Raw genomic sequence first — 57671 nt, 5'->3', positions numbered from 1 at the left:
GCGTTTTTTTCCAGAAAGATTCTCCGCTAACAGAAAAAGAGTATATTGCTGGATATCCTTTAAGTCTCACATTTACAAGAAAAATAGAAAAAATCTATATTTATGATTCAAATGGAAAATTAATATACAAATATGAAGGAAATCCAATCCTTTCTTTAAAGCTTCCATATATAGTCAATAGCAATATTAAAGTGGAATTCTATGAAAGTGAATCAAATAGACATTATATCAATAATATAAATGTGATAAAACCAAAAATAGTTTTTCTCCTTTACGGTGGAGCTGATAACAATCTTGACTATATAGGCAATTCAGATGATTACAAAGATCCGCTAACAAATAATCTCGATTATTTCTTCAATTATGATATTAATGAAATTAGAAATTCCATAAAAAAATCTACAACTCCAATTGTAACCATAATATTAGCAGACAGACAAAATATAGATGATTATTTCCTTTTCATAACCAATTTTAATGGTTACAAAGAACTGAAATTTTCAACAGAAAATTTTGGATATGAAAAAGAATTATCTTCAGCATCAGAAGATACTCTATATAAATTTATAAATGATTTTACCATAAAAGATTCTAATATAATAAAAATACTTGACATATGGGATCACGGAAATGGATGGAAAGATGAATCAAAAACATTAAAAAATGAAGCAATAAAACCAAAATTAATTGTTGATGATAATGGTTCATATCTTAAAATCAAAAACATACAAAATGTACTAAAAAAATACAAAAACACCTATAATCAAAAAATAAATATGCTTCTTTTTGATGCATGTAATATGATGAGTCTGGAAATTATGTATGAATTTAGAGATTTAACCGATTATTTCGTGGGGTCTGTATATTCTATTGCAGCATTTGGATTTTATTATAATTTTTTTCATGATTTAGATTTAAATAATCTGGAATATTCACTATTATATAATTTAATAGAAAACTACAGATATTATTATTCCTCAATATATCCATTAAAATACATATCACTGAGCGCAGTAAATCTAAATGAATTTAAAAATATATGGGACAAATTGGAATATACAAACAACATATCCGATACACAATTCTTATATAAAAACTCCGACAGTGCATATGTTTCAGAACCAACAGACATGATTGATATTATTAAACTTAAAATAGATAATGAAACTTTATCAAATTATATAAATAATGCTATTATAAATTCTATTGTAAAAATAAATGGAAATATATTGAATAATTACAGTGGAATAGGAATGATGTTTGAAGATATATTTAATAAAAGCCTTTATGATGATTATAAAGCTCTGGATTTCTACACCAACTATAAAAACTGGATAGAAACAACATGGAAAGCTATTATTCTGGAAAACGCAGATTAACAATATAACCCTTTAAATATGATATAATATCATATGTGGAAAAAGAATATAATATAAGAAAAGATAAAAATGCAGGAGGAAAAAAACATGGCAAAACATGATTTAGGAATAGACCTTGGTACAGCAACATTTATAGTATACAAAAAAAATGAAGGAGTTATAATAAATGAACCTTCAGTAGTGGCTGTTGACAAATTAACAAATACCATTACTGGTTTTGGCAGTGAAGTAAAAGCAATGGTTGGTAAAACACCATATGGTATTGAAATAATAAGACCTATGCAGGATGGAGTAATTGCATATCCATCATTAATTGAACAGTTATTAAGATATTTTATAAAACAGGCTAAAACAGGTTTTTTCCCTTCTAAACCAAACCTCGTTATAGGTATTCCAGCACGTACTACAGACGTTGAAAGAAGAGCTGTAAAAGATGCTGCAGAAAAAGTTGGAGCAAACAAAGCTTATCTTGTTTTAGAACCTATTATTGCTGCAATTGGAATTGGATTGGATATTACCAAGCCAAATGGACATTTAATAGTTGATATTGGCGGCGGAACAACCGATATAGCAGTAATCAGTCTTAGCGGTAGCGTTGTTTCGGAATCAATAAAATTCGCAGGAGAAATAATGGATCAGGAAATAATAAAATATGTAAAAAGAAAATACAAATTCTTAATTGGCGAATCCACAGCAGAATATCTAAAAAAAGAAATAGGTAAAGCACACAGAGATATTGAAACACTTGAATTAGAAGTAAGAGGACAGGATCTGGCTACAGGTATGCCATCTTCAAGAGTTATAAACTCCGATGATATATATGAAGCCATAGAAGATGTTTTAAATGATATAATTCAAAAAACAAAAAATGTCTTAGAAATTACTCCTCCAGAATTATCAGCAGATATATTAAAAAATGGAATATATTTAGCAGGTGGTGTTGCCAAATTAAGAGGTTTAGCTCAATTATTTGAAGAAAAAACAGGTGTTACCACAAATGTAGCTGAAGAACCTCAACTATGTGTTGCAAGAGGGGCAGGTATACTACTTGAAAATCCGGAATTATTATCAAAGGTTGCTGTAATTTAATGAAAATATAAGGGGTGAGGATATGTGGTTGGTAGTCTCTGATACACATGATAACATGCATAAAATGAAAGAAATAGAAAAGATAATAGAAAGAGAAAATATAACCGCTGTATTTCATTGCGGAGATTTTGTAGCACCATTTATTCTGCCATATATAATAAAAGAAAATATAGAATTTTATGGCGTTTTTGGAAATAATGACGGTGAAAAATTATTACTTTCTGAACGTTCAAATGGCAGAATATTACCTGGACCAAGAATTATTGAAGTTGAAGGTAAAAAAATTATGATGATGCATGAACCTTTTGCTCTTGAAGCAGCTGAAAAAAGTGGGTTATATGACTTCATATTCTTTGGACATACGCATGAAATTGTTCATCGAGTAACTGGAAAAAGTGTAATCGTAAATCCAGGAGAAGCCTCAGGATGGCTTACAGGAAGGGCAACAGTGGCGCTTGTTGATCCAAAGGACGGAGAAGTAAATATAATGGAGATATAAAAAAATTGTGGCGATTATGCCACAATTTTTTATATCTTTAATTAATATCCTTAATATCATTTTCTTTTAATTAAATAGAATTGGTGTTGATTGAGAAAAATAAAAACTCCCTCAAACGACTTGGTTGCTGATCCTCGAAATTTATCTTTGAAAGTATTCATTCACTTTTATTTTTTCAATCGTTTGTAATTTTACCTTGGACACTCTGCGAGCCTTCACTCGCTTTTATTTTTTCCAACTATCCTGTCATCACCGCTGCGGGAAATTCTTCGTTTTCATTCACATTATTTTTCTTTTTTCTCATTACATCTAACAGAACACTCTTTAAGCATTCATTCATCTTTTTATTTATATAGAAGAAAATAGTTAGAATAATGTGAGCGAAAACTTGAAAATTCCCGAAAAGAAATAAAAAAGAAGAAATATTAGAAAATAAATAAGGTAATAACAAAAAAGCTCCCATCTGGGAGCTTTTTGTATGGAGCGGAAAACGGGATTCGAACCCGCGACCCCCTGCTTGGCAAGCAGGTGCTCTACCACTGAGCTATTTCCGCTTGAGTATATGTTTGGTGCGCGAGGTGGGACTTGAACCCACACGGGTAAATCCCACTGGATTCTAAGTCCAGCGCGTCTGCCAATTCCGCCACTCGCGCGTTGGCAGGTATAAAAAACTGGTGACCCGCCTGGGACTCGAACCCAGGGCCCCTTGATTAAAAGTCAAGTGCTCTACCGCCTGAGCTAGCGGGTCACGCTCAATCCGAGTATTATTATATATTATTTTTTTCAATTTGTCAAGTTAAGAAAAGTGTTTTTTGTTTAAGGTATGAAAAACATTGTGAAAATACCGTGTGAATTGATATATATTGACTTTTTTAAATTTTTATTCATACTGTCAAATTTGTGTAATCTAAAAGGTGTAGTATATAAATACCGACCGGTTGGTCTGATTTTTGCTGTAATTATTGTGAAATTATAAACATCAAAAATAAAATTATATTGGTTAAAAAGGGGGCATGAAGATGATTAAGGTCCATGGACTTAAAAAGTATTATGGAAAAAATAGAGGTATTGAAAAGGTTGATTTTGAAATTAAAGAAGGGGAAATATTGGGACTTATAGGGCCAAACGGTGCAGGTAAAACAACAACAATAAGAATTCTAACAGGATTTTTAACCCCGGACAGCGGAGAAGCTTTTATTGAAGATAAGAAAGTTCCCTTTGAGATTGATAAAATAAAAGAGAACTTAGGTTATATTCCTGGTGAGGTAAATTTTTATGGCGATATGAGGGTAAAGGAATTTCTTGAATTTAATAGATCATTTTATAAAAACATTGATATTAATTATGAAAAAGAAATAATAGAAACACTGAATATAGATGTAAACAAAAAAATTAAAAACCTTTCACTTGGTAATAAGAAAAAGATAGCGATTTTACAGGCTCTTGTGCATAAACCGAAATATTTAATTCTTGATGAACCAACCAGCGGATTGGACCCGCTTATCCAGCAGAGATTTTATTCTTTAATAAAAAAACATAAAGAAAATGGTGCTGTTATTCTCTTTTCATCTCATATTTTATCTGAAGTGGAAAAACTATGCGACAGATTTACAATGATAAAGGATGGAACGGTTATAAAATCGGGAACAATAGAAGGATTAAAGGATATTTCGAAGAAAATAATAACTGTTTGGGATATAAAATTAGATGATAATTTGAAAAGATTTAAATATGAAAAGCAAAACAGTGAAAAAATTAATTTTTATGTAAAAACAGTGGAGCTTAAGGACTTTTTAAAAGTGCTTTTAAATTATGATTTTAAAGATATGGAAATTAAGAATCCGGATCTTGAAGATATATTCCTTGATTTTTACGGGGAGTGATATTATGGGATTAATAAAAAAAGAATTTAAGGATACTTTTAAAGGGTTAATTATATGGAATATTATATTTATTTTATTTTCTGGATTATATATACCCTTTACTGATAAAATGACTGAAAAATCAGATGTTATAAGCAGATTTTTTAATTCCATACCCAGAACATTTTTAAAAGCTTTTAATATATCAGATATGGAAATGTTTTTGAAACCAGAAGGTTTTTTTGGTTCAGAAGGTATGGCCATAGTTTTTATTTTTGCTGCAGTTTATTCAATTATGCTTGTATCAAAAAGTTTTGCCGGTGAATTCGATAACGGTACAATTGAATATTTATTAATAAAACCATATTCAAGAATTAAGATTTTTTTTAGCAAATTATTGGTTATGTTTTTTAATATTACTGTTATAGCTGCAATCTTCACAGTAACGATAGTATGGATGTTTAAATTTTTTGTTGCTTCTAATTATAACGTTGAAATATTATATGGCTTTGGTTTTTATACATATGTTGTTGAAATATTCTTTATTTCTTTTACATTATTTCTTTCTTTCACAATAAAAAAAGGGTCTCTGGTAAATTCCATTGCAATGGGAATTTTATTCCTTATGTATTTTGGTTATACATTGCTTGAAGATATAAAAGGTTTATCTTTTTTAAGTTATATCAGTGTATTTAAATACATTCCGCTTGTTGCTACAGTAAAAAATAATACTGTTTATTATCAAAACGGGATATTTATTATTCTCTTAAGTATTGTTTTATTAATAGTTTCCGCTTTATGGTTCAATAAAGAAGATATTTCTTTAGCGTAGGAGATGAGAATATGATTATAAAAAAGGAAATACACTCTAACCTTAAAAGTTTAATAATATGGGCTATTGTATTAATTTCATTTGCGTGGATGATAGCACCTTTTATAGATTATGTATTAAATGATTCTCAGAGTTTAAAGGAATTTATAAATATGATGCCAAAATTTATGTTAAAAGCATTTACGGATAATATAGATTCTTTATTTACACCACAGGGATTTTTTAATGTAAAAATTATGATGATGGCAGAGATATTTACCGCAATATTTTCAATAATGACGGCCGCTTCAATATTTGCACATGAATTTGAAAAAAAGACTATTGAATATATATTAATAAAACCTATAAATAGAAAACAGTTGTATCAGAAAAAAGTTTATGCGCTATTCTTGATTTATCTGATTTTTGCCATGATTTTCTGGATAAGTATATTAATTCTCTTTAAAATTTATGTTCATTATCCATATGATGTTAAAATCCTTTCTTCTTTTGCATTATATCTCTTTGTAACAGAGGTTTTCTTTGGTTCTATTACAGCAATGCTTTCTGTAATATATCAGAGGAATTTTATGCCTATTTCAATTACCATGGGAATATTTGTATTTATGCTTATAGGCGATATGCTTGGAAATGTAATGGAATCAATTAATTGGATACGATATTTCAGCATTTTTAAATATATCTCTTCTAATTCTACAGTGGCAACAGGAAAAATTTATTTATTCAATTCGCTAATTATAATAATAATTAGTATTGGCTTAATATTCACAGGGCAGTATATTTTTGAAAAAAAAGACATATCCATTTAAATGTTATTATAATAATAAAAAGTGGAAGGATGAATCCTTCCACTTTTTAATTAATTTATTCAATAGCTCTCATGGCTTCATTTGGAGATAGTTTCGATGCTGCCTTTGAAGGAGAATATACTGCTATTATTGAAATTAAATAGAATATCAGCGTTGTATAAAGTAATTTTGAATATGGCACAGCAAATGCAATTCCTGTATTTTCATAAAGTTTTAAGTATATAAGATAACTTGCAAATGTTCCTGAAAATATTCCAATTAAAAGCCCTAACATTATAGTTACTGTAGCTTCCACAAAAAAGGTCATAAATATCATATTTCTGGTAAATCCTATAGCTTTTAGCATACCTATAATCCTTTTTCTTTCATTTACCGCTTTCATCATGGTTATTGAAACACCAATAATTCCAACCATTAACCCAAAATACAAAAATGAATTAAATATATCTACCATACCCTGAGTTGCCTTTAATCCAAGATTCATTATATCATCAACAAATATATAAAATTGATTTTTCTTTTTTAAATATTGTTCCACAGAATCTTTATATGATGGATTGTCTAAAGAAAAGAAAAATCCATGTACAGCAGATTTTTTGAATTTTTCAAGATATGGATTTTTAATACTCAATATTGGTCCCATAGCCAATGATTCACTTATTTTAGAGGTAATTCCAATAACCTTATATGTTATTGTTGCACTTGATGTCTTTCCAAAACCAAATGTTGCACTTGTTATATGGCCGGTAAATTCTTTACCCAATTCAAAATCATAACCGCTTTTCGGATCAATTAATCTCTCAGGTAAAATTGCATAATCTGGATTATTATAAACTAAATTCCAGACCTCTTCATTTGATAATCCCTTAAATTCATCTATTGTTTCTTTTATTTTAAGTTTATTATTTAGAAAAAATTCCTTTGAACCAAATACAAGTGCATATTCCTGTTTTGAATTATTTAATGCGCGTATGAAGTAAAATTCACCTACATTTTTAACTCCAGGAAGTTCCTGTAAATCCTCTTTTGTTAATTTATTTATAACTATTGCTGTTGGCATTTCAACAACAACTCCATCAAAACCTGCAAATAATGCATCACGAGAGTTTCTAAGATTTTCAGAATGAATATAAGGAATTATTGTTAAAATTGTTATTATAAATATAACCATACTATATAATGCAATAATTGCACCTGTTCTTTTTGAATTTCTCATTGGATAGGAAAATGATATCTTTAATATTGGAACAAACTTACCCTTTAATTTTATAATGTTTAAAAGGAACTTTTCTATAAGCTTTAAATTAAAAGTGATAAACAATATTGAAGCTACAAGAATTGAAAATATCTTTATACCCAATGAAAGAAAATTTTCTATCTTTAAATAGAGAGCAAATATAAATAAAAGTAAAGCAAATATATTTCCTATTATACGTCTATATTTAAATATACCCTTTTCTTTTTTATTTTCTGGAATATCTTTAATCGCATTTACTATATTCAATCTTCCAACAGAATATGAATACAAATATGTTATTGTTAATGGGATTATTACACCCACAATAACACCAATGAATATAGAATACATCGAAATATAATAAGCATCTAATAATGGAACTTCACCTATTATATTCTCAAAATTAGAAAGCGATTTAAAAAGTGATGTAACCTTTGAAAAGGTAAATTCCGAAATAACTATTCCTGTAAAAATACCAAATGGAATTGACAAAAGCGTATAAAATAAACTTTCATAAAAAATTATTAAACGTATTTCCTTTCTTTTAAATCCAATTGCTCTTAACATTCCAAGTTCTTTCTTTCTCTCTGCAACAAGCATTGAATACATATTAATTATTAATATACCACCTGAAACAATAGCAAATAAACTTAAAGCAAGGAAAATATATGAAACTCCTCCTTGATCCACCGCTCTTATCTGGTTATCTTTTACAGGAATAAAATCAGCCTTTATATTCATTTCATTATATATTTTTTCTACTTGATTTGTTAATTTATTCCCCTGAATATAATCTCCTTTATTTGAAATAAGTATCTGGTGATACTTTCCTTCAGGTATCCCGGTAAAGGAACGTATAGTTTTAAGAGGAATAAAAATAGTACCTGCTCCATTATTTGCTTCAAGTCCTCTATAATTTAAAACTCCTCTGGAATCTATAATCTCAACAACTTTAAAAATTTTAGGAAACAGCAAATTAGCAGCTGTTGATCCGGTAATTATTTCTATTTCATCACCAACATTCACCTTCAGCTTTTGAGCAAGTTTTTTTGTTAGCACTGCATTATAACCCTTTAAATCTAATAATGACTCCGGAACATTTATTTTATCTGTTCCAAAATTTTTTAATAAGTTATAATCCATACCTATAACACTTGCCTGATATATATCTGACACCTTTAATCTACGAATAGACCCCTTTTTAGCAACAGAATACAATTTAAAAACTATGGGAATATTACCATCAATTAAATTTTTTTCTTCCAGCTCTAAAAGAAATGGCTTTATTTCAGAATACTCCATTGTACCTTTTGATACCAACACCTCATCTATTTCTCCAAAATATAATTCCACACTTTTATAAATATAATTTTTAAATGAATCATTAATTCCCAAAGACCCAATAATAAAAGCCATACCTATCATAGAACCTAAAATCATTAAAAAGGCCTCTTTTTTTACCCTAAAAATATTTCTAAATGAAATCTTTAGAATATGCTTCTTCATATATAAACACCACCTGTTTTAATCATTAGATGATTTTAATCTTAAAATTCCACTATCCATTTCAAATGTTTTCTGTGTATATTCTGTAATTCTTGGATCATGCGTAACAATAACAAAAGTTTGATTGTTTTTTTCATTTAATTCCTGTATTAAATTCATTATATTCATTCCTGTTTTAGTATCAAGAGCTCCTGTTGGTTCATCTGCCCAGACTATTTTGGGTTTTGTAACAAGAGCTCTTGCAATTGCAACCCTTTGGGCCTCACCGCCACTAAGCATATTTGGAAAATTCTTCATTCTATCCTTTAATCCAACCTCTATAAGCATTTCTTCTGCAGCTTCTCTTGCGTCTTTTTCACTATATCCCTGAATTAATAAAGGAAGCTCTACATTCTCAACAGCATTTAATACCGGTATTAAATTAAAAAACTGGAAAATAAAACCCATATATTTTGCCCTAAATTCTGTTAATCTATCATCGCTTAAAGTTGTTATATCAACTCCATCTATAATCACCTTACCTGATGTAGGCGAATCAATGCCAGATAAACAATTTAAGAGTGTAGATTTTCCAGAACCTGATGGACCTAAAATAGAAACCATTTCGCCCTCAGCAATTTCTAAATTAACTCCTTTAAGCGCGTGAACTTCTATACCTTCATTTTTATATACCTTTGTAAGATTTTCAGTTTTTATTAGCATATCTATCACCTCATAAGAATCTTTTATAATTTATAATTAAATTATAAAACTTTTTCAAAAAAATAACAAGAGGGATCTCTCCCTCTTGTTAATAAAGAAAATTCGTTATAATTTTAATTCATCTAATCCTTTTTCAATAATTTCTTTTGTATCTCTTGCAATCATTAATTCTTCATTTGTTGGAACAACCATAGCAACAACCTTTGAATCTGGAGTTGAAATAATCTTTTCTTCTCCTCTTATATTATTAGCTTCCTTATCTATAGTAATTCCAAGATAACCAAGATAATTCTCGATAATTTCTTCTCTCATAATAGGTGAATTTTCACCTACACCAGCTGTAAATACAATTGCGTCTACTCCATTCATTGCTGCAGCATATGCACCAATATACTTTGCAATTCTATATTCATAAACATCAAAAGCCAATCTACATACAGGATCTCCTTCAATTGCATTATCTTCAATATCTCTCATATCACTGCTAAATCCTTTTGTTAATCCTAAAACACCGCTCTTCTTATTTAAGATATTAACAACTTCTTTGGCACTTAAACCTTCTTCTTTTTCTAAAAATTCAACAATAGCTGGATCGATATCTCCACTTCTTGTTCCCATAACAAGACCTTCTAACGGAGTGAAACCCATTGATGTATCTACAGAAACACCCTTATTTACAGCTGCAACTGAAGCACCATTTCCAACGTGTACAGTTATAATCTTCAATTCATTATATGGCTTTCCAAGAATTTCTGCAGCTCTTTTGGATACATATCTATGACTTGTTCCATGGAAACCATATCTTCTAATTTTATATTTTTCATAATATTCATAAGGAATAGCGTATAAATAAGCTTTTGCTGGCATTTTTTGATGGAATGCTGTATCAAATACTCCTACCTGTGGAACTCCTGGTAATAATTTCATTGCAGATTTTATACCCATAATATTTGCTGGATTGTGTAAAGGAGCTAAGAAAGATAAAGCTTCTATAGTCTTTAAAACTTCATCTGTTATTTTTACTGAAGATGCAAATCTTTCTCCACCGTGAACTACCCTATGACCAACAGCATCTATTTCTTTTAAATCCTTTAAAACACCGTATTTTTCAGAAGTTAATAATTCTAAAACTCTTTTTAATCCAACTTCATGATCTGGAATTTCTTCTTCCAAAATGTGCTTTTCTCCATTGATCCTATGAACGATTCTTGACCCGTTTATACCTATTCTTTCTACTAAACCTTTTGATAATACTTCTTCTGTGTTCATGTCAAGAAGCTGATACTTAATAGATGAACTACCTGAGTTTATAACCAATACTTTCATTCTGGAATCCTCCTTTGTGGAATGGTATATTATGATTTCTTAATATACATAAAGATTATATCAAAAAAAACTATAAAAATAAAGATATGTAATGTATCATAATATAACGTTCTCCCTAATAATATATATTTATCAATGAATAAACTCTCAATTTTAACATATATATTAAAATACTAAGAATAAATACTGAGAAAAAAATTTCGTGAAAATTTTTTCATATTATATAATCAAACGAGATTTTTATATGTAATTAATAATAAATAGTAATATACGACTGGAAGTTAGTCTTATGGAGGTTGTTTTATTTGAGAAAAAAATTTAAAATTAAGATGTAAGTTATTTTATCTTCCGAGGAGGGTGCAGGCATGAGCTTATTTGATAATGCATTGAAACAATTTGATAAAGCATGTAAAGTAATGGATTTAGACCCAGATTTACAGGCAGTACTTTCAAAACCAAAAAGGGAATTAACAGTTAACTTCCCGGTTAAAATGGACGACGGTTCAATAAGAGTATTTACAGGACACAGGGTACAGCACAACATCGCAAGAGGACCTGCTAAAGGTGGAATTAGATATCACCAGGATGTAACTCTTGATGAAGTTAGAGCTTTAGCATTCTGGATGACATGGAAAGCTGCAGTTGTTGATATTCCTTACGGTGGAGGTAAAGGTGGAGTTACAGTAAATCCTAAGGAATTATCAGACGGTGAATTAGAAAGATTATCAAGAAGATTCTTCTCAGAAATTCAGGTTATAATTGGAGAAGACAGAGATATTCCAGCTCCAGACGTAAACACAAATCCACAAATAATGGCTTGGTACATGGACACATACTCAATGAATGTTGGCCATTCAGTTCTTGGTATTGTTACAGGAAAACCACTTGATATTGGTGGTTCAATGGGTAGAACTGAAGCAACAGGTAGAGGTGTTAGAGTATGTGTTGAAGAAGCTGTAGAATACATGAGAGAAAAAGGAAAAATCAACAAGAAAAATGATCAATTAACAGTTGCTATTCACGGTTTTGGTAATGTTGGTTCATACGCTGCATTATTAACAGCTGAAGAATTAGGAATGAAAGTTGTTGCATTTAGTGACTCTTCAACAGGTGTTTACAAAGAAGATGGATTCACACCTGCAGAAATAAAAGATATTATGGATTACATCTCAGCAAGAAAAGCAAGATTAGATGATTACGAAGGAGAAGTAAACTTCAAAAAGATATCAAATGACGAATTATTAACTTTAGATGTTGATATTTTAATCCCAGCTGCAATTGAAAATGTAATCACAGAAAAGAATGCAAAAGATGTAAAAGCAAAATTAATCGTTGAAGGTGCTAACGGACCTATCACACCAGAAGCAGATGAAATATTAAACGAAAAAGGCGTATTAATTGTTCCTGACTTCCTTGCAAACTCAGGAGGAGTTACAGTATCATACTTTGAATGGGTACAGGGATTACAACACTACTTCTGGGAATTAGAAGATGTTAGAGAAGCATTACACAAAAAGATGAAAAATGCATTCTGGTCAACAATTAGAACAATGGAAAAATACAATACAGATATGAGATCAGCTGCATATGTAATTGCTATTGAAAGAGTAGCTACAGCTACAAAATTAAGAGGAATTTATCCATGATCATAAATTAAATATAATAAAAAGGCTCTTCAAATTGAAGAGCCTTTTTTAATTACTTACTATCCGATTGGGGACGAATTAAGATAATTGTTATTAATATTCCCAGAATTCCAAATATCCATAAGCTATTTAAAACAAAAGGGACATTATTACCAAAAAAGAAGGTATATACTGTAATTAATACATTTCCAACAGCTCTTGTAAACCCCATTAATGCACCAGAAGCAAAACTCTTGTTTTCTGGCAACAACTGTTGCGCATAATGCACATTAACAGACATTGTTAAAAACATAAAAGCATCTGCCAATATATAAGATATTGATAAAACCCATATATTTGTAGATGTTGAAAATAAAAATACCAGTATTGAAAACGCTGAAAAATATAATAAATTAACAAATCTTACATTGGTTTTTTCTTCTAATTTTGCTCCTAATAAATTGGAAAATGTTCCTGCAAGAAATCCAAGAGTTACAAGCAATCCTCCAACAGTTAAATCATAACCGAGCATTCTTGACTTTATAGGTACATATGACCTGAACATTATACTGATAAATGCCCTATGCACTGTTAATAACCATATTGGATAAATATATTTAAAACCTTTAAAACTCTCAAAAAATCGTGTTTTTTTATTTTTAGGCTTTAAATGATGATGAGATTTAAAATAATTATAAGCAAAATAAAAGAGTATTGTGTATAAAATAATCCCTATTAATCCTATATACAATGAATTTTTTAAATTATAATGAGTAACAAAATATGTTATAAACACAGGTCCAAGCGCATAGCCAAATGTTCCACCAACCATAAATATTGCAAGCGTAGTACTTTTCCCTTTACCAATTGTTCCACTTATACCTGCTCCTAAAGGTTCCTGTGCTGCACTTCCCATATACCCAAGGAAAAATATTAAAAATAATAGCCATATTGATTTGACATATCCCAAAAAGAAGATAGGTGTCATGGTTACTATAACCGATATATACAATAATATCAACTTTCTTTCAGATTTATCAGAAATATATCCAAAAAATATCTGGCTAAAAGAAGATGATAGCGTCAAAATTGACGCCATCATCACAAATATTTTTGGTTCATTTATATTAAAATACTCCATAAAAAATGGAATTAATGGTTTAAAATAGGACTTAAAAAAACTTACAAAAAAATTAGTAAACGTAATAAATATTGCTAACGGTTCCATTTATCCCTCCAATATATCCTTTTTATTTCTTCTGCATTGATTTATAATATCTTCAATTGATTCCTTACATTCTGAAGGTAATTTATCCCTTCCACCTTTTTCTGTTTCCCTTGAATTAATAAAATCTATTCTTCTCTGCATTGAAGCTATAAAGTTTTCCACATATTCCTTATCTGTCATATCAGGGGTATACCCTTCAATTTCCATTATCTCTATTCCATTTGCCCATTCCTTGAATTCAGCCTTTCCATCAACAATATTTTCAATAATGGATAGGGTTACTTCCTTGGTTATCTTTTTATCAAGGAAATGTCCTGTATTGAGAATATAGCAATCTACTCCCTTTTCAAATAATTTTTTAAAGCTATAATAATCGTCGGATAATGGATATGTTCTAAATGGATTTGCATATGGTTCAAATACCAATGCATCTGGATCTACACCTTCAGCTAATTTCTCCGCAGATGTTCTCTTTGTTGCAAGAGTTGCTCCAAGCGTTGATGCAAGAACAGGATCTGTTACTTTCAAAATAGGTGGTAATACAGGATCCTTCATTAACCAGAAAATAGCATTTATAGGATCATCTATCTTATATACTCTATTGGGTGACCATAATTTTGATTTTAAAGCTCTTCCATTGCCATTTCTAATATCTTCCATAACAGGAATTACTCTACCCTGATTATCTATAGTTGCACCACAGTTCTGTATAGTTAAAAGATATTTATTATCTTCAGAACTTACAGGATAATCCGCTGTTTTATCAAAATATGAAGGTTCAAGTGATATCGATGATCCATCAGCCATTGAAATTACAAAAGCATCATCGTGTAATATTGTTATATCATATTTTCCATTGTGCTTTGCATGAGTTAATGTTGATTTTCCCGAACCTGAGAGTCCAAAAAATGCTGCAACATAACTTTCATTATCCTTTAAAGTATATTTTTTCAATCCGCCATGACAGGAAGCGTAACCATTTCTATTTGCAATGCCCCAACCCAATGTTAAAGTTCCTTTCTTAAATTCACCAAAGTATCTCATACCAAGTATTGCTGCACAATTATGTTCAGGATCAAAGAAGGATAATCCAAGAGGAAAATCTGGATGTTTCCAATCTGGATCTGAAAAGATATATACATCTCCTTCATTTAAAACAACGGAATTTTCATATATTTTTATGAATTCTACTGTAAATGGTTGGAAGTTTAATAACCAATTATATAATATATTTTCATGCCCCTCAGGAATTAAAAGATGATTTTTTATAATAAAATCTTCATGTAAACCTGTAAATGAAATTGCATGATACATTTTTCTAAATCTTGTATTATATACAGCCTCTCTAATTATTTCTGCATATTTTTCAACATCAACATCTGGCTCTCCAACAATTCTTCTACCAGCTGCATATCTACCTGTTACAGCTCCATCATTAAAAATTAAAATCTTGGCGCCTTCATCAAGAGCCAATAACTCAGGTTTATAAACATTTAAATCTGTTATAATTGTCCCGGGAGAATTTTTAGCAAGCTTATATGCTTCTTTTGGCGAATCTACCTTTACCACGTTGTTTCTAAAAAAAGCTGTTTCAATAGTTGTTCTGATCCTTGAAAATACTGGATTTTGTGGGTTAATTTCTTCTGGTGAAAAATAGTTTTTAGTTGCCACTTTCTAATTACCCCCTGTTTAAAATTTATTATTCAAATAAAATAAACCCTTACGGGTTTATTTTATTTGTTTTAGATTTCTTCCAAGATTTTTTAATACATCCTTATACCATTTTTTATACTCCATTATTTTGCCTTCTTCTGAATTTTTTAAATAATTATCCAGAATCTCTTCAACCGAAATATGCTTAAAATCATCTTTAAGCCTATCCTTCAATTCAACAATTGCCTCTATTCCATATATCAATATTAAACTCTTTAAGAGTTTTTCTTCTTTTTCTATTGGATTATTTACTTCTATTTTATTATTAAATATAGAATAACTTCTTTTTATTTCAGAATAAATTTCATCTATCTTTTCATCTCTATTTAATTTAGAATAATCAGCATTTCTCAATTGACTTTTTGTCTCTTCTGCTTCAAGTAAACTCTTTATTTCTTCTTCGATTTCTTCAATTATCTCCCATAAATTCTCATTCTCATCATCTTCATTGTCTATAAATATTTCAATATCAACATCATCATCTTCTTCATCTTCAACCTTTACCTTATCCTTTTTCATCTCAGCAATAAAATTAGAAAAAGCTCTTAGAGATTCATATGGCTCATTAAGCCCTATATAATCCTGAATATTTTTTATATTATAAAGCTGGAATGAATTATCTTCAATATTTTTTAACTCATTATATCCAATAACTTTAATTCTTTCAGAAATCTGTTTAAGAAAATTCTCCTGATTTATTATTTCAGGCAAAACATTTGTTCTAAATTTATTAAATTCATATATTAACGCTTTATAAAATCTCTTTATTTCTGTCATCGTTGCTTTTACTGAAATATCAAAAATACTTTGATAATCATATCTTGAAAAAATAAAGTGATGTTCATAATACTTTCCAACTTTATTTAAATATATTGCTGAAAAATCTATACTCTCATTTAATATATATATTAATAGTTCATGATTTATCACACTTTCAGTAAGCGTTAATGAATCTGTTGATACAAAAGATATCATATTTTTCATTTTATTTTTAAAGAATTTATTTAATCTGAACATTGTAAGAATCATGGGGATATACTCAATTTCAACATCAATGGTATCAGGAATTTCCACACTAAACTCCATGGGATTCCAATAATAATCCCCTGTTTTTGCATTTATTGAAAATATATACCTTTCTTCTACATCTTCATCTATTGAATCTGAAAACCAGAATTTTTTCATAATCCCCGGTTTTAATTCAAAATATGAACCGTCGATTCCATATAAAACAGCCATATTTTACCTCCATTAATCGTAGGAATATAACTTAAAGTATATTCCCAAAAATAGGTACTCCAAAAAGGCTAAACTTACGCCTAAATATGGATAGTCCCAGCTGATGATACCAATTATACCAAATAAAAATGAAAAAACATAGGTTATTATTGCTGTTGTTTTAACAGATATTTTATATCTCTTTTTTATTTTATCATATATATGATCCCTATCCCCGGAAAATGGAGAACGGTGATTGAGAATTCTCCTTAAAAAACTGAAAAACAAATCGGTATAAAACAATGCTGAAACAATCACAGAAATTGCAAATCCGCCAAATCCATGATTATTGGTCATAATTACCATCAAATAAAATATGGTATATGCAAGAAAATACGAACCTGCATCACCAAGAAATATCTTAGCTGGATAAAAATTAAAGATTAAAAATCCTGCTATTGCCGCAACTATAAATATATAATCGTATTGTTTGGAAATAATGCTTAAAAACAAAATAACAAATAATGTATTTCCTCCACATATTCCATCCATTCCATCAATCATATTAACTGCATTAATCAAGGCTACACCAAGTATTATAAGCAAGAAGAAATAAATAATGCCTATAGTAGAATAAAAGGGAATAAGTGTTGCGATAATTATTACAAATTCTACTAATAAACGAATTTTTGGTGATACATCTTTTATATCGTCTATTAATCCAAGAAACATCAGAAGAGAACTGAAAAATACAAATTTTAAATCATGTATAAAAAATATGCTGGAAAGATATATTGCCAATCCTCCAAGATATGGTGTTGCTTTCTCATGAATCTTCAAAGTTTCATCTGGTTTATCCACTATCCCCATGTTCTTTGCAACTGGAATCATTATATATGTAATTATAATTGATAAGAAAAAAACTCCTAAATAATGCATCTAAACACCCCTTAATATGCAACATCTATTATAACCTTTGCAGTTGCCTCTGGAATATATTCTTTTATTATACTATTCATAAGTTTAAAATCATTAGCTTTAAAGGTTCTTTCTATTTTTAAAATCAAATTATCTAATTCTTTCTCATTTAAAATCTTATTCTCTTTTAAAATATATATTCTATCATTTGGCGTTTTTAAAAACTCTTCAGAATCCAGAAATAATTCCTCATATAATTTTTCACCATTCCTTATTCCTGTATAGACAATTTTAATATCCTGATCTGGAATATACCCGGATAATCTTATCATCTCTCGTGCAAGATAATCTATGGATATAGGTTTTCCCATATCAAACACAAATACTTCTCCCTTATTTGCAAAAGCTCCTGCTTGCAATACCAATGCTACAGCTTCAGGTATAGTCATAAAATATCTTTTCATATCTGGATGTGTAACTGTCACAGGACCACCATTTTTTATTTGTTCTTTAAAAATCGGCACAACGCTGCCTCTACTTCCCAGAACATTTCCAAATCTAACAATTCCAAAATGTGTCTTTGACCTTCTGGAAATAGACCTGATTATTATTTCTCCAAGTCGTTTGGAACTTCCCATAATAGATGTTGGATTTATTGCCTTATCAGTTGAAATAAAAACAAAATGTGAAACATCATATTTATCTGACAACCTGGCGAGTATATAAGTCCCATATGAATTAACCCTAAAAGCCTCAGAAGGGTTCTTTTCCATTAAGGGAACATGCTTATGTGCGGCAGCATGAAAAACAACATCTGGCGAAAATCTTTTAAATACCTCTTCCATTCTATCTTCATTGGCTACATCGCTGATAATTTCAACAACTTTTAAATTAGGGAACTTTTCTTTTAATTCCCTGTTTATTTTAAATATACTATTTTCACCACGACCTAAAATCAATAATTTCTCAGGATTTAACGCTGCAACCTGACGACAAATTTCAGAACCAATACTACCACCAGCACCTGTAACCAAAACAGTTTTATTGGTTATATAAAAACCTATTTCATCAAAATTAACCTTTATTTCCTTTCTACCAAGTAAATCCTCTATATTAACATCCCTCAAAAATCCCAACGATACTTTATTATTTAATATCTCAAACAAACCTGGTAATGTTTTTAATCTAACTCGTTTTGTATCAATATTACTAATAATCCTCTTTAATTCCTCTGATGTTGCGGAAGGAATAGCAATTATAACCTCATTTATTTTTAGCTTTTCAACATAATCCATTACTTCATTTGTTTTCCCTAAAACAGGAATCCCTCTTATTAATCTTCCAATCTTAATTTCATCATCATCCAAAAATCCTTTAACAACACCATTTTCTGGATTTCTTAAAAACTCATCCAGCAATTCAACCCCGGCTTCACCAGCACCAATAATAAGAATATTCTTTCTATTATCAGGATAATGATTTTCTATATGTTTATTCTTTGAAAACCACCATGTCCTGCTCCCAATAACCAGAATACTTCCTAAAAGGGCAGTTATAAACCCTACTGTAAGAGGCAATGAAAAAGATTTAAAAAATAGTCTTCTAATTGCCTCAACAACAAGAAAATTTAAAAGATATCCCGTAAATGCTGAATATACAATAGGCTTTATTTCCTTTAAAGTAGCAAATCTCCATATCTGGTCATATATTTTATTCACATACATAACCAGAATCATTATTGCCGGAAACAAAAATATCGGCAATATATACTTTTCCATTTCAACATAGTCAGTTTGAAATCTGAAAAATAGGGCTATTATATAACTTACAAAAAATATAATATAATCAAGAACCATCAAAAGTGCTTTTCTTTTCATACTCTCCACCTTTTTAATTTTTTATTTTCTGAAATTACAAACTATTTCAATTATTATACATCAGGTTTTCCAATAACCATACATAATTATTGGAAAATTAGTTAAGAAAACATTCATAAAAAAGTTCATTCAAGCAGGTGAAAATTCTCAAAGAGAAACAATCAACAACACAAAAAATTTTCAAAATGTATAAATCTCAATAATTATTAAGTATATTTCTAAAATTCTCCACAACATATTGCTGCTTTTCAAAATCAAGCTCAGTATAAAAAGGAATAGCTATCGTCAACGATGAAATTAATTCAGTTACAGGATAATCACCATATTCATAACCATATAAATCCCTATAAAATTTCTGTAAATGCACAGGAGAAAAATAGTTTTTTGCCTGAATTCCAACTGCATTTAATTGTTTTATTATATCATAAGTAATTTCCCTTATTTCCAGAACCTTACTCTTCCAGAATTCCCTTTCATTATCTGGAATATACAAAGGTAAATCAAAACTTTTCATATATTCTGGAATATCAATAAAATTTGAAATCCAATCCAGGGAAAGACGAACAACAAATACAAACCAGCTTGGCTTTGTTGTATATTCCTCAACATGAGGTAATATTACTCTATCCTCTTCCTTAAATAATTCATAATAATTCTTTGCTACATTTTCCCTTTTTTCCAGTATTTCATCAAGTCTCTTCATTTGAACATATCCCAGAGCTGCTGATAATTCATCCATTCTATAATTATACCCCAATCTAACATGTTCCAGCCATTCATATGAATCACCGCGGCCCTGATTTGCCATAGACCTTGAAAGCTTCGCTATCTCTTCATTATTGGTAATAATCATACCACCTTCACCGGTAGTAATCTGCTTATTAGGATAAAAAGCAAACGTCCCCGCTTCACCAAGCGTTCCAACCATTCTATCCTTGTATTTTGCCCCTATAGCTTCACAAGAATCTTCAACAACCTTCCAATTATATTTTTTATTCAACTCAAAAAATCTATCCCAATCGAGAGGTTGACCAAAAATATCAACCCCCATAAAAAAAGTTATATCCTTTAAACCTTTAATCCTTTTCCATAATGGATGATCTATATCATTAAGGGTTAATTCTATCTTTTCAATATCAATATTATAATTTTCTGGATCAATATCAATAAACACAGGATGTGCTCTTTCAAACATGGCAACATTTGATGAAGCTATAAATGTAAACGGCGTAACTATCATTCCTTCATTTTCCTTTATTCCCAATGACCTTAAAATCAAATGTAAAGCAGACGTTCCGCTGTTTACAGCAACGGCATAATCAACATTAAAATACTCTTTCATCTTTTCCTCAAATTTATTTAAAAATGACCCCAAAGCCAATCTTTTTCTTCTAAAAACATTTAATAATATCTTTTTTTCTTCTTCTGTTAAACTTGCATCAGAAAGTGGAACATTCATAAACAATACCCCCTCATACTAAAAGAAGCTCGCATGAATGCGAGCTTATTTATTTCCAAATAGATTTATTTCTGTATTCAGTCCAAAAACTACTCTGAAATTTTCCAGAATATTTGGAGGAATTGATGGATTTACCACAGCCAATCCACCAAAAACATTTACCTTATTAAACAACCAGAACTTTTTAAATGACTGAATTCCATAAATATAACCAGCTATACCATATTCAGTTCCATTGCTTTTAAATCCTGTTGTTACTTCAATATTTAAAAACTTATCCGTCTTTTCGTCGCTACTTATTAAATAATTTAACCCTCCGAAAATATTGAAATATGAATCGATAATAGTTTTCGGCTCCTGTGTTGTTTCATTAAATTCTGTTTCCATTTTTTGTGTATAGTCTGTCCCCACAGATAGTTTTAACGAATCGCTTATATAAGAAATATTTCCTATTATGTGGGCACTTTCCACACCTTCAAAACCAAAAGAAACAGAACCTGCCAGAGGAAGATCTCCCATCTTATTACTTCCAACTTTAATATAGGCTCCTCCATTGCTTGTTGAAACACCAACTTCCATAATTCCAAATAACCCATATCTAATAGCTGCAACTCCGGGAGTGATTGTATCAATTTTCAAAATCCCTTCATCTAATACCTCTCCTGAAGGCAATAATGTTTCAAAACCAAAAAACATCACATTTACAAATAAAATTAGCGTTAAAAGAAGCTTTTTCATAAAATCACTTCCCTGCATTTATTAATTTTTTTATTCTTCTTCCTTTTTTCCAAATTCAAGTGTTCTTTCAACCTGAATAAATTTATAGAATTCCATTTCGTCTCCTTCGTTAATATCATCAAAATTAAGGATTTTTACACCACATTCCTTTGGAGCTTCTATTCTCTTTACTTCATCCTTATAATGTCTCAAAGATTCAAGCTTTCCATCATATACAAGCTTTCCGCCTCTATATAATCTTACTCCACCGTCTCTTTCAACATATCCTTCTTTTAATTGAATACCGGCGATGTTACCAACCTTTTTAATTCTAAATACCTGTTTAACTTCACCATAACCTGTAATCTCTTCTTTTTCTTCAGGTTCAAGCATACCCTGTAATGCTTTTTTAAGATCATCTATTAAATTAAAGATTATATCATATCTCTTTATCTGAATTCTTTCCTGTTCAGCAAACTTTACAGCGCTACTATCTGCTTTAACCCTGAATCCAAGAATAACAGCATCTGAAGCTGTTGCAAGCATAACATCACTCTTTGTTATAGCACCTATACCGCCATGAATCACCTGTAACTCAATTTCTGGATTTTGCAATTTAGCTATTGCATTCTTTAATGCTTCAAGAGATCCAAATGTATCTGCTTTTAAAATAATATTTAATATCTTCTGTTCTCCTTCTTCCTGCATCATTTTTAATGCATCTTCAAGACGTATATGTCTTTTCTGAACAGTTTTTTCTTCTAATTCCTTCTTCTTTTCAACATATTCTCTTGCTTCATGTAAAGTTTTCACACCATAAAGAATTGAATGCATATCAGGAACTTCTTCAAAACCCAAAATCTGCACAGGATCAGATGGCCCTGCAACCTTAACATTCTTTCCATTTGGGTCTATCATTCTTCTAACCTTACCAAATGTACTTCCAGCTACAAAATAATCTCCAACCTTTAATTTTCCATCTTTGATTATTGCAGTTGCAACAGGACCAAGAAATTTATCGAGTTTACTTTCAATAATAACTCCTCTTGCCAATCCCTCTGGATAACATTTAATTTCCTGCATTTCTGCAACCAGAAGAATCATTTCGAGCAATTCATCAATTCCCTGACCAGCCTTAGCTGAAATAGGAACTGTAATTGTATCTCCACCCCAGTCTTCTGGAATAAGATTTAATTTTGCAACCATTTGCTGTTTTGTTAATTCAATATTTGCATTTGGTTTATCTATCTTGTTTATTGCCACAATTATAGGAACATTAGCATTTTTGGCGTGATTATATGCTTCAATTGTTTGAGGCATAACACCGTCATCAGCAGCTATAATTAACACAACAATATCTGTAGCCTGAGCACCACGAGCTCTCATTTCTGTAAAAGCTTCGTGTCCTGGAGTGTCAATAAATGTAATTTTTCTTCCTTCATAATTTACCTGATAAGCACCTATAGACTGCGTAATTCCTCCAGCTTCTTTTTCAGCAACCCTTGTATTTCTAATATTATCAAGCAAAGTTGTCTTACCATGATCAACATGCCCCATAATAGTAACAACTGGAGCTCTTTCAACGAGTTTATCCTCTTTTTCTTCATATAACTTCTTCCAGAATTCCTTTAATTCTTCTTCTGGATCAACTTTACCTTCTTTATTTGCTGGAGTTGATTCTGATACTTCTGCTGTTTCTTCAACAATATCAAGCAATGTATTAAACATCATTGCAATCTCTTCTGCTTCAGATTCTGATAAAGCCTGCCCTGGTCTCAATATCTTTCCTTTCATAAAGAAAGCTTTTATAATATCATTTTGACCTTTCCCAAGTTTTTTTGCAAGAATATCTAACTTTAATTCTGATTTAGTTATCTTTACTTCTTTAATATCTTCTTCCTCGCTTTTTTCTTCATTTTTCTTTTCTTCTTTTACAAAATCAGGTTTATTATTTTTATTGAACTTCTTATTTTTATTCTTATTCTTTTTATCCTTTTTATGATCTTTTTTAAAATCCTTTTTCTCTTTAAAATGCTTTTTTTCTTTTGATTGCTGTGATTCCTGTTTCTTTTTCTCAGCTTTCTTCTTTTCTTCTGCTTCCTTTTTCTTCTCTTCAAAATATTCTTTTATGGCCTCAACCTCATTATTTTCAAGTGATGACATATGGCTTTTTAAATCATATCCCAATTCTCTTAATTCTTCTAGAAATTCTCTGGAATTCTTTCCAAATTCCTTGGCTAATTGATATACTCGTGTCTTAGACATTCGAATCACCTCCAACATTTGCTACATCGATTAATCCTTTTACTATATTCTCATCCAATACTCCAACAACACTGATTTCATCTCTTCCAAGAGACTTACCAAGTGTTTCCTTTGTAAAATCTTTTAAAAGAACATATGGAACTCTATGTGATTGACATCTTTTTATTGTATCTTCTTTTATAGACTCACCTGTATCAGATGCAATAACAATAAACTTATATCTTTTTCTTGGATTTCTTATATATTCTCTTATATTATCTTTTCCAAATATTATTTTTCGCATCCTTGCAGCAAATCCCAAAAGATTTACAATCTTTTGTTCATTCATTCTTTAATACCTCCGTTCTTCTTTCTACAATTATTATAACATATAAAATGTGAATAATAAAATCTTCACAGCAATATGCATATTAAATAACAGTCCCTTAACAAAAAAATAACCCCTGATGTTTCAGGGGTTAGAATTCAGCACTTGCATTAAACATAAAATAATAATCTTTAAAACCTTCATCAAATTTATGTCCTAATGTTATACTTACAGAATTTTCATCTTCAATCAATTTTATACCTGCATTATAACCTATATTTCCATCATTGTCATAATGTAAATTCCCAATACCATTTAAATTACTTAAAACCGGTATATTTAAATTAACTTCTACAAAATATGTTTTTTCTGATGTATTATATTCCGTATAAATATTTGATAAAGATAATATCTCAGAATATAAAACTACATTTTTCTTATCAAATTCATACATTCCTTCAAAATAAAGATCATCATTTTCATAATCTCCTTTTACATATTCTAAGGAATCTGAATATTTCCCTTCAATACCAATATTTAAGTATTTAACTCTTGCATAAATATTCATAGATGAATCATCTGTAGCTGGAATATATCCAAAATAACCATTTATGTCTTCCATACTTGTTTTTGATAATAACATATATTGAATATTGTTATTTTTTGAATAAATATCAAGAGTTATATCTAATACAGAAGTTTTTATTCCTCCATAAAAACCTATATTCGTTTTTTCTATATTTTCTTCATAAAAATTCCATAAATTATTAGAAGCTGCATTGTTATATATTCCAAAGAGATATTTTTCGTTTTCCCAATTTATCTTTAATGATTTTAATTTAAATTGCCAGTTTGTATTATCTGCATATAAATTTGCTTCAAATTTCATATTACCTTTATCTGGATTAATTGTTAAAATAAATTCATGATTTATTTCTGGAGTTTTTAACGAAAAAGTATCCTTATCTATTTTAGAATTTAAACTAAACTTATATCCTCCAGATAATATATTATTTGTCTCTTTTTCTGCTTTTTTGATTTTTAATGTTCCATTTTCTAATACTAAAGTAAAAACTCCATTTTTCCCACCAAATCCATCAGGCACATATCCCGGGGCTTCAGGGTCTTCCTTCCAATCACTTCCATTTATAACAAATTTATACTGATATTCACCAGGAGAAAGTTTTATTGCTATTCTCCATACTCCATTATTTACTTTTTTCATTAATAAAGCAGATGAATTCCAGTTATTAAAGCTACCTGCAAGATAAACTGCAGATGCTGTTATATCTTTATATTCAAAAACAACCATATTATTATCTATATAAATCTTTGAAAAAACAGAAATACCCATAATTAATACAATTAAAATAACATATATTCTTTTCACCCATTACACCTCCTAAAATCCTGTTTTTACAGTTAATGAGATTCTTTTTGAAAAATTTTTGCTTGCTCCAAAGTTTCCGTCGCCTAATGATAAAATAATCTCAGAATTTGAAAAACCTGTATACTTAGCTTCGGCATATAATGTTTTATATCTTTCTATTGCACCATATATATACATTCCCTTAATAAAAAAGTTTACGTCTCCAAATCCTCTCGAAACAGAACCATATAGAACTTCCGAAAAACCTCCACTATATACCACGCTATCTTCTATCTCAACATTTTTATTTCCAAAAATATACAATAAATTATAATAAGTATTCATAAAATTACCTTTCATGTTTGCCGAAATAGCAAAATCTGAATATTTCTTTATATTAGACCAATTATCTTCCATACCCTTTTTATAACCAGAAACTGTTAAATCAAACATATTATTAAAATGAAATGGTAAATTTAATGCTATTTCTGATTTGTTTAAATCAAAATTTTTAGCCAGGCCAACATAAAGATAATTAAAATCATTTATTTTTAAATAATTTTTTATATAATCAATACTAAATTTATCAAAAGAAAGTGTATTATCTTCAAAAGAATAATTTACTTCAGAAGAAACTCCTATATTTTTTACTTTTACCTCTCCATAAACGTTTTGTTTAAAACTATCTGGAAGATATTTTTTATCAAATTCAGGAGATAAATATTTTAAATAAACAGCAGTCTCAAAATCTTTGTAATTAAGCCTATTACCAAGAAAAATAAAATAATTATCCTCTAAATAAAAAACTCCTTTTTCATATGAATATCCAAATTCACCCAATAATTGAAAATTATCCTGAGTAAAATTAAAATCAAACATTCTCCAATCTGTATAAATATATTTTGTATAAAACTCTCTACCATATATATAGCTATAATAAAGTTGTCCAAAAGGTATTCCTCTAATTTGAGAAATAAACAAAGAAGAATTTTCACTTTCTCTTTTTACTAAATATGTTTCTAAAGAAAATAACGATATATCAAAATTAGCTTTTAAACCATTTACAGCACCAATTTTTTCATTATTGAAAGCATTAATCCAATCGGTAGTATTAACGCTTTTCTTCTTCCAGAATGTTGTAATTTTATTGGAATCAAATTTAAATTCAAATTCTCCATCGGTTACATAATAATTATTGTCATCCCCTCTATTCAAATTAAATGAGCCAAAAAAGTTTGTTGAATCTGGTTTTAAATAAATATCAAATTTCATACCATTCCAATAAAATTGAGTTGGTGAGGCTTCAAAATCATATGTCCACGAACTTTCAACATTAGCATTAATTCCCACCTGAGAAAACGCAATTAATGGAATAATCAACAAAATATAGATCATGATTTTTTTCATTGAGAATCACCAACCTTTAATTCAACAATATCAACCTTACCTATCAGTGGATAAAACTTAACTGTAAAACCATTTACATTGCTTTTAAATGTATATCTTTGATTTTGAGATGAATCTGAATACACCTCACCATTGAAAATCATCTGCCATGGCATCCATGTTGTAGATGGTGGAATTTTGTATTCAATACTATCATTTGCATTATATGTTTTGTTTATTGTAATTTCAAAATAATCATCTTTTTTTGTCATTTTTTCAGGAGTCCAATTATTTGGAGTTCCTGCAAAATACCATTCCATATTGAGTTTTGTATCATCGCCAATACCTGTGGATTTCCCTTCACTTAATCTTTCAAGATCTAAATATATTGTTATTTTATCTTCAGTTGCAGCAGTTTCTAAAATAGGAATACTATTGGATGCAATATTGCCATCATTCTTTACATAATAAACCTTATAATATCCCATTTTAAATATTGAATCATTATTTTGGATTTCTCCAAAATTTATTTTTTCTTTATCTATTGTTACCTTATATAATTTTAAATTCGCATCATAAACAAATTTACTATTTTCTATAAGCGTTTTATCATCCGTCTGCATCCAGTTATTTCCATCATAACCAACGTATAACCCTTCAGGTACAGATAATCCCAAAATATTCATTAAGCATCCAGAAAATAAAAAAATAGAAAAAAGTATTAAAATTAAAACTTTCCTCAAAAAAATCACCTCCACTTCCTTTAAAAAAACCCACCCCAAAATTGAGGTGGGGATGTATTGAATTTATTGAACGGTATATTCTTGCATATTAACAATTGTTAAAGGTACATTCCAATTCCAACCATCTGGATATGGATTATCTGGTGTGGTATCAGGTGCAGAAGCATTATCTCCTCCAACAATAGTTCCTACAAATTTAATCTTATCTCCCTTACTTAAACCAAGATCTGATAATTTTATTTTTACTTCCATTATAGGATCTGTATTAGTTTTTGATACTATATATTCATCATGCTGAGTTTTTGTTGTGGTACTATCTACTGTCCACAATTGAGGATCTCCATGTTCCCATGAAGCTATAAAGAAATGTATAGGTGTTCCTTCTTGTGTCTGGATAACTCGTGGCCAAGCTCCAAAATTCATATCTGTTGCTCCACCGGTAGCTCCTTCTTTTGAAACATATACAATAAATCCATTACTTGAAGCCTTATATTTAGCACCTATATATAAATATTCGTCATCATTTGCAAATCCCAACCAATTAATATCATTTGATTCTCCCCATTTACTATCATCATCAGCATCATCAAGAACTGTTTTTGTTGCATAATCTGTCCAATCGGATAAATCACCATCTATTATTATCTGACCTGGTGCTGCAATATCTGATGTTTTTCTTGGAACAACTTTTAATTGGTCATGATTATACATAACCACACCTGTTATTGTATATTTTATTCCTTCTACAAATTCTTTTCCTACATAATTTTTTACAACTATAGTTGCATTTTCAGATTCAAAAGTTGCATTGCCATAATTATCATCAGCTTCTTTACATATCCCTTTAAATTTTACTAATTTCCCATAATAATTCCAATTATCCTTTATTTCTATTCCTGTAATATCTTCTGGATCTAAAATTATATTTGATTTTAACACTGTAACAGTAGCTGAATTATTTAAAGAATATTCGTAAGTATCTTCATATTTCTTTGCACTGCCCTCTACATATATAAGATCTCCAACTTTCAAATCTTCTATATTATATGGTTTATATACTTCAATTCCTCGACTGGAATCTTGAATAAAAACATATGTACTGTACTTATAATTAACTACCCCAACACTAGTTGCTTCTATTGTACCTTCAGAATCGATTTTATCTATTACGCTAGAAATTGTTGAAATATTTTCAAGTGGTTCAACTGTTAATTTTGAAAAATGTGGATCAAATGTAACTTTTGCTCCCATTACATAATTTCCTTCAGTGAAATATTTATATTCGTTTCCTGTACCAACTCCATAATAATGTCCTTGTGTAAAGAAAAAAGGTTTTTCTTCATCTGTTTTATCCCAATGATCATAACCTAAAGAAATTTTGAATCCCATAGGATTTTCTGGTCCAAATATTGTTCTGGAAGATATTTTTGTTGTATCAACTATATAAGTACCATTAGTCATTTCAACAAAATCCCAACCTGTTGGAGAACCTACAAAATATATAGTTGATGCATCTTTTGTATTATCTCCCATAACTCCTGCTATTGTTTTGTGATCTGTTGTTGTATCTGCTGAAGGATCAAAATAAAATACAACCTTATCCATATTCTTTGCTATATCAGGATCCATTGGAACACTTGGATCATTTTTTTCAAATCCACCGTAAGCTATAGAACTATCTCCTGTAATTTGAACAACTTTCCACCACCATACTTTTTCAGCATTTTTAGGTGCTGGTACATTTTCTGCTAAATCCAAACCAGAAATTTCTAATTTATATGTTCCATCATCCTGTTTTACAAACTTCCAATCAGGAATTAAACTAAAATTCCATTCGCTATTAGAAAAATAAAGATAATAACCATCTTCCAATTTTATAGGCTCTTTAGGCTTTGGAAAACATCCTACAAATACCATAGATAAAACTACCAATAAACTTAAAATAAATACTGCCTTTTTCATCTGTCCCCCTCCTATAACAAAAATTTGTAATAATTATGTTGCGTTACTATTATACAACTTCAAAAAATATATATAAAGTCTATTTTTGGTTATTAAACCATTTTATTTCATATTATTGGTAAATAATGGTAATTATTACAAATTTTCTTAAATGCAATTTAATATTGATATTATTTTTATCATTTTATATAAGCAATAAATATTACTGGTAAAAATACATCTATTTATTTTTTTTAATAATAATTATTTAATTATTTGTAAACAACTATAATCAATTATAATTTATTTGTATTGATGTTTACTTATTTTTAAAATAATATTATAATTGGAATGTATAAATATCATTTATAGGAGGGAAAAGTATGTTTAAAAAACTTTTTGTTGTTTTATTAGTTATTTCTATGATGTTTTTTATGTATGCATGTGTCCAAACAGAAGAAAAACCCTCTGATAATACCGAAAACGAAGAACCCACTTATGAAATTTTAGCGCTGGCTGGATATGATGGACTTAATTTATTTGATGTAAGCGATACCTCTAAACTTACTTTATTATCACATCTCGAGTTAACTCATGAATTATTTGATCTATATAAAAAAGACAATTATATTTTCGCTGTTGGTAACAATCTATTATCAGTTTTCGATATCTCTGATCCTAAAAAACCTCTATTATTGAAAGATTATATATTCGGTGGTTACAGTGGTGATTTATTTGTAAAAAACAATCTTTTATTTATTGCAGCTGGAGACGGAGGTATAAAAATTTTTGATATCTCTGATCCCAAAAATATTAAATCTTTAACGGAATTCAATACTTCTGATCTTGCATATTCTATTTTTATTAAAGACAATTATGCTTTTGTTGCTGAAGGATCTTCAGGAATTGAAATTTTTGATATTTCTGACATAAATAATGTCGAGAAAATTACTAACTTTGATACAGACGGATATAGTCAATATGTAACTGTAAAAGACAATTATGCATTTATTGCTGATAGTCAAAATGGCATAGTTGTTATTGATATTTCTGATCCTGAAAATATTGAACAAATAACAACTTTAAAACACGAGGGAACCTATGTAGTTTATTTATACATCAGTGGAAACTATCTATTTTCTTCCGATGCTGGTGTTAAAATTTATGATATTTCAGATATTGATAATATAAAACAAATAGGTTTATATGGTGGAATGGGTACATATAAAGACTTTTATCTGGAAAATAGCATTTTATACCTTGCCGGTGATGATGGTCTAAAAATAGTCGATATTTCAGATATTAATAACCTAAAAGAGATTTCACATTATATGTTGGGAACTGCTGTATATAATTTAGGTGTTAAAGATAATTATTTATTTACTTTAGACCTATATGATGGTATTAAGATTTTTAATGTTGAAGATCCTAAAAATCCTGAATTTATAAAAACATTAAATATAACAGGATATCCAAAGAATATACTTTTTTATGATGATTTTGCATATATTGCTGGTGGTTATAATGGATTAGAAACCTTGGATATTTCAAATACAGAAGAAAGTACCATTGTTTCTCAAACATCTCTATCAAAATCCACATTTGATTTGAGTATGGATGGAACTAAATTATATGTTACAAATTTATCAACGGAAACATATATATTTGATACAACAATACCTGGAAGTCCAACGATAATAAATAAGATTACTACAACAGAAAATATTAGAAATGTATTTGCTAAAGATGATTATTTATATTTGGGTGATTATAATAAGCATTTATATATTTTTAATATTAAAGATATTAATAATCCAGAATTACTAAAAATTATCGATTTAGCTGATTCAATAAGAGACATATATGTAAATAATAATTACCTTTATGCTGCTTTAGCAAATAAAAGTATCGATATTTATAGTATTTCTGATATTTCAAATATTGAAAAAATAACCACTTTATCTTTTGACAATTATATATATTCACTTAATATTTCCGGAAATTATTTATATGTCGCTGCTTTATGGGATGGAATGAAAATATTTGATATTTCTGATATAAATAATATTCAGGAAAAAGGACATATAAACTCAAAAGATGTTACGCTATATATAAACATTTCTGGAAATTATGCATATATTGCTGATTACAAAAACGGCATAATTATAGCAGATATTTCTGATCCTTCGAATCCTGAAATAGTTAAAGATATGCCATGGGGTATATTTAACGGCATCGCAAAATAAGAAATAGGCTGGAGAAATCCAGCCTATTTCTTATTTTGAAGTCTTTTCTATATAATGCTCATAATTTAGGTCTATATAATCAAAGGATTTTTGTATTTTTTTTGCCCATTTGAGGTTTAACGGATGCTCTATTCTTGAAGAAATAACTGTTTCAAGTCCTATATCTCTAATAACGTTTAAGTATTCTGCTGTTTTTAATAATCCCCCAAATTTTGTAATTTCAAAAACAAACCCTGTTGCATAATCCTTTAATTTAAATATATCCTGAAGCGTCTTAAATGATTCATCCCAGAATATATCGTAATTTCCTAATAAATCAACAACAGCACTTTCGTTTCCAACTGGCAACGGTTGTTCTAAAGCTACTATATTATCATTTTTAAATATTTTAAGTATCTGTTTAATTTCATAATGATTGTATAATCCTTTAAAGTCTAACCAGATTGGATATTTATCAACAAACTTCTTATATTTTTCAATTTCTTCAAAATTCATCTTTTCCAAAAACTCTATTTTTAAAATTTCTGGAAATTTTATTTCTCCAAAAACAGCATAACTCATATTTTTATGAAAGTATATTTTAAATATCTCTGTATTATTTTTATTTTTTGAGAACAGCACACTTGATAAATCTAATGATTTTGAATTTAATATATAATCAGCAATTGAAAGTTCCACTGCTGTTTTCGAGGACATATCAAATTTAACTATCTGATTCATTACCTTTTCAAAATCCGCATAATTATTTAAATCCTCCCATTCCTCGGTTAATTTTCTCATTTTTTCAATTATTGCCATTGTTGTTTTATATGTTTCACCAAAATCAGGATTAGGTGTTCCTGCTCCAATTCCTTCTACACCTTCAGATTCTATTTTAAATACTGCATGTTCTATCCATTCTTTGTTTAAGTATTTTAATATACTCCTTTCCTGCCAGTAATACACACTTCTTTTTCTATTCATTATTTCACCCCGTTTTAAAAATTTTTTGTGTATGCAACACTTATTGAAGGTTTTAATTTTTCAGATATATTAAATGAAAAATTAATTTTATTATACGTTTTTATGGCTTTTAATAGCGCTTTGTAATATTTCCCAAAATTATTATAATTAAAGATTATTTTACTGCTTTTTTCTATGTATTCAATGTATATAAATTCTGTTTTGTTTTTTTCACCATTGTCAATTATAATATTTTCATTCCCATATCCAAAATAGCTATATAATTTTGCATTTTTAATCTTTAAATCACCTCTAAAATATAGAACCCATGTATCATCAAATAACCCTTTTTTAGATATATTGAAATTTATTTGAGGTATTTTTACTGAAAATAAACTTTCTTCTATTTGAGGTATATAATATTTTGTTGGAATTTTTAGGAAGATTATATAAATACTTTCATTTAAAAACTGGATGTCTATATCGTTGTATTCATTTATAGATATTCTGGTATCAAATGAAATTTTCTGAAATGGATTAATATAGTTGTTCAGTTTTGTATATTTATCAGATATATTTTTTATTTTTAAATTGAGATATTTTAACTGTTTTAAATTAGCATTTATATTAAACTCTGGTAATTTTATATATTCAATTTTAAATCCCTGTATATTTATTGGGTAAATATATTCTTCAAAAAAAGAATATGATAAATCTTTAATTTCTATTTCTTTGACATACGAGAAAATATTAATTTGTAGTATTAGTATTATAAATATTAAAATCTTATTTCTCTTCATACTGTAATTATAACACATATAAAAATACTCCCTTTCTGAAACCAGAAAGGGAGTTTTTTTATTTTATATTTTTATCTTTTTCTATTAATAACTCTACTGCTTTTATTGCTATTTGAATTGATTTTTCAAGACCATTTTCGTATTCTTCTCCTGCCTGTTTTTTATACTCTCCATCTTCACCCAGTTCTTCTCTAATTGTTATAATAGCACCTGTTCTTAAATTATAGATATTTCCAAGAACATATAATGCTGAAACTTCCATTTCTATAGCAAGAGTATTTGCTCTTACAAATAAATCCATATCTTCTGCTGCTTTTTTGGTATTAAAAAATCTTCCATAATACGAGTCTGTTGATAATACAACACCAAGATGATGTGGATTACCAATAATTCCAGCCGCCTCTTTAAGCGCTGAAATTACATCAAAATGCCCCACTGCTGGAAATGATTTTGGCAAATAATAATCCATAGTTCCATCGCCACGAATTGCTGCAGTTGGAATTATAGAGTCGCCTAATTTTAAATTTTTTTGTAAAGCACCTGTTGTGCCTATTCTAATAAATGTATGTACTCCCAGAGTTTTTAATTCTTCAACTCCTATTGAAATACATGGAGCACCCATTCCTGTAGACATTACAGATACCTTTTCGCCGTTTAAATATCCTGTCATTGTAAAATATTCTCTGTTATCTGCCACAACTTCTGCATTTTCAAGATATTTCGCAATTCTTTTTACCCTTCCTCTATCTCCAGGAAGTAATACATATTTCCCTACCTTTTCCGGGTCATAAATTCTAATGTGATATCTAAGATCTTCTCCCATTTAATCAAGCCTCCTCAATGGTGTTTTCATTAACCTTTAATAATAATATAGCTCCAATTATAAATAATATAGCCACACTTAATACGCCAAACCTTGAACTTTTGGTAATTTGCGAAAAAAATCCTACAAGGAATGGTCCTATAATTGCTGCAAATTTCCCAAAAATATTATAAAATCCAAAGAATTCTGCAGATTTTTCCTTTGGAATTAATTTGCCATATAATGACCTACTAAGAGCCTGTATTCCTCCCTGAGATGTTGCAACAAGCATTGCAAGTACCCAGAAGTCAAAAGCTGAATCAAGAAAATATCCATAAACTGTGATAAATGTATATACTGCTATTCCAGTAAATAACATTGTTTTTACATTCCATTTTTGAGCTAATTTACCATATATCAATGCAAAAGGAAAGGCTACAACCTGTGTTGCAAATAATGCCATTAATAATTGTGTAGTATCAATTCCAACATCCTTACCATATACCGTCGCCATCTTTATAATTGTTCCAACACCGTCTATATAGAAGAAATATGCTAATAAGAATAAGAATATATTTCTATAGTTTTTAATTTCTTTAAATGTTTTTCCAAGTCTTTCAAAACTGTCTTTTATCGGTGTTGAGGATTTTTCGATATAATATTCCTGATGCACATTTTTTAATAATGGAATTGTGAAAATAGCCCACCATAATGCAGTAATAACAAAAGCCAATCTCGTTGCTGTCAATGTACTTGTAAGACCTATTAATCCAGGTTTCATTATTATTGCCATACTTATTATAAACGGTATTGTACTTCCTATATATCCCCATGCAAAACCACTGGAAGATACCCAATCCATTCTATCATCAGTTGTTACATCAATAAGCATTGAATCATAGAAGATATTAGCTCCTGCAAAACCTATAGCTGAAAAGATATATATTATCAAACATTGTAACCAGTCACCTTCACCAACAGTAGAAAGTAAAAATGTTGCTATTACACCTATGCTCCAGAAAAATACAAGAAAACGTTTCTTGAAATTTTTATAATCTGCAACGGTTCCAAGAATTGGAGCTAATAAAGCAATAATAATAGTTGCTATTGTATTTCCATACCCCCAATATGCAGTAGACAAATAGCCATCAAGATTTTTTGCCGCAACTTCTTTAAAAAATATCGGTAAAACTGCCGTTGTTACTATTAATGAATATGCAGAATTAGCCCAGTCATACATTACCCAGCTCTTCTCTTTTTTTGTCACACTATACTCCCCCTATCTTCCTTAATTAAAATAATTCCTCCATCTCTTTCTTTATTTTTTCATATTTTACCTGATTACCTTCTTCATATAATTCCAATAATTCATTATATATATTCTTTAATTTATCCATGTTTTTAAATCTATCCATTTCAAATAATTTCTTTCTTATAACCAATGCATCTTCAAAGAAATTAACTGCCTTTTCCTTTTCTCCAAGTTTTTTATAGAGCATTCCAAGATTATATAAAATCATCCCTTTATCTTCTCTTGAGGTTTTAAATTCTTCTGTTAGCTGATATGCTTCTTCAAAATATTTTTTGGCATTTTCCAGATTTCCCGTTTCAAGCTCAAAGGCTCCAAGATTATTTAAAATTGAAAATAATGAAGGAATATATTTTTCTCTTGCTTTTTCTGTTAAAGCTCTTCTAATTTCCAGAGCTTTTTCAAAATGCTCTCTGGCTATATCAAATTTTCCAGAATCAACATACATATTTCCCAGACTATTATGCATTACAGATGCATTAAACTGCATATCTACAGATTTATTTTTTTCACAATAGTCAAGTGCTCTTAAATAATTCTTTTCAGCCTCGCTATATCTATGTATTTCCGCATATAAATTACCAATAATATAATATAATGCATAATGATTTTCTTCTCCAACCTTATCCATTAATTTTATTACAAGATTTGCGAGAGTGGTTATATTCCCTTCTGTTGGAGATATATACTTTTTAATTTCTAATATGGAATTTAATAAATCGTTAGTATCTCCAAAAGATAAAGATATTAGATTACTCAATAACAAAATAATTCCTTTTTCTGCATTTTCCAGTTTAATTTTTAATACATTTATTTCTTTCTTCAATATCTTATTCTGTTCTTCTAAAAACTCTATTTTTTCATCATATTTTTGAGCCTTTTCGTTTATTTTCATCTGAAGCTGCTCAAAATCTTTTTGCACATTCATTTGTTTGGGTGAAAATTCTGGCATTTCGAGTTTTTCATCCGTTTTTATTTCAACTTCACTTTCTTCACTTTCTTCACTTTCCTTTATTTCCTCTTTTTCATTTAATTCTTCTTCAATATGCTCAAGTTCTGTTATTTCATCAAGCGCATTATCTATTTCTTCTTTTTCACTCTCTTCAACTATCACATCGGCATTTTCTTCTGAACCTATTGTGTTTACATCTTCTTCATCAAGATCAAGTTCTGGCACAGATTCTTCTGATTCTACATTTTCAGTTATTTCCGCTTTTTCTTCTGTTTCCTCTTCAAGATTTAATTCTGGAATTTCTTCTTCAATTGTTTCATTTTCTTCGGTATTTTCCATTATACTTTCTTCATTTTCTGTTTCTACAATTTCTTCAGATTTATTTTCTTCAACTACTGTATCTTCATCTAAATCCAATTCTGGAATTTCTTCTTTCTCTTCGACATCTTCAACCTTCTTTTCTTCTGTAGCCTCTTCCATCATTACCTCTTCTGTTAAACTTTCTTCATTTTTTTCTTCTATATTTTCTTCAAGGTCTAATTCTGGAATATTTTCTTCAGGTTCAACTGATGGAATTTCTTCTTTTTCTTCTTCGAGATTTAATTCTGGCATCTCTTCAGGATTTTCTCCATCTGTTTTTTCTTCAGAAATAGTTTCCTGTACTTCTTCAACTACTTCTTCAGAATTCGGATTCTCTTCTATTAATTCTTCTGTTTCGTTTTCCAATTCATCGAGTTCAAGGTTAGGAATAACCTCTTCTAATTTAACTTCTTCCTCTTCAGGTTTTTGAGTGTCAAGATCATCTAAATTTAAATCATCTAAATTAATTTCTTCCTCTGTAATCTGTTTTTCCAATAATTCTTCTGATGAACTTTGCTCTGTTCCAATATCCATCAGTTTGTTAATTTCATCTGTGTTATCAAGTAATTCTGTCATTTCCTCCATGTTTCCCTGTTGGATTTCCTGATTTTCCTGAACTTCCTTTTTTTCTTCATTATTTTCTAACATAATGTATCCCCCCAATACTGTTTTATTGGATATCCCATTTTTTTAATTTTGAAAATAATGTCATCTTGGTAATTCCAAGAATCTTTGCTGCTCTGGATTTATTATTATTCACCCAGTTTAATGTTTTTAATGTATATCTTTTTTCAACTTCTTCAATGGTTAAACCAAGAGGCAATTCTATCTTTTCATCCACAAAACTCTCCAGCAATTTCTCTGGTAATAAACTTTTATTAAGAATATCCTCTGTAGCTATAGCAATCATTGAATATATTACGTTTTTTAACTCTCTAATATTCCCCGGCCAATAATATTTTTGAAAAATTTCTATTACATCTGGATTTACACCTTTAATATTAGTTCCAAATTCTTCATTTGCCATATCCACAAAATAATTAACCAATAGAGGTATATCCTCAATCCTTTCTCTTAGAGGTTTTGCTTCAATATTAAATACCGATAATCTAAAATATAAGTCTTCTCTAAATTGTCCTTCATTTACCAATGTTTTTAAATCTCGATTTGTGGCAGCAATTATTCTCACATCAACCTTTTTAGGTGTTGTACTGCCTATTCTTTCAACCTCTTTTGTCTCTAAAACCCTTAACAACTTTACCTGCATATTTTTAGGTAATTCGCCTATTTCATCCAAAAAAAGTGTTCCACCATCTGCAATTTCGAATTTCCCGGGTTTTCCTTTTTCCGCTCCAGTAAAGGCACCCTTTTCATATCCAAAAAGCTCACTTTCAAACAATTCCTGAGGAATAGCTCCACAATTAACTGCCACAAAATTTTTTCTATTACTTGCTTCATGAATAGCTCTTGCTATTACCTCTTTACCTGTTCCGCTTTCACCGGTAATTAATACAGGTATATTCTTTTCGGCAATCATCCCAATCTTTTCTTTTAATCTTTCTATAAATTTGGATTTTCCAATTAAAAGTCCGGATTTTTGTAATTGTTCTTTTAATTTTTTTATTTCTTTTTTTAAATTTACAGTTTCAAATGCTCTATTTAATTCACTTAATAATAATTTTAAATCAACAGGTTTTTCAAGAAAATTATATACTCCCAATTTTGTGGCCTTTACTGCATCAGATATATCTCCATGTGCTGTTATAATAATTATTTCTTCAACATATTTTTTTAATTCTTCAATTATTTCCATACCATTTGTATCAGGTAATCTTAAATCGAGAATAACTACATCCGGAAGTTTTTCTTTTGCAATATTTAAACCTTCACTTCCGGTATATGCACAAAAAATATTGTATTTAAAATTTTTCAAAAAATCGCACATTGTTTCATTTAATACTTTATCGTCTTCTATTATCAAAACTTCAGGCATTATTTACCTCTTTTTTCTTTTTTAAATTAGCAAAAATTCCTAAAATCAATCCGAGAACAAAACTCCATACTGCTGCTAAAGTAATCTGCCATTCTCCCGGCAATGAAAAGGTTATTGTATGTGCTGGTACCCAGAACCATAATAATGTCAGCATTGCACCTTTTAAGCCTTCTGTTGGAATCTTTAACTTTGGCAAATTATCAAGAAATCTATGAATTATAACCAACCATGGACCAAACATTGCATTGGTAAAAAATGATTTAAAAAATGCTTCGTATATTTTTCCAGATGGAAGATAATGATGATTAACCAATTCGTGCACAAAACCGTTAAATCCTATAAATGCATACTTTATTATTACTCCTAATATAGCCCAGGATATAGCCGAATGAATAATTTTAGTTATGGATATCTTACTCTTTGTAATAAGCTTTGCAACTACTTCACCTGCTGTACCAAGAATAGCAAATTTAACCATTGCTGCAACTAATGGATTCATATGTATAATTCCTCCTTTTTAAAAATTTATTAAATTCAACTATAATAATTATAACATAAACTCCCTATTTAATAAATACTACAGTATTCAAGATTTTAAAAAAATGAAAATCAGGAATTTCATTATAACTTTGTTTTTTGCTTTTTTTCATGTATAATATTATTAAGAAAAGGTAAAAATTATTTAGGAGGTTCCCATGAAAAAATATCTTTTAACAATGATGTTCCTGTTAACTTTTACTTTTTTATTTTCACAAATCCAATGGAATACATCACCTTCCAATTATGAAATAGTACCATATAACAAAACAATAACTTTAAATTTTAATCTTATAGAAAGAGATGTCCTTTTTTATATTGTGTATCTGGGTGAAAACAAAAATAACTTAAAAGATATATATAAAGGAAAAGAAAATTATGTTCATATTCAACTTACGCCAAATAAAAATTATTTCTGGAAGGTTATTGCATATACTAAAGACAAAATTTATTCCACAGAAACATTAAAATTCTTTTTAGAACTAAAATCACCGGTTATAACCAATTGTTCTCCTGCTAATTTATACAATGTTTTTCCAGAAAATATTGAATTTAAATGGAATGTAGATTTTAATGCGAATTACATACAAAACTTCATATTATATGAAAAAAACAAAAAAATACTTGAAAAAAGGGTGGAAAATAATTCATTAAAAATTACATATTTAAAACCTGGTTTACAATACAAATGGAAAATAATAATAACCGATGAGTTTGGAAAAAAATATTATTATGGACCATATATTTTCTATACAAAACCTTACGAATTCTATATTTCAAATGAATATTCAATATTTAAAGTTAAAACCTATGGAGAATTTTTAGAAAAAAAAGAAATTTTTAATTCAAAAGATCGTATAAAAAATTATATCCCTTTTCATCAATTTATTATAATAAATATAAAAAGCAAAATTGAAATTATACATAATTTTGGAAATAAAACCTCTGAAATTTTATTAAATAATGAAATAAGCGATTTTTATATTGAAGAATATAATAATCAGGTGCTATTATATATTACAACTGATAATCAATTATGTGTTTATGATATAACCAATCCCTATTATCCCTATATTTTGAAAAAATTAAAAGGCGACTATATCTCTGTGTCAACAAACTCAAAATATATATTTTTACTCTCAAAAAACACTATTACTGTTATGAATCATAATTTTAAAAAACTAAATATATCCAGAAACTTTAATAATGTAAAAATCATTTACAATGATAATGCTGGTTTGATTATATTAACAAATGATTCAATAAAAAAGATTTCATATAAAAACAATAAATTCAAAACAGAAAAAGAATTTTCCCTTAAACTTATAAACAATTATTTTATTTCAAAAAATATAATATCTTTCTCAACCAAAAATAAGGAATTATATATTTTTGACCACAATTTAAATTTGATAAATTATCTATATTTAAATGACGGAATAAAAAGTTATTCCATATATGGAAATGGCGTATATTATTTTAACAACAAAAATGAATTAAAGATTGCTTATTTGAAAGGAAGTGAGTAACGTTGATTGCTGTTATAGGGGGAGGAATTGTTGGCACATTAATTGCCAGAGAGTTAAACAAATATGAAAAAGATGTCTATCTATTTGAAGCAAAAACGAATTTTGGTATGGGGGTAACAAAATCAAATTCTGCAGTTTTACACGGCGGTTACGATGATCCGCCGGGAACAATGAGGGCTAAACTATGTTATATGGGAAATCAGCTTTATACAGAATTGCAAAAAGAATTAAACTTCGATATGAAAAGAGTTGGTTCACATGTTGTTGCTATTGAGGATGAAGAAACACATTATATATATGAACTGCTAAAAAAAGCTGAAAGAAATGGCGTAAAAGGCATTAGAATTGTTGAAAAACTTGAATTGCTGGAAATGGAGCCAAATATCAATCCACGAGCCAAACGTTCATTATATGCAGAATTTGCTGGAATATTTGATCCATGGATGGTTGCAATTCAGGCTGCCAAATCAGTAAGGGAAAATGGCGGTAAAACTTTTATAGGAAAAACATTAATCGATGTTGAAAAGAAAAATAACAAATTCCTTTTAAAATTTTCCGATAATACCACTTTTGAAGCAGATATTGTAATAAATGCCACAGGATTATATGCAGATGAAATTGCAAAGATGTTTGGCGATGAAGTTCCTGAAATATTTCCTGTAAAAGGTGAATATTTTTTATTATCAAAAGATTATAACTATGTCAATTCAATAATATTCCCTGTACCTACTGGAATATCAAAAGGTTGTCTCGTTTTACCTACTGTAGATGGTGGATTTTTAGTTGGACCAAATGCAAATAGAGTAATTTCCAAAAAGGATACAGCAACAACCAGAGAAGGATTAAATGAAGTAAAAGAAAAAGGTATGAAACTCGTTCCAAATCTTAATTTTAGAAGACATCTTGTGAAAACCTTTGCAGGATTACGTCCGGAAACTGAGAAAAAAGACTTTTATATAGACGTTGGAAAAAGTGGTGCTATCCACGTATCTGGAATTAGATCACCTGGTTTAACAGCAGCTCCTGCTATAGCAAAATATGTTGTTGATTATCTAATTCAGGAAAAATTGGGAATAAACCTTTCAAAAAGAAACGACTATAATCCTATCACTCAAAGAACACCTCATTTAGTTCACATTGATAGAAACGAATGGAATAAAATTATCCAGGAAGATCCAAATGCTGGAGAAATGATCTGTCATTGTAATAAAGTTACAAAAAAAGAAATCATCGATGCCATAAACAATGGTGCAAGAACCCTGGATGATATAAAATTTATGACACGTGCATCATTTGGAGAATGTCAGGGCGGATTCTGTACAGCAAAAATCCTTAAAATACTTGCTGAATATACAGGCCGAAAACCTGAAGAAATTACTCAAAATGAAAAAGGAACATGGATAGTGAATTCGAAGGTGAGAATATGAAATATAAAACAGATGTGGTAATTATAGGTGGCGGTGCTGCTGGAATGGCAGCTGCATATAGTGCAACAAGAGAAGGTGCAGATGTAATATTATTAGAACGAGATGAAGATACAGGTGGAGTATTAAATCAATGTATTCATAATGGTTTTGGTTTGCATTATTTCAAAAAAGACTTAACAGGTCCGGAATTTAAAGAGTTAGCTAAAGAAAGAATAAAAGACTTAAATATACTATATGGAACATATGTTCTGGAAGTTACAAAAGATAAAAGAATAATTTTTGTAGACAGAAGAGGTATACATGAAATTGAAACAAAAGCTCTTGTTATGGCAACAGGAGCAAGAGAACGACATTTCAATTCGTTACCAGTTCCAGGAAAGAGAATAACAGGAGTATTTACTGCAGGACTTGCACAAAGATTTATTAACTTAGAAAATTTAAAACCTGGAAATAAAGCTGTTATTCTTGGTTCTGGTGATATTGGTTTAATTATGGCAAGAAGGCTTACACTTGAAGGAATAAAGGTTGAAGCTGTACTTGAAATAATGCCTTATCCTGGTGGTCTTGAAAGAAATATCCAACAATGTTTAAGGGATTTTAATATTCCATTATATCTTTCGCACACAGTTACTGCTATAGAAGGTGAAAAAAGACTGGAAAAAGTAATAGCTTCACAGGTGGATTATAAATGGAATCCTATACCTGGAACAGAAAAAGTTTTTGATGTAGATATGTTAATTACATCTGTTGGATTAATTCCATCAACCAAACCTGTTGATTTTGTTGATGCTGATCCTGGATTTTTAGTATCAAATACTAACCAGACAAGTGAAGACTGGATATTTGCAGCAGGAAACTGTACTGTAATCTTTGATCTCGTAGATTTCGTTGCAAAAGAAGGAGAAAAAGCAGGTAAATATGCAGCATTATATGCTCAGGGAAAATATGAAAAAAAGAAATTAATTAAAGTTAGAAAAGGTGAAAACATTGGTATAGTGCATCCTGTTTATATAGATCCTACAGAAGAATCTACTTTATACATAAGGGTATCTACTGTATTTGAAAAGGCAAGTATAAAAATAAATCCTTTAGGAATTGAAAAAGTCGAAGAAGATGCTCGACCTCCAGAAATGATAGTTGTTAAAATCAGACCATTTGATGGTGAAAATATTGATGAAATCGAGGTGACAGCTGATGAACTCATCTCAAAACTTGGCTAAGGATCTCGTATGTGTTAGATGTCCAATTGGTTGTAAAGTACATGTTGAATATACTCAAAATATGGAAATAATAAATATCTCAGGAAACAGGTGTCCTCGAGGTAAAGAATATGCTATTCAGGAAATAAAAGATCCTCATAGAATACTCGTAACAAGTATAAAAGTTAAAAATGGAAAATATCCTCTCGCTTCTGTAAAAACAACTGAAGCAATTCCTTTAAGATTATTTGATGAGGCTATGAAAGAAATAAACAAAATTGAAGTTGAAGCTCCTGTAAAAAGAGGCGATATAGTAATAGAAGGCTTCATGAACACATCTGCAAATCTTATAATAACAAGAACTGTAGAAAAGGAGTAGGATATGGAACAAAAAGACTTAATTCTGGAAACATATTCCAAAATTTCTGATCTTGTAATGGAAATAAGTTCTCTAAAAGACCTTTCCCAAATTGAAAATTCCATTAATACACTGGTAAATAGAATATTAACAGTAAATAATGCATATTTCTTAAAACCGACAGAGAAAGGTTTTGAAGAAGTAAACAACAAAAACGTTCCGGAAGAAATTATGGATCTTGTATCCTGGGCTGCAAAATCATTAAAAATATCAGTATTCCCGCTTGAAGAAGGCGGGAGTGCTTTAATTATCCCATTTTCACGATCCCAAAAATTACTGCTGATATATGCATGTGAAACTGATACAGAAGAAATTTCAAATGAAGCAACTGTATTTTTAAATATAATGAGTTTCTTAACAGCAACAATAATTGAAAACCTTGAATTATATGAAGAAATACTAAAAACAAATGAAATAATTGAAAGCAATAGAAAATTCTTAAACCAAATCCTTGATTCAATGATTAGCGGTTTAGCAGTATATGATAATGAATACAAAGAATTATTTAGAAACAAAAATTTTGAAAAGTTTGAACAGGAATATGGAAAAAAGTTAATAGAATTCATAAAAGAAGAATTGGTAAAATTAGAAATATTTGGAGAAAAAATTACCAAAGAAAAAGAGTTTGATGAACACTTTCTTTCAATAGATTTGCTAAGAACCGAAGAAGATAATTATCTTGTTATTATATCGGATATAACTGGAACAAAGGAATTGGAACGTTTAAGAAAATTAGATCAGATGAAAACGGAATTCTTATCTACTGTATCTCACGAATTGCGAACACCTTTAGCAGCTATTAAAGCTTATTCTGAATCAATTGTAGAAAGTTTAGATTTCATGGATACAGAAACCTTGAAAGATTTTATGGAAACAATACTAAATGAGGCAAATCATCTACAAAACCTATTAGATGAAATCCTCGATTTCTCAAGACTTGAAATGAAGAGTATAAATATTAAAAAAGAAGAATTTTCATTAAATGAATTAATTGATGAAGTATATTCCTCAAATAAATCAAAAGCTGAAAGCAATGATGTTAAATTGTATAAAGTTTTACCAAAAGAAAATATAATTGTTAATCTCGATAGAACAAGAGTAAAACAAATACTGTCTAATTTAATAGATAACGCCATAAAATACAGTGATAAAAGAAAAGATTTAAAATTTGTAAAAATAACCCTACAGGACAGGGGAGATAAGGTATGGATACTCGTAGAAGATAATGGAATTGGAATTCCAAAAGAACATCACGAAAAAATCTTCGAAAAATTCTATAGAGTTGATTCATCATTGACATATGAAGTTTCTGGAACAGGAATAGGGTTATCTGTTGTAAAAGAACTTGTTGAAATGCAGGGCGGAAAAATCTGGCTAAAAAGCGTTGAAAATAAGGGAACCCGTTTTTATATAGAATTTGATAAAGGAAAGTGATAAAATGGCTAATCCTACAATGAAAGAAATTTTAAAAAAATTATCCGAACTCCCAACACCTGATTTTATAATTCAACGAATAATGGATATAGCTTCCAATCCAACCTCAAATACCAAAGAACTGGAAAAAGCTGTTTTACAATCGCCACCACTGGTGGCAAAAATTTTAAAATTATGTAATTCTGCGTATTATGCATTACCACGAAAAATTACCAAAATTTCTCAGGCTATAAATATTTTAGGATTCAAAACCGTTAGAAACCTTGCTATGGGAATATTTGTCGCTGATTCTTTTTTCAGACGCGACTTTGACTTTCTTGATTCAAAAAAATTCTGGCAGCACAGTATAGCAGTTGCCATAGCTTCTGAACAACTTGCTCAAATTGTAAATTATCCTGACAAAGAAGAAATATTTTTAAGTGGGATGTTACATGATCTTGGTAAAATAGCTATGGGTATAGTAACCCCTGAAACAGTAGAAATGATATTAAACGTATCTGAATACAAAAAAGTTTCTTTTTCAAGGGCAGAACAAATGTTAAACGTAATGTCTCATACTACCCTTGGAAAAACCTTATTTGAAAATTGGAATTTACCGGAAAATGTTGTATATACTGCTGAATTCCATAACGATCCAGAAAAACTTCAAATAGATTCATTTATTATGAACGTATATATTGTACATCTTGCCAATTCAACCATAAATACTATTTATTACGGATACTCTGGAAGTTACGACATACCTGTTCCATCAGATGTCGTCTGGAACAAATTCAACATGACAGCAACAAAATACCTTGAATTTCTAAAAAATCTCGAACAAAAACTTGAAGAATCAAATGACTTCATGAATCTTGATTCATTCCTTGAAAGCGATACAGAAACGGAGGAGGATAACAATGGCTAAAGAATTTAGAAGAGAAATGATAGAATCAGAAATAATGAAAATAATAAATACAAATGTTTCAAATTTACGAGACCCTAAAATACAGGGAAAATTAATTTCAGCCACAAGGGTGGAATTATCAAGAGACAAATCATATGCAGATATATATGTTTCTGTATTTGGTGGTGATGCCGATGAAATCATTGCTGTTCTTGAAAAAGCAAAAGGATTCTTTAAAAGCATAATTGGTAGAAACATTAGAATGTATAAAATTCCAGAATTAAGATTTCATAAAGACACCGGGATTGAAGAAAGCATAAAAATTCATAAATTACTAGATGAAATATCTCAAAACAAAGGTGAAGAAAATGAATAATGGATTTCTTTTGGTTGATAAACCAGAAGGAATAACATCACACGATGTTGTAAACGAAATACGAAAAATCTTTTCAAGTAAAAAAGTTGGGCATTCTGGAACATTAGACCCTTTTGCAACTGGATTATTGATAATTGGAGTAAATAAAGGAACCAGACTTTTAGAATATTTACAACATCAGGACAAGGTTTATCATGTAAAAGCAAAATTAGGAATAATAACAGATACGTTTGATATCACCGGTAAAATCACAGAAAAAAATGAATTTACAAATTCTGAAATAGAAAAACTTGAGGATACAATAATATCATTTATTGGAAAATACAAACAGGTTCCACCAATGTATTCTGCACGAAAATACAAAGGAAAAAAATTATACGAATTAGCCAGAGAAGGTAAAATAATAAAAATGCCACCCAAAGAGGTGGAGATTTATGATATCTGGAACATATCCATAAAAGACCATGGAGAATTTGAATTTACCTGCAAAGTTTCATCAGGAACATATATCCGTTCATTAATAATGGATATAGGATATAAAATAGGATGTGGAGCAGTAACCACAGAGCTCAGAAGATTAAATGTGGGCAAATTCTCAATAGACAAAGCTGTTGAATTGGAAAAAATATCTTCAGAAAATTTAATTCCTTTATTAGATGTTTTAGATTTCCCAAAAGTTATTCTAAACAATGAGGGTATTGAAAACGTAAAACATGGTCGTCAAATTGTTGTAGATAATATTATAAAATTTGAAGATTTTAAAAAGGATACCCTTGTTTCGCTAATTGATAATAAAAATAATCTACTGGCCATAGCAAAAGCAGAAAGAACCTCTTCATTTATAAACACCCTTATTAATCAAAATAGAAATGAAAGGGTTTTCAAATTAAAAAAGGTATTTATTTAATAAATACCTAAATGGGGTGAAAACATGGAAGGAAAACATCCTTATGTAAAATGGGCTATAGAAGTTATTGAAAATTACATTAAATATGGGAAAAAAATCGAAATAAGAGATAACCTTCCAGATGACCTATTAAACAAAAGAGCTGCATGTTTTGTAACTCTTCATAAATTAAACGGAGATTTAAGGGGTTGTATAGGAACAATAGAACCAGTATATGACAATCTTGCAATAGAAATACGAGAAAATGCAATTGCTGCAGCTACAAGAGATTACAGGTTTAATCCTGTTACAGCTGATGAACTCGATGACATAATGGTAAGTGTTGACGTATTAAGCGAACCTGAATACGTTGAATCAGAAGAAGATTTAGACCCGGAAATATATGGTGTAATAGTTGTTAGCGGCTGGAAAAAAGGAGTTTTACTACCAGCACTTGATGGCGTAAACACTGTTGAAGAACAATTAAGAATTGCTAAATTAAAAGCTGGTATCTTCTCAGAGCCATACGAAATATATAGATTCACAGTGGAAAGATATTTCTAAAATGAAAGAAGCATTATATTATAAAACACTTGAAAATAATAAAGTTCAATGTACATTATGTCCTCACAATTGCATAATAAAAAACAGCTCTACAGGAATATGTAGAGTACGTAAGAATGTTGACGGAAAATTATACACATTAAACTATGGTGAAATAACAGCAATTGCAAACGATCCTATAGAAAAAAAACCCCTTTTTCATTTCCATCCAGGCGAAAACATAATATCAATAGGTACATGGGGATGTAATTTTAGATGTAAATTCTGTCAAAACTTTGAAATCTCCCAGGAACCCCCATGGAAAATCTATAAATTAACTCCACAGGACATTCTGAATCTTTTACTGGAAAACCATGCAAAAATGCTTGCATTTACATATTCAGAACCAAATATATGGTATGAATTTGTTCTCGATACTGCGAAATTAGTAAAAAAACACGGAATAAAAACCGTAATGGTAACCAACGGTTATATCTCAGAAAAACCTTTAATGGAATTATTACCCTATATAGATGCAATGAATATAGACTTAAAAGGATTCAATAATGAATTCTATGCCAAAATAATAGGCGGAAAAAAAGAACCTGTAATGAACACAATAAAATTAGCATATAATTTTATCCCAGATGTTGAAATAACAACACTTATAGTCACAGAAGGAAATGATGATGAAAGAGAATTCACAGAACTGGTAAAATGGATTTCCAGCATTTCAAAAAATATACCTTTACATATCAGCAGATATTATCCTGTGTATAAATACAACAAACCACCTACACCAATTGAAACACTTAAAAAATTCTATGAAATAGCCAGAAAACATTTAAATTTTGTATATCTTGGAAATGTCCGGGATAAACAATACGAATCAACATATTGTCCATATTGTAAAACCATGCTTATAAAACGCGAAGGATATAATATCGAAATACTAAATGTTGACGAAAAAGGAAGGTGCAAAAATTGCTTAAAAAAAATCCCTATAATTTTTTAAAAAACAAAGGTATATTATATTCCGTCATAGCAGGAATTGCAATTATCCTCACACTGTTTTTGATATTTCATAAACCTTTACCACAATATTATTCCAAAAAGGATTTTGCCCTGGGAACATGGGTTAATGTAAAGGTTGCAGGAAATAAGATTAATTCCGAAAAATTAGCCGATATCGCATTTGATGAAATGAAAAGAATAGAAAGAAAATTCAGCAAAAATATAAAAGGTAGTGTTATCTGGGAATTAAACGAAAAAAGAAGCATTATAGCAGATAAAGAAACATTATTTTTAATGAAAGCTGCTATAAATTATGCTGATTTAACAGGAGGGGCATTTGATCCAGCAATAGGTGCTCTTGTAAAATTATGGGGATTTGATGATATGAACAGTCCGAAAAGAGTTCCTTCAAAAGATGAAATAAACAATGCTTTAAAAGGTATCAGCTATAAATTTATAAAAATAGAAGGAAATAAAATTTCATTATTAAACGATGAAACAATGATTGATCTTGGCGGAATAGCAAAAGGATATGCTGTTGATATGGCAATAAACAAAATCAAAAGTCTCGATCCAAAAGCAACAGGTTTTATAGACGCCGGTGGAGACATTGGAATAATAGGTCCAAAATTTAACAGATTCCCATGGGTAATTGGAATAAGAGACCCTGATGGAAACCCTTACGATATAAAATTGCAGATATACTTAAAAGAAGGCGCAATAGTAACCTCAGGGAATTACGAACGATATTTTGAAAAAGATGGTGTAAGATATCATCATTTAATAGATCCAAAAACTGGATATCCCGCAAACTTCTATAAAAGCGTTTCAATAATATCCGACAGTGCAATGAAAGCTGATGCAATGTCAACTGCAATATTTATCCTTGGAGATAAATTACCCGATATAGACTCAATGATGCAATATGATATACAGATATACGGAATTACATCTGATAACAAAATAATTAAAACTACAGGTTTTGATTATTATTTAAAAAAGTAAATGAAATGGTGAAAAAATGAAAAAAGATATAATCTTTGTAGGAATTATAATACTAATATCAATAATCACAATATTTCTTCAAAACACATTAAAAAATACATTAAAAGGTGCCAAAGTATATATTTCCGGCAAAGAAGTAATGGAAATAACCAGACCGGGAACATATACAATTAAAGATGATAAAGGCGTCTATAAAATGAAAGTAATCTTTGATGGTTCAAAAATCAAAGCAATTGATTCAACCTGTGCCCTAAAAATTTGCGAACATACAGGGTGGGTTGACAACGCTTCACAGGAAATAATATGCATTCCAAATAAAATCGTGATAAAACCAATTGGAAAAGAAAAAAACACAGGAGTTGACGTAATTTCATGGTGAAAAACAACATACCAAAACAGGCTATACTAATTGCATTAGCATCCGCAGTATATTATGTTGAATCATTGGTACCCTTTCCCATTCCTCTTCCTGGAGCTCGCTGGGGTTTTTCTAATTTTGCAGTATTATATTCAATAGTAGAAGATAAAAACTTAAAAAATGCTTTGTATATCGCCATTTTTAAATCCATACTTGGCTCATTGCTTTCTGGAAAATTCCTATCTCCAACATTCTTTATGGGATTTTCAGGAAGTGTTATTGCAACATTAATAATGTATTTAGCATTAAAAACAAAAAAATTTGGTATAATAGGAATAAGTGAAAGTGGTGCAATATTCAATAACATAACTCAGGTTACATTTGGATGGTTATTTATAATAAAATCTGCAGGAATATACTGGTATTTACCACAAATGATACTAATAGGAACATTCTCGGCAATTGCAAATGCAATAGTGGTAAAATCTGCACTTAGGAGTGTAAAACCGTGAAAAAAATAATATTAGGCTCTGCCTCTCCGAGAAGAAAGGAACTGCTTTCAAAACTTGGAATAGAATTTGAAATTAGAGTTTCAAATATAAAAGAAATAAGTCAAAAAAACACCCCTGTAGAATACGCAATAGATTTAAGCAAACAAAAAGCACAAAGTATTGAAATAAATGAAAATGAATTATTGATCACTGCAGACACAATTGTAGCATTTGAAAACAAAATCCTGGGAAAACCAAAAGATAAAAAAGATGCATTTAATATGCTAAGAATGCTTTCAGGAAAAAAACATGAAGTAATAACAGGTATTACATTCAAAGAAAATAATTCTATATACTCAATATATGATATAACCGAAGTATATTTTCACCATTTAAATGATAGCATTATACAATATTATATTGAAAACTACTCCCCGTTAGACAAAGCAGGAAGTTATGGTATTCAGGATTTTGCTGGTGTTTTTATAGAAAAAATAAATGGTGACTATTACAACGTTATGGGATTACCAATAAACAAAATTTTTTGGTACTTATATGAGAAAGGAGTTCTAAATGTCTGAACTACCAAGAGAAAAACTCTTAAAATATGGTCCAAAAAATTTGACTATTGACGAATTATTAGCTATAATAATAAGAAAGGGAACAAAAGATAAAAACGTATTTCAACTATCAAAAGAAATTACAGAAAAATATTCTTTAAAAGATTTATTTTATATGGATGTAAATCAATTGAGTCAAATAAAAGGAATTGGAAAAGTTACTGCAATTACCTTAAAAGCTGTTTTTGAGCTTGGAATAAGATTTCACAAAGAAGCCCTAAAAAAAGAAAATATAAAATTGGATTCTCCTGATAAAGTCTACGACTTAATATATGATAGATTTATATTTGAAGACAGGGAAAATGTACTATGCATATCATTAAATAGCAAACTAAATCCTATATCCATTGATACAATAAGTATAGGAACAGCAAATCATTCAATATTACATCCAAGGGATATATTTAAAACCGCAATAAAAAATAATGCAATTTCAATTATATTAATTCATAATCATCCTTCAGGAGATAGCACTCCAAGCATGCAGGATTATGATATTACTGAAAAAATAGAAAAAAGCGGTGAATTATTGGGAATAAAATTGTCGGATCATATAATTATAGGAAAATCAGAATACTACAGCTTCAAACTGGGAAGAAAGGTGATAAGAAATGGATAATATGCCTGATAACTTAAAAGCATTAATGCAATTAAAGAAAAAATTTGAAAAGGATTTAAAAAGAAAAGGAATAAACATTGAACAAAAAAAGAAAAAAACTGTTGAAAGAGCAAATATAGAGATAAAATACATCTCTATACCTATTGACGATGTTCAAACAATTGTTGATTTAAACTACTACGACTTTAAAAATAACAACCTTGAACTTGCAAAACATATAGAAAAACTATTAATAAACAAACCAAAAAGTTCATATGTCAACCAACAGGCAGTTGCACATATACTCAAAGGTGAATACGAGGAAGTAAAAGAACTTTTAGACAATCCTTCATTCCCGGAAGATTATTTCAATCTGGGAATGGCTAAATTTTTGCTCAGGGAACCTGATGCATATGAATTTGCAGAAGATGCATTAAAAAGATTCCCAAACAACAAACACGCAAACCTTTTAATGGCAATGAACGCTGTATATAAAGGAGAATATTACAAAGCATATAAAGCTGTTGAAGAAGCTGCACGAAATTCAAATGATCCTTTATTATATTTCGTTGTAGCAATGTATGAAAAAGATTATGTAAAAGCCAAAGAGCATTTAAGTAGAGTATTCTTACAGGGAAAAGTAAAATACGTTGCCTCAATATACCAGGGATATCTTTACTATCTTTCTCAAGAAGGCGACAAATTATATCATATGAGAAAAAACTTTGAAAACAACATTCCATGCGCAAATTGTCTTTTAAGAAGATCAAAATTAAAAGCTGTAAATGTACCTCCAGATTATTGTAAATACTGGAAAATATTAGAAGCATTTGAATACGAAACCTCTGGAAGGTTTGAAACAGAAACAAATTTACCAGAACAGGCTATAATTTCATTCCTCGGATTCTACAATTACAACAATGAAGAAATGGCAAATAAAACATTTGATAAAATATTTGAAATGTTTGGAGAAGTTAGAGTAATATTCTTCCCAAATGACTCACATGTAAAAGGGTTAAAAACATTTACATTAGAACCTATAAAAAATGGAAAAGTTGCAAAATTATACGGACCTGGATATTATCAAAAAATAAAAAATATACTTCAAAGATTAGAAACAAAAGAAGGAGTAAGATACGATTTTGCAATTGATATTCCTTTCTATGAAGCAATAAGAATGCTGTTTGGCTGGAGAACATGTCAGATGTATTACGAGGGGGAAGAATAAATGACAAGAGATGAAGCCATACAGTTATTAAAAGAACAGGTAAAAAGCGATAATTTAATAAAGCACTGTTTAGCAGTTGGCGCAATAATGAAAGGTCTCGCAAAAGAATTAGAGGAAGATCCAGATCGATGGGAAATAATTGGTATATTACATGATCTTGATTATGAATTCACTAAAGATAATCCAGAAATACATGCAAAAAAAACAGTTGAAATGCTGGGAGACAAATTATCAGAAGAAGAAAAAAACGCTATACTCGCACACAATGATCATGCTCCATTAAACTCAAAAATGGATTTTGCATTATATGCAGCAGATCCAATTTCTGGACTGGTAACAGCTGCAGTTTTAGTAAGACCTGACAAAAAAATTGAAGGATTAAAAGTAAAATCTTTAAAGAAAAAATTTAAAGACAAATCATTTGCAGCTGGTGCCAATAGAGAAAATATCAGAAAAATCGAAGAAATAGGTATAGAATTAAACAGATTTTTTGAAATATCCATAGAATCTATGAAAGAAATAGCAGAAGAACTTGAATTATAACAAAAGTTGCGTTAAACGCAACTTTTGTTTTTAAAAATATACAGAAAGAGGTGGAAAAATGGACTTAAAAAATATCATACAAAAAGAAATTGAAAGGTATAACAAAGAATTCAAAATGCCTGAAAACGATATCTCATTAACTCCTGAGGATGTTGCTAAATATATAGACCATACAATACTAAAAGCAACAACTACACCAGAAGATATAAAAAGAATTTGTAAAGAAGCAAAAGATTATAATTTCTTCTCAGTTTGTGTAAATCCTGTATATGTTCCTTTAGCAAAAGAAGAACTAAAAGGTTCTGAGGTTAAAGTTGCAACTGTAATAGGATTCCCTTTAGGTGCAAATCCAATTGATGTAAAAGCATATGAAACAGATATTGCATTAAATGATGGTGCAGATGAATTCGACATGGTATTAAATGTTGGAATGCTTAAAGCCGGAGAATATGATTACATATATAATGAAATAAAAGCTGTTGTTGAAGCTGCACAGGGAAAAACTGTAAAAGTTATTATAGAAACATGCTACTTAACAACAGAAGAAAAAATTGCTGCATGTGTAATTTCCAAAGAAGCTGGAGCTCATTTTGTAAAAACATCTACAGGTTTTGGAACAGGTGGAGCAACAGCAGAAGATGTAGCTTTAATGAAATTTGTAGTTGGTGATGCATTAAAAGTAAAAGCATCTGGCGGAGTAAGAAGCTTTGAAGATGCATTAAAAATGATAAAAGCTGGTGCAGAAAGAATTGGAGCAAGTTCAGGAGTAAAAATAGTATCTGGCGAAAAAGCTGAAGGTACTGGATATTAATAATTAACAAAAATAACCTTCTCTTTATGAGAAGGTTATTTTTTATTATACCCAAAAGCAAGTTAATGTTAATTTTATAGTAATGAAAATACTTTAAAATAACAGGGATATTTTAAAATATTAGAGGAGGTATTAAAATGGAAAATAAAGTTACAACTGTATCTGAAAAATTGGCAAATCCTGCACCGCTCGGATTAATGGGTTTTGGTATGACAACTGTATTATTAAATCTTCACAACGCTGGTATATTTGAATTAAATGTTATGATAATGGCTATGGGAATATTCTACGGTGGATTAGCACAGGTTATTGCTGGTATATTTGAATTCAAGAAAAACAATACATTTGGTGCTACAGCATTCACATCTTACGGTCTTTTCTGGCTTTCACTTGTGGCAATATGGACAATGCCAAAAATGGGATTAGGTGAAGCTGCTTCAGCAACTGCAGTAGCATTCTATTTATTAATGTGGGGAATATTCACATTATATATGTTTGTAGGAACATTAAAAGGAAACAAATCACTTCAGGTTGTTTTTGGAACATTAACAATATTATTTTTCTTATTATCAATGGGAGATTTCCTGGGAAGTACAGCTATAAAACATTTAGCTGGTTGGGAAGGTATATTCTGTGGAGCTTCTGCAATTTATACAGCAATGGCTGAAGTATTAAATGAAGTATACGGCAAAAAAGTTTTACCTTTATAATATAATCGATAAATAAAAAAGCCCCTTAAAAGGGGCTATTGTTTTATTAGAGAGCTCTTACGTTTACAGCCTGTAAGCCTTTTTCATTTTCTTGAACTTCGTATTCTACTTCTTGACCTTCTTCTAAAGTCTTGAAGCCATCCATTGTGATAGCTGTGAAGTGTACAAATACGTCTTTTCCATCTTCACCAGAAATGAAACCATAACCTTTTTTTGCGTCAAACCATTTAACTTTACCTTTCATACTTTCCTCCATGTTCCTACCGTGTTACCCATTGCAACTACGGATGTGATTCTCAACCCTTAAGGGTCACACTAATTATATACCTTTTTTTATTAAAAGTCAACTAAAAAATAAAAAAGCCCCTTAAAAGGGGCTATTGATTGTTAGATAGCTCTTACGTTTACAGCCTGTAAACCTTTAGCGTTTTCTTGAATTTCGTATTCAACTTCTTGTTCTTCTTCTAAAGTTTTGAATCCGTCCATTGTAATAGCTGTGAAATGTACGAAAACGTCATTTCCATCTTCTCCAGAAATAAATCCGAATCCTTTTTTTGCATCAAACCATTTAACTTTTCCTCTCATGTTTTCCTCCATGTTTCTCCGTGTTACCCTTGTAACTACGTGTGATTTCTCTTATAGTATATACTTTTATTATTACATTCCACTACTTTATATATTACAATATCTGGATATATACAACAGATAAAATTTTTTACTGTTTTAATTCACTTTTGACGGACTTTCAAAGTTCGTTTTTATAAACCACACATTGATTTTTACTCCATCTATTTCTTCTATTTCATGTTTGAAATCCTCTATTGCTTCTGAATATATCACAAGCCAACCTTCTTTTAAGCCACTTCTTTTTAAATATTCCATTAATTGCTTTTTTGATTTTTCATATTGATCTTCATCTATATTTGATTTTATTTCTATTAGATATTCTTTGTTATTTAAATTTATTAATAAATCAATTCTTCCTCCTCCTATTTGTGTTTCTGGATATACCTTTCCTTCTGCTGCCTCTACATATAAGCTTAAGAATTGGTCTAAGTTATATTGATATACTCCTTCATAATAATTCCTTCCTTTGAACATTATCGCTCCTCTATTTTTTATGTATCTTGTATATCTTTCGAGTAATTTATTTAAGTCTAAACTTCCATCTTTCCTCAAATATGTTTTTACACTTTCATTTAATGTTTTCATTTCACTTTTTTCTCCATTTACTTTTGGTCTGAATCTTGTATATAATGCTTTATAATATAATGGTACTTTTACACAACATTTTCCATCACAATTGTCTATTACTCCATTTAAATATAAATACTGTATGTTTTCATCGTATATGTTAAATTCTATTTTTTCCGGTTCAAATAGTATTTTCATTATTAACTCTTTTTCTTTTTTCGCTTTATTTATTATATTTGATATGTTTTTGTCTATATATACTCTCAGGTAATCATATAATGTTTTTTCAAAATGCTTTTCTGTTATTATCTTTTCTCCTTTTGCTTTTTTTGCTACTAAATCATATGCAAGACCATTGGTTAGTCCAGGTTGCCCTGCTGCGTTATGCCATATTAATTCTTTTACTTTTTCATCGAATATTTGCCCTGTTTCCTTTTCATGTTGTGAAAGTAA

52 protein-coding genes, 3 tRNA genes and 1 pseudogene (1 of these 56 running past the window's edge) are annotated in these 57671 nt (G+C 29.4%); 27 read left to right on the top strand and 29 right to left on the bottom strand.

Features of this window, described 5'->3' with window-relative positions; all coding sequences use genetic code 11:
* The 3 genes from XO10_RS06765 to XO10_RS06755 form a co-directional block, all read left to right on the top strand.
* On the top strand, nt 1–1379 hold the 3' portion of the coding sequence (locus XO10_RS06765) for a clostripain-related cysteine peptidase (protein WP_175421315.1). The gene continues 67 nt to the left of window position 1, outside the view; the window shows 1379 of its 1446 coding nt (coding positions 68–1446); its start codon lies off the left edge, out of view; it ends in the stop codon at nt 1377–1379.
* A gap of 87 nt (nt 1380–1466) precedes the next feature.
* On the top strand, nt 1467–2468 hold the full coding sequence (locus XO10_RS06760; protein WP_014296832.1) for a rod shape-determining protein: 1002 nt from the start codon (nt 1467–1469) through the stop codon (nt 2466–2468).
* Nucleotides 2469–2490: 22 nt separating this feature from the next.
* A complete protein-coding gene (locus XO10_RS06755; protein WP_014296831.1) occupies nt 2491–2967 on the top strand; it encodes a metallophosphoesterase in 477 nt (158 codons plus the stop codon).
* 479 nt (nt 2968–3446) lie between these two features.
* On the opposite strand, the gene XO10_RS06750 is transcribed toward XO10_RS06755, so the two are convergent.
* The 3 genes from XO10_RS06750 to XO10_RS06740 all read right to left on the bottom strand — a co-directional run bounded on the left by XO10_RS06750 (nt 3447) and on the right by XO10_RS06740 (nt 3715).
* Nucleotides 3447–3521: transfer RNA gene (locus XO10_RS06750), tRNA-Gly, on the bottom strand.
* A 13-nt stretch (nt 3522–3534) separates the two neighbouring features.
* A tRNA-Leu gene (locus tag XO10_RS06745) sits at nt 3535–3620 on the bottom strand.
* A gap of 19 nt (nt 3621–3639) precedes the next feature.
* Nucleotides 3640–3715, bottom strand: a tRNA-Lys gene (locus tag XO10_RS06740).
* 271 nt (nt 3716–3986) lie between these two features.
* Between XO10_RS06740 and XO10_RS06735 the strand changes: the two genes are divergently transcribed.
* The 3 genes from XO10_RS06735 to XO10_RS06725 are packed head-to-tail and all read left to right on the top strand — an operon-like array spanning nt 3987 to nt 6470.
* Nucleotides 3987–4850, top strand: a complete 864-nt coding sequence (locus XO10_RS06735; RefSeq protein ID WP_014296830.1) for an ABC transporter ATP-binding protein — start codon at nt 3987–3989, stop codon at nt 4848–4850.
* 4 nt (nt 4851–4854) lie between these two features.
* On the top strand, nt 4855–5661 hold the full coding sequence (locus tag XO10_RS06730) for an ABC transporter permease subunit (protein WP_075780631.1): 807 nt from the start codon (nt 4855–4857) through the stop codon (nt 5659–5661).
* 11 nt (nt 5662–5672) lie between these two features.
* Nucleotides 5673–6470: an ABC transporter permease subunit gene (locus XO10_RS06725; protein ID WP_175421314.1), complete on the top strand. Its 798-nt coding sequence runs from the start codon at nt 5673–5675 to the stop codon at nt 6468–6470.
* A 55-nt stretch (nt 6471–6525) separates the two neighbouring features.
* On the opposite strand, the gene XO10_RS06720 is transcribed toward XO10_RS06725, so the two are convergent.
* From XO10_RS06720 to ackA, 3 genes are all read right to left on the bottom strand, one after another.
* Nucleotides 6526–9213, bottom strand: a complete 2688-nt coding sequence (locus XO10_RS06720; protein WP_014296827.1) for an FtsX-like permease family protein — start codon at nt 9211–9213, stop codon at nt 6526–6528.
* Nucleotides 9214–9231: 18 nt separating this feature from the next.
* Nucleotides 9232–9915, bottom strand: a complete 684-nt coding sequence (locus tag XO10_RS06715) for an ABC transporter ATP-binding protein (protein ID WP_014296826.1) — start codon at nt 9913–9915, stop codon at nt 9232–9234.
* Between the two features lie 105 nt (nt 9916–10020).
* The gene (ackA, locus tag XO10_RS06710; RefSeq protein ID WP_014296825.1) at nt 10021–11241 is read right to left on the bottom strand and encodes an acetate kinase; all 1221 of its coding nucleotides are present in this window, start codon (nt 11239–11241) and stop codon (nt 10021–10023) included.
* Nucleotides 11242–11606: 365 nt separating this feature from the next.
* On the opposite strand from ackA, the gene XO10_RS06705 reads away from it, so the two are divergent.
* Nucleotides 11607–12887: a Glu/Leu/Phe/Val dehydrogenase gene (locus XO10_RS06705; RefSeq protein ID WP_014296824.1), complete on the top strand. Its 1281-nt coding sequence runs from the start codon at nt 11607–11609 to the stop codon at nt 12885–12887.
* A gap of 52 nt (nt 12888–12939) precedes the next feature.
* On the opposite strand, the gene XO10_RS06700 is transcribed toward XO10_RS06705, so the two are convergent.
* From XO10_RS06700 to XO10_RS06640, 13 genes are all read right to left on the bottom strand, one after another.
* Complete coding sequence (locus XO10_RS06700; RefSeq protein ID WP_175421313.1) at nt 12940–14094, bottom strand: MFS transporter; 1155 nt, start codon at nt 14092–14094, stop codon at nt 12940–12942.
* Complete coding sequence (locus XO10_RS06695) at nt 14095–15765, bottom strand: phosphoenolpyruvate carboxykinase (ATP) (RefSeq protein ID WP_175418394.1); 1671 nt, start codon at nt 15763–15765, stop codon at nt 14095–14097.
* Nucleotides 15766–15822: 57 nt separating this feature from the next.
* Nucleotides 15823–17046, bottom strand: coding sequence for a hypothetical protein (locus XO10_RS06690; RefSeq protein ID WP_014296821.1), 1224 nt, complete (start codon nt 17044–17046; stop codon nt 15823–15825).
* Nucleotides 17047–17058: 12 nt separating this feature from the next.
* Complete coding sequence (locus XO10_RS06685) at nt 17059–17964, bottom strand: glycosyltransferase family 4 protein (protein ID WP_014296820.1); 906 nt, start codon at nt 17962–17964, stop codon at nt 17059–17061.
* A gap of 11 nt (nt 17965–17975) precedes the next feature.
* Nucleotides 17976–19820 (bottom strand): nucleoside-diphosphate sugar epimerase/dehydratase, encoded by a 1845-nt coding sequence (locus XO10_RS06680; protein WP_175421312.1) that lies wholly within the window; start codon nt 19818–19820, stop codon nt 17976–17978.
* A gap of 196 nt (nt 19821–20016) precedes the next feature.
* The gene (locus XO10_RS06675; protein WP_014296818.1) at nt 20017–21279 is read right to left on the bottom strand and encodes a DegT/DnrJ/EryC1/StrS aminotransferase family protein; all 1263 of its coding nucleotides are present in this window, start codon (nt 21277–21279) and stop codon (nt 20017–20019) included.
* Between the two features lie 45 nt (nt 21280–21324).
* On the bottom strand, nt 21325–22017 hold the full coding sequence (locus tag XO10_RS06670) for a hypothetical protein (RefSeq protein ID WP_014296817.1): 693 nt from the start codon (nt 22015–22017) through the stop codon (nt 21325–21327).
* 30 nt (nt 22018–22047) lie between these two features.
* On the bottom strand, nt 22048–24261 hold the full coding sequence (infB, locus tag XO10_RS06665) for a translation initiation factor IF-2 (RefSeq protein ID WP_014296816.1): 2214 nt from the start codon (nt 24259–24261) through the stop codon (nt 22048–22050).
* The gene (locus XO10_RS06660) at nt 24254–24589 is read right to left on the bottom strand and encodes a ribosomal L7Ae/L30e/S12e/Gadd45 family protein (protein ID WP_014296815.1); all 336 of its coding nucleotides are present in this window, start codon (nt 24587–24589) and stop codon (nt 24254–24256) included. The genes infB and XO10_RS06660 overlap by 8 nt, the downstream gene beginning before the upstream one ends.
* A gap of 130 nt (nt 24590–24719) precedes the next feature.
* Nucleotides 24720–25958 (bottom strand): isoamylase early set domain-containing protein, encoded by a 1239-nt coding sequence (locus XO10_RS06655; protein WP_014296814.1) that lies wholly within the window; start codon nt 25956–25958, stop codon nt 24720–24722.
* A gap of 12 nt (nt 25959–25970) precedes the next feature.
* A complete protein-coding gene (locus XO10_RS06650; RefSeq protein WP_014296813.1) occupies nt 25971–27344 on the bottom strand; it encodes a hypothetical protein in 1374 nt (457 codons plus the stop codon).
* Nucleotides 27341–28066, bottom strand: coding sequence for a hypothetical protein (locus XO10_RS06645; protein ID WP_014296812.1), 726 nt, complete (start codon nt 28064–28066; stop codon nt 27341–27343). The genes XO10_RS06650 and XO10_RS06645 overlap by 4 nt, the downstream gene beginning before the upstream one ends.
* Nucleotides 28067–28129: 63 nt before the next feature.
* Nucleotides 28130–30028 (bottom strand): hypothetical protein, encoded by a 1899-nt coding sequence (locus XO10_RS06640; protein ID WP_014296811.1) that lies wholly within the window; start codon nt 30026–30028, stop codon nt 28130–28132.
* A 362-nt stretch (nt 30029–30390) separates the two neighbouring features.
* Here XO10_RS06640 and XO10_RS06635 point away from each other — a divergent pair, with 362 nt between their 5' ends.
* Complete coding sequence (locus XO10_RS06635) at nt 30391–32253, top strand: LVIVD repeat-containing protein (RefSeq protein WP_014296810.1); 1863 nt, start codon at nt 30391–30393, stop codon at nt 32251–32253.
* Between the two features lie 30 nt (nt 32254–32283).
* On the opposite strand, the gene XO10_RS06630 is transcribed toward XO10_RS06635, so the two are convergent.
* From XO10_RS06630 to XO10_RS06600, 7 genes are read right to left on the bottom strand one after another with little or no spacing between them, the layout of a single operon-like run.
* The gene (locus tag XO10_RS06630) at nt 32284–33216 is read right to left on the bottom strand and encodes a hypothetical protein (protein ID WP_014296809.1); all 933 of its coding nucleotides are present in this window, start codon (nt 33214–33216) and stop codon (nt 32284–32286) included.
* A 14-nt stretch (nt 33217–33230) separates the two neighbouring features.
* Nucleotides 33231–34013: a hypothetical protein gene (locus tag XO10_RS06625; protein ID WP_014296808.1), complete on the bottom strand. Its 783-nt coding sequence runs from the start codon at nt 34011–34013 to the stop codon at nt 33231–33233.
* Between the two features lie 40 nt (nt 34014–34053).
* Nucleotides 34054–34818: a nucleoside phosphorylase gene (locus XO10_RS06620; protein ID WP_014296807.1), complete on the bottom strand. Its 765-nt coding sequence runs from the start codon at nt 34816–34818 to the stop codon at nt 34054–34056.
* 4 nt (nt 34819–34822) lie between these two features.
* On the bottom strand, nt 34823–36037 hold the full coding sequence (locus XO10_RS06615) for an MFS transporter (RefSeq protein ID WP_050899182.1): 1215 nt from the start codon (nt 36035–36037) through the stop codon (nt 34823–34825).
* Nucleotides 36038–36089: 52 nt separating this feature from the next.
* Nucleotides 36090–38066, bottom strand: a complete 1977-nt coding sequence (locus tag XO10_RS06610; RefSeq protein ID WP_075780624.1) for a tetratricopeptide repeat protein — start codon at nt 38064–38066, stop codon at nt 36090–36092.
* A gap of 22 nt (nt 38067–38088) precedes the next feature.
* A complete protein-coding gene (locus tag XO10_RS06605) occupies nt 38089–39411 on the bottom strand; it encodes a sigma-54 dependent transcriptional regulator (RefSeq protein ID WP_014296804.1) in 1323 nt (440 codons plus the stop codon).
* Nucleotides 39404–39910, bottom strand: coding sequence for a hypothetical protein (locus tag XO10_RS06600; RefSeq protein WP_014296803.1), 507 nt, complete (start codon nt 39908–39910; stop codon nt 39404–39406). Before XO10_RS06600 ends, XO10_RS06605 begins: the two co-directional genes overlap by 8 nt.
* Before the next feature lie 196 nt (nt 39911–40106).
* Between XO10_RS06600 and XO10_RS06595 the strand changes: the two genes are divergently transcribed.
* The 19 genes from XO10_RS06595 (at nt 40107) to XO10_RS06505 (ending at nt 56024) form a co-directional block, all read left to right on the top strand.
* The gene (locus XO10_RS06595; RefSeq protein ID WP_175421311.1) at nt 40107–41477 is read left to right on the top strand and encodes a hypothetical protein; all 1371 of its coding nucleotides are present in this window, start codon (nt 40107–40109) and stop codon (nt 41475–41477) included.
* A 2-nt stretch (nt 41478–41479) separates the two neighbouring features.
* Nucleotides 41480–42904: an NAD(P)/FAD-dependent oxidoreductase gene (locus tag XO10_RS06590; RefSeq protein ID WP_075780623.1), complete on the top strand. Its 1425-nt coding sequence runs from the start codon at nt 41480–41482 to the stop codon at nt 42902–42904.
* Nucleotides 42901–44124 carry an NAD(P)/FAD-dependent oxidoreductase gene (locus XO10_RS06585; protein WP_014296800.1) on the top strand — a complete coding sequence of 408 codons (1224 nt, stop codon included), beginning with the start codon at nt 42901–42903 and terminating at the stop codon, nt 44122–44124. The genes XO10_RS06590 and XO10_RS06585 overlap by 4 nt, the downstream gene beginning before the upstream one ends.
* The gene (locus XO10_RS06580; RefSeq protein WP_175418383.1) at nt 44099–44482 is read left to right on the top strand and encodes a DUF1667 domain-containing protein; all 384 of its coding nucleotides are present in this window, start codon (nt 44099–44101) and stop codon (nt 44480–44482) included. Before XO10_RS06585 ends, XO10_RS06580 begins: the two co-directional genes overlap by 26 nt.
* A 3-nt stretch (nt 44483–44485) precedes the next feature.
* Complete coding sequence (locus XO10_RS06575; protein WP_014296798.1) at nt 44486–45955, top strand: cell wall metabolism sensor histidine kinase WalK; 1470 nt, start codon at nt 44486–44488, stop codon at nt 45953–45955.
* Nucleotides 45956–45959: 4 nt separating this feature from the next.
* Complete coding sequence (locus XO10_RS06570; RefSeq protein ID WP_014296797.1) at nt 45960–46862, top strand: HDOD domain-containing protein; 903 nt, start codon at nt 45960–45962, stop codon at nt 46860–46862.
* Entirely contained in the window at nt 46855–47217 is a 363-nt protein-coding gene (rbfA, locus tag XO10_RS06565) for a 30S ribosome-binding factor RbfA (protein WP_014296796.1), read from the top strand. Before XO10_RS06570 ends, rbfA begins: the two co-directional genes overlap by 8 nt.
* Nucleotides 47210–48124, top strand: coding sequence for a tRNA pseudouridine(55) synthase TruB (truB, locus tag XO10_RS06560; RefSeq protein WP_175421310.1), 915 nt, complete (start codon nt 47210–47212; stop codon nt 48122–48124). The genes rbfA and truB overlap by 8 nt, the downstream gene beginning before the upstream one ends.
* Nucleotides 48125–48148: 24 nt before the next feature.
* Complete coding sequence (gene amrA / locus XO10_RS06555; protein WP_014296794.1) at nt 48149–48667, top strand: AmmeMemoRadiSam system protein A; 519 nt, start codon at nt 48149–48151, stop codon at nt 48665–48667.
* 1 nt (nt 48668) lies between these two features.
* The gene (gene amrS / locus XO10_RS06550; protein ID WP_175421309.1) at nt 48669–49661 is read left to right on the top strand and encodes an AmmeMemoRadiSam system radical SAM enzyme; all 993 of its coding nucleotides are present in this window, start codon (nt 48669–48671) and stop codon (nt 49659–49661) included.
* A complete protein-coding gene (locus XO10_RS06545; protein WP_014296792.1) occupies nt 49631–50665 on the top strand; it encodes an FAD:protein FMN transferase in 1035 nt (344 codons plus the stop codon). The genes amrS and XO10_RS06545 overlap by 31 nt, the downstream gene beginning before the upstream one ends.
* 16 nt (nt 50666–50681) lie before the next feature.
* Nucleotides 50682–51044, top strand: a complete 363-nt coding sequence (locus XO10_RS06540) for a NusG domain II-containing protein (protein WP_014296791.1) — start codon at nt 50682–50684, stop codon at nt 51042–51044.
* A complete protein-coding gene (locus tag XO10_RS06535) occupies nt 51038–51535 on the top strand; it encodes a Gx transporter family protein (RefSeq protein WP_014296790.1) in 498 nt (165 codons plus the stop codon). The genes XO10_RS06540 and XO10_RS06535 overlap by 7 nt, the downstream gene beginning before the upstream one ends.
* Complete coding sequence (locus XO10_RS06530) at nt 51532–52095, top strand: nucleoside triphosphate pyrophosphatase (RefSeq protein ID WP_014296789.1); 564 nt, start codon at nt 51532–51534, stop codon at nt 52093–52095. Before XO10_RS06535 ends, XO10_RS06530 begins: the two co-directional genes overlap by 4 nt.
* Entirely contained in the window at nt 52088–52753 is a 666-nt protein-coding gene (gene radC, locus XO10_RS06525) for a DNA repair protein RadC (RefSeq protein ID WP_175418381.1), read from the top strand. The genes XO10_RS06530 and radC overlap by 8 nt, the downstream gene beginning before the upstream one ends.
* Nucleotides 52746–53960 carry a hypothetical protein gene (locus XO10_RS06520; RefSeq protein WP_014296787.1) on the top strand — a complete coding sequence of 405 codons (1215 nt, stop codon included), beginning with the start codon at nt 52746–52748 and terminating at the stop codon, nt 53958–53960. Before radC ends, XO10_RS06520 begins: the two co-directional genes overlap by 8 nt.
* A complete protein-coding gene (locus tag XO10_RS06515) occupies nt 53961–54503 on the top strand; it encodes an HD domain-containing protein (protein ID WP_014296786.1) in 543 nt (180 codons plus the stop codon).
* Nucleotides 54504–54618: 115 nt separating this feature from the next.
* Nucleotides 54619–55314, top strand: a complete 696-nt coding sequence (deoC, locus tag XO10_RS06510) for a deoxyribose-phosphate aldolase (RefSeq protein WP_368494262.1) — start codon at nt 54619–54621, stop codon at nt 55312–55314.
* Nucleotides 55315–55451: 137 nt separating this feature from the next.
* On the top strand, nt 55452–56024 hold the full coding sequence (locus XO10_RS06505; RefSeq protein WP_014296784.1) for a GPR1/FUN34/YaaH family transporter: 573 nt from the start codon (nt 55452–55454) through the stop codon (nt 56022–56024).
* Nucleotides 56025–56070: 46 nt separating this feature from the next.
* On the opposite strand, the gene XO10_RS06500 is transcribed toward XO10_RS06505, so the two are convergent.
* The 3 genes and pseudogenes from XO10_RS06500 to XO10_RS06490 all read right to left on the bottom strand — a co-directional run.
* Nucleotides 56071–56268, bottom strand: a complete 198-nt coding sequence (locus XO10_RS06500; protein WP_014296783.1) for a cold-shock protein — start codon at nt 56266–56268, stop codon at nt 56071–56073.
* Between the two features lie 143 nt (nt 56269–56411).
* Complete coding sequence (locus XO10_RS06495) at nt 56412–56609, bottom strand: cold shock domain-containing protein (RefSeq protein ID WP_014296782.1); 198 nt, start codon at nt 56607–56609, stop codon at nt 56412–56414.
* A 138-nt stretch (nt 56610–56747) separates the two neighbouring features.
* A pseudogene (locus tag XO10_RS06490) lies at nt 56748–57671 on the bottom strand (GxxExxY protein); the annotation flags it as partial.

The organism is Marinitoga sp. 1135 (assembly GCF_013363245.1).
Taxonomy (GTDB): domain Bacteria; phylum Thermotogota; class Thermotogae; order Petrotogales; family Petrotogaceae; genus Marinitoga; species Marinitoga piezophila.
The sequence above is the reverse complement of the archived record's forward strand: the minus strand, read 5'-3'. Positions and strand labels throughout refer to the sequence as shown.

What these genes read in the sequence shown, in the direction of transcription:
- XO10_RS06630 (WP_014296809.1), bottom strand. Translation starts at nt 33,216, where the DNA reads ATGAATAGAAAAAGAAGTGTGTATTACTGGCAGGAAAGGAGTATATTA.
- XO10_RS06735 (WP_014296830.1), top strand. Translation starts at nt 3,987, where the DNA reads ATGATTAAGGTCCATGGACTTAAAAAGTATTATGGAAAAAATAGAGGT.
- XO10_RS06610 (WP_075780624.1), bottom strand. Translation starts at nt 38,066, where the DNA reads ATGTTAGAAAATAATGAAGAAAAAAAGGAAGTTCAGGAAAATCAGGAA.
- XO10_RS06585 (WP_014296800.1), top strand. Translation starts at nt 42,901, where the DNA reads ATGAAATATAAAACAGATGTGGTAATTATAGGTGGCGGTGCTGCTGGA.
- infB (WP_014296816.1), bottom strand. Translation starts at nt 24,261, where the DNA reads ATGTCTAAGACACGAGTATATCAATTAGCCAAGGAATTTGGAAAGAAT.
- rbfA (WP_014296796.1), top strand. Translation starts at nt 46,855, where the DNA reads ATGGCTAAAGAATTTAGAAGAGAAATGATAGAATCAGAAATAATGAAA.
- XO10_RS06605 (WP_014296804.1), bottom strand. Translation starts at nt 39,411, where the DNA reads ATGCCTGAAGTTTTGATAATAGAAGACGATAAAGTATTAAATGAAACA.
- XO10_RS06625 (WP_014296808.1), bottom strand. Translation starts at nt 34,013, where the DNA reads ATGTGTTATAATTACAGTATGAAGAGAAATAAGATTTTAATATTTATA.
- XO10_RS06700 (WP_175421313.1), bottom strand. Translation starts at nt 14,094, where the DNA reads ATGGAACCGTTAGCAATATTTATTACGTTTACTAATTTTTTTGTAAGT.
- XO10_RS06495 (WP_014296782.1), bottom strand. Translation starts at nt 56,609, where the DNA reads ATGAGAGGAAAAGTTAAATGGTTTGATGCAAAAAAAGGATTCGGATTT.
- XO10_RS06600 (WP_014296803.1), bottom strand. Translation starts at nt 39,910, where the DNA reads ATGAATCCATTAGTTGCAGCAATGGTTAAATTTGCTATTCTTGGTACA.
- XO10_RS06720 (WP_014296827.1), bottom strand. Translation starts at nt 9,213, where the DNA reads ATGAAGAAGCATATTCTAAAGATTTCATTTAGAAATATTTTTAGGGTA.
- XO10_RS06500 (WP_014296783.1), bottom strand. Translation starts at nt 56,268, where the DNA reads ATGAAAGGTAAAGTTAAATGGTTTGACGCAAAAAAAGGTTATGGTTTC.
- XO10_RS06620 (WP_014296807.1), bottom strand. Translation starts at nt 34,818, where the DNA reads ATGGGAGAAGATCTTAGATATCACATTAGAATTTATGACCCGGAAAAG.
- XO10_RS06660 (WP_014296815.1), bottom strand. Translation starts at nt 24,589, where the DNA reads ATGAATGAACAAAAGATTGTAAATCTTTTGGGATTTGCTGCAAGGATG.
- XO10_RS06715 (WP_014296826.1), bottom strand. Translation starts at nt 9,915, where the DNA reads ATGCTAATAAAAACTGAAAATCTTACAAAGGTATATAAAAATGAAGGT.
- amrA (WP_014296794.1), top strand. Translation starts at nt 48,149, where the DNA reads ATGGAAGGAAAACATCCTTATGTAAAATGGGCTATAGAAGTTATTGAA.
- XO10_RS06635 (WP_014296810.1), top strand. Translation starts at nt 30,391, where the DNA reads ATGTTTAAAAAACTTTTTGTTGTTTTATTAGTTATTTCTATGATGTTT.
- XO10_RS06535 (WP_014296790.1), top strand. Translation starts at nt 51,038, where the DNA reads ATGGTGAAAAACAACATACCAAAACAGGCTATACTAATTGCATTAGCA.
- XO10_RS06575 (WP_014296798.1), top strand. Translation starts at nt 44,486, where the DNA reads ATGGAACAAAAAGACTTAATTCTGGAAACATATTCCAAAATTTCTGAT.
- XO10_RS06730 (WP_075780631.1), top strand. Translation starts at nt 4,855, where the DNA reads ATGGGATTAATAAAAAAAGAATTTAAGGATACTTTTAAAGGGTTAATT.
- XO10_RS06580 (WP_175418383.1), top strand. Translation starts at nt 44,099, where the DNA reads ATGAACTCATCTCAAAACTTGGCTAAGGATCTCGTATGTGTTAGATGT.
- XO10_RS06690 (WP_014296821.1), bottom strand. Translation starts at nt 17,046, where the DNA reads ATGGCTGTTTTATATGGAATCGACGGTTCATATTTTGAATTAAAACCG.
- ackA (WP_014296825.1), bottom strand. Translation starts at nt 11,241, where the DNA reads ATGAAAGTATTGGTTATAAACTCAGGTAGTTCATCTATTAAGTATCAG.
- XO10_RS06725 (WP_175421314.1), top strand. Translation starts at nt 5,673, where the DNA reads ATGATTATAAAAAAGGAAATACACTCTAACCTTAAAAGTTTAATAATA.
- XO10_RS06705 (WP_014296824.1), top strand. Translation starts at nt 11,607, where the DNA reads ATGAGCTTATTTGATAATGCATTGAAACAATTTGATAAAGCATGTAAA.
- XO10_RS06670 (WP_014296817.1), bottom strand. Translation starts at nt 22,017, where the DNA reads ATGAAAAAGCTTCTTTTAACGCTAATTTTATTTGTAAATGTGATGTTT.
- XO10_RS06650 (WP_014296813.1), bottom strand. Translation starts at nt 27,344, where the DNA reads ATGAAAAAAATCATGATCTATATTTTGTTGATTATTCCATTAATTGCG.
- XO10_RS06640 (WP_014296811.1), bottom strand. Translation starts at nt 30,028, where the DNA reads ATGAAAAAGGCAGTATTTATTTTAAGTTTATTGGTAGTTTTATCTATG.
- XO10_RS06595 (WP_175421311.1), top strand. Translation starts at nt 40,107, where the DNA reads ATGAAAAAATATCTTTTAACAATGATGTTCCTGTTAACTTTTACTTTT.
- XO10_RS06520 (WP_014296787.1), top strand. Translation starts at nt 52,746, where the DNA reads ATGGATAATATGCCTGATAACTTAAAAGCATTAATGCAATTAAAGAAA.
- XO10_RS06615 (WP_050899182.1), bottom strand. Translation starts at nt 36,037, where the DNA reads ATGTATGACTGGGCTAATTCTGCATATTCATTAATAGTAACAACGGCA.
- deoC (WP_368494262.1), top strand. Translation starts at nt 54,619, where the DNA reads ATGCCTGAAAACGATATCTCATTAACTCCTGAGGATGTTGCTAAATAT.
- radC (WP_175418381.1), top strand. Translation starts at nt 52,088, where the DNA reads ATGTCTGAACTACCAAGAGAAAAACTCTTAAAATATGGTCCAAAAAAT.
- XO10_RS06570 (WP_014296797.1), top strand. Translation starts at nt 45,960, where the DNA reads ATGGCTAATCCTACAATGAAAGAAATTTTAAAAAAATTATCCGAACTC.
- XO10_RS06680 (WP_175421312.1), bottom strand. Translation starts at nt 19,820, where the DNA reads ATGAAAAGAAAAGCACTTTTGATGGTTCTTGATTATATTATATTTTTT.
- amrS (WP_175421309.1), top strand. Translation starts at nt 48,669, where the DNA reads ATGAAAGAAGCATTATATTATAAAACACTTGAAAATAATAAAGTTCAA.
- XO10_RS06515 (WP_014296786.1), top strand. Translation starts at nt 53,961, where the DNA reads ATGACAAGAGATGAAGCCATACAGTTATTAAAAGAACAGGTAAAAAGC.
- XO10_RS06505 (WP_014296784.1), top strand. Translation starts at nt 55,452, where the DNA reads ATGGAAAATAAAGTTACAACTGTATCTGAAAAATTGGCAAATCCTGCA.
- XO10_RS06760 (WP_014296832.1), top strand. Translation starts at nt 1,467, where the DNA reads ATGGCAAAACATGATTTAGGAATAGACCTTGGTACAGCAACATTTATA.
- XO10_RS06755 (WP_014296831.1), top strand. Translation starts at nt 2,491, where the DNA reads ATGTGGTTGGTAGTCTCTGATACACATGATAACATGCATAAAATGAAA.
- XO10_RS06675 (WP_014296818.1), bottom strand. Translation starts at nt 21,279, where the DNA reads ATGAATGTTCCACTTTCTGATGCAAGTTTAACAGAAGAAGAAAAAAAG.
- XO10_RS06540 (WP_014296791.1), top strand. Translation starts at nt 50,682, where the DNA reads ATGAAAAAAGATATAATCTTTGTAGGAATTATAATACTAATATCAATA.
- XO10_RS06685 (WP_014296820.1), bottom strand. Translation starts at nt 17,964, where the DNA reads ATGCATTATTTAGGAGTTTTTTTCTTATCAATTATAATTACATATATA.
- truB (WP_175421310.1), top strand. Translation starts at nt 47,210, where the DNA reads ATGAATAATGGATTTCTTTTGGTTGATAAACCAGAAGGAATAACATCA.